47 protein-coding genes are annotated in these 55,801 nt (G+C 42.4%); 8 read left to right on the top strand and 39 right to left on the bottom strand.

Annotation, left to right across the window (positions count from 1 at the left end; all coding sequences use genetic code 11):
* Nucleotides 1-158: 158 nt before the first annotated feature.
* From glmM to nifJ, 4 genes are all read right to left on the bottom strand, one after another.
* Nucleotides 159-1,514, bottom strand: a complete 1,356-nt coding sequence (glmM, locus tag ACIPK1_RS16565) for a phosphoglucosamine mutase (RefSeq protein ID WP_008382200.1) — start codon at nucleotides 1,512-1,514, stop codon at nucleotides 159-161.
* Between the two features lie 39 nt (nucleotides 1,515-1,553).
* On the bottom strand, nucleotides 1,554-2,645 hold the full coding sequence (locus tag ACIPK1_RS16560) for a YbbR-like domain-containing protein (RefSeq protein ID WP_005235690.1): 1,092 nt from the start codon (nucleotides 2,643-2,645) through the stop codon (nucleotides 1,554-1,556).
* On the bottom strand, nucleotides 2,642-3,523 hold the full coding sequence (gene cdaA, locus ACIPK1_RS16555) for a diadenylate cyclase CdaA (protein ID WP_005235688.1): 882 nt from the start codon (nucleotides 3,521-3,523) through the stop codon (nucleotides 2,642-2,644). The genes ACIPK1_RS16560 and cdaA overlap by 4 nt, the downstream gene beginning before the upstream one ends.
* Nucleotides 3,524-3,793: 270 nt before the next feature.
* Nucleotides 3,794-7,477, bottom strand: a complete 3,684-nt coding sequence (gene nifJ, locus ACIPK1_RS16550; protein WP_400451350.1) for a pyruvate:ferredoxin (flavodoxin) oxidoreductase — start codon at nucleotides 7,475-7,477, stop codon at nucleotides 3,794-3,796.
* Nucleotides 7,478-7,704: 227 nt separating this feature from the next.
* Between nifJ and ACIPK1_RS16545 the strand changes: the two genes are divergently transcribed.
* Nucleotides 7,705-8,220: a DsbA family protein gene (locus tag ACIPK1_RS16545; RefSeq protein ID WP_400451349.1), complete on the top strand. Its 516-nt coding sequence runs from the start codon at nucleotides 7,705-7,707 to the stop codon at nucleotides 8,218-8,220.
* Nucleotides 8,221-8,308: 88 nt separating this feature from the next.
* Here ACIPK1_RS16545 and whiA read toward each other — a convergent pair whose 3' ends face one another.
* The 7 genes from whiA to uvrB all read right to left on the bottom strand — a co-directional run bounded on the left by whiA (nucleotide 8,309) and on the right by uvrB (nucleotide 18,362).
* Entirely contained in the window at nucleotides 8,309-9,244 is a 936-nt protein-coding gene (gene whiA, locus ACIPK1_RS16540; RefSeq protein ID WP_005235679.1) for a DNA-binding protein WhiA, read from the bottom strand.
* Between the two features lie 18 nt (nucleotides 9,245-9,262).
* The gene (yvcK, locus tag ACIPK1_RS16535) at nucleotides 9,263-10,264 is read right to left on the bottom strand and encodes a YvcK family protein (protein ID WP_008382192.1); all 1,002 of its coding nucleotides are present in this window, start codon (nucleotides 10,262-10,264) and stop codon (nucleotides 9,263-9,265) included.
* A complete protein-coding gene (gene rapZ, locus ACIPK1_RS16530) occupies nucleotides 10,261-11,151 on the bottom strand; it encodes an RNase adapter RapZ (protein ID WP_016611873.1) in 891 nt (296 codons plus the stop codon). Before rapZ ends, yvcK begins: the two co-directional genes overlap by 4 nt.
* A gap of 113 nt (nucleotides 11,152-11,264) precedes the next feature.
* Entirely contained in the window at nucleotides 11,265-11,975 is a 711-nt protein-coding gene (locus tag ACIPK1_RS16525; RefSeq protein ID WP_400451347.1) for an amino acid racemase, read from the bottom strand.
* 3 nt (nucleotides 11,976-11,978) lie between these two features.
* Nucleotides 11,979-13,232, bottom strand: coding sequence for a hypothetical protein (locus tag ACIPK1_RS16520; RefSeq protein WP_016611874.1), 1,254 nt, complete (start codon nucleotides 13,230-13,232; stop codon nucleotides 11,979-11,981).
* Between the two features lie 308 nt (nucleotides 13,233-13,540).
* On the bottom strand, nucleotides 13,541-16,357 hold the full coding sequence (gene uvrA / locus ACIPK1_RS16515; protein WP_400451345.1) for an excinuclease ABC subunit UvrA: 2,817 nt from the start codon (nucleotides 16,355-16,357) through the stop codon (nucleotides 13,541-13,543).
* 13 nt (nucleotides 16,358-16,370) lie between these two features.
* A complete protein-coding gene (gene uvrB, locus ACIPK1_RS16510) occupies nucleotides 16,371-18,362 on the bottom strand; it encodes an excinuclease ABC subunit UvrB (RefSeq protein WP_008382187.1) in 1,992 nt (663 codons plus the stop codon).
* Nucleotides 18,363-18,632: 270 nt separating this feature from the next.
* On the opposite strand from uvrB, the gene ACIPK1_RS16505 reads away from it, so the two are divergent.
* Complete coding sequence (locus ACIPK1_RS16505; protein WP_008382186.1) at nucleotides 18,633-20,786, top strand: amino acid ABC transporter substrate-binding protein/permease; 2,154 nt, start codon at nucleotides 18,633-18,635, stop codon at nucleotides 20,784-20,786.
* A gap of 1 nt (nucleotide 20,787) precedes the next feature.
* Nucleotides 20,788-21,525, top strand: coding sequence for an amino acid ABC transporter ATP-binding protein (locus tag ACIPK1_RS16500; RefSeq protein ID WP_005235668.1), 738 nt, complete (start codon nucleotides 20,788-20,790; stop codon nucleotides 21,523-21,525).
* A 54-nt stretch (nucleotides 21,526-21,579) separates the two neighbouring features.
* Here ACIPK1_RS16500 and ACIPK1_RS16495 read toward each other — a convergent pair whose 3' ends face one another.
* Nucleotides 21,580-21,819 carry a hypothetical protein gene (locus ACIPK1_RS16495; RefSeq protein WP_008382185.1) on the bottom strand — a complete coding sequence of 80 codons (240 nt, stop codon included), beginning with the start codon at nucleotides 21,817-21,819 and terminating at the stop codon, nucleotides 21,580-21,582.
* 391 nt (nucleotides 21,820-22,210) lie between these two features.
* Between ACIPK1_RS16495 and ACIPK1_RS16490 the strand changes: the two genes are divergently transcribed.
* Both ACIPK1_RS16490 and ACIPK1_RS16485 read left to right on the top strand, forming a co-directional pair.
* Nucleotides 22,211-22,753, top strand: coding sequence for a hypothetical protein (locus ACIPK1_RS16490; RefSeq protein WP_016620337.1), 543 nt, complete (start codon nucleotides 22,211-22,213; stop codon nucleotides 22,751-22,753).
* A 105-nt stretch (nucleotides 22,754-22,858) separates the two neighbouring features.
* Nucleotides 22,859-23,614 (top strand): hypothetical protein, encoded by a 756-nt coding sequence (locus ACIPK1_RS16485; protein WP_005235665.1) that lies wholly within the window; start codon nucleotides 22,859-22,861, stop codon nucleotides 23,612-23,614.
* 95 nt (nucleotides 23,615-23,709) lie between these two features.
* Here the strand turns inward: ACIPK1_RS16485 and ACIPK1_RS16480 are convergent, their stop codons facing one another.
* The 11 genes from ACIPK1_RS16480 to ACIPK1_RS16430 form a co-directional block, all read right to left on the bottom strand.
* Nucleotides 23,710-24,165: an S-ribosylhomocysteine lyase gene (locus tag ACIPK1_RS16480; protein WP_005235663.1), complete on the bottom strand. Its 456-nt coding sequence runs from the start codon at nucleotides 24,163-24,165 to the stop codon at nucleotides 23,710-23,712.
* Between the two features lie 12 nt (nucleotides 24,166-24,177).
* Nucleotides 24,178-24,822 (bottom strand): class I SAM-dependent methyltransferase, encoded by a 645-nt coding sequence (locus ACIPK1_RS16475; protein WP_005235661.1) that lies wholly within the window; start codon nucleotides 24,820-24,822, stop codon nucleotides 24,178-24,180.
* A gap of 2 nt (nucleotides 24,823-24,824) precedes the next feature.
* Nucleotides 24,825-25,970 carry a cystathionine gamma-synthase gene (locus ACIPK1_RS16470; RefSeq protein WP_400451344.1) on the bottom strand — a complete coding sequence of 382 codons (1,146 nt, stop codon included), beginning with the start codon at nucleotides 25,968-25,970 and terminating at the stop codon, nucleotides 24,825-24,827.
* Complete coding sequence (locus ACIPK1_RS16465) at nucleotides 25,960-26,925, bottom strand: PLP-dependent cysteine synthase family protein (RefSeq protein ID WP_400451343.1); 966 nt, start codon at nucleotides 26,923-26,925, stop codon at nucleotides 25,960-25,962. The genes ACIPK1_RS16470 and ACIPK1_RS16465 overlap by 11 nt, the downstream gene beginning before the upstream one ends.
* Before the next feature lie 409 nt (nucleotides 26,926-27,334).
* Entirely contained in the window at nucleotides 27,335-28,435 is a 1,101-nt protein-coding gene (locus ACIPK1_RS16460; protein ID WP_400451342.1) for a glycerol dehydrogenase, read from the bottom strand.
* Nucleotides 28,436-28,622: 187 nt separating this feature from the next.
* Nucleotides 28,623-29,792, bottom strand: a complete 1,170-nt coding sequence (gene dnaJ / locus ACIPK1_RS16455; RefSeq protein ID WP_005225937.1) for a molecular chaperone DnaJ — start codon at nucleotides 29,790-29,792, stop codon at nucleotides 28,623-28,625.
* Nucleotides 29,793-29,918: 126 nt separating this feature from the next.
* Nucleotides 29,919-31,748, bottom strand: coding sequence for a molecular chaperone DnaK (gene dnaK, locus ACIPK1_RS16450; RefSeq protein ID WP_005225936.1), 1,830 nt, complete (start codon nucleotides 31,746-31,748; stop codon nucleotides 29,919-29,921).
* A gap of 52 nt (nucleotides 31,749-31,800) precedes the next feature.
* The gene (gene grpE / locus ACIPK1_RS16445) at nucleotides 31,801-32,388 is read right to left on the bottom strand and encodes a nucleotide exchange factor GrpE (RefSeq protein WP_005235647.1); all 588 of its coding nucleotides are present in this window, start codon (nucleotides 32,386-32,388) and stop codon (nucleotides 31,801-31,803) included.
* 38 nt (nucleotides 32,389-32,426) lie between these two features.
* Entirely contained in the window at nucleotides 32,427-33,470 is a 1,044-nt protein-coding gene (hrcA, locus tag ACIPK1_RS16440; protein WP_400451341.1) for a heat-inducible transcriptional repressor HrcA, read from the bottom strand.
* Nucleotides 33,471-33,639: 169 nt separating this feature from the next.
* Entirely contained in the window at nucleotides 33,640-34,830 is a 1,191-nt protein-coding gene (hemW, locus tag ACIPK1_RS16435) for a radical SAM family heme chaperone HemW (protein ID WP_400451340.1), read from the bottom strand.
* 443 nt (nucleotides 34,831-35,273) lie between these two features.
* Nucleotides 35,274-35,921 carry a hypothetical protein gene (locus ACIPK1_RS16430; RefSeq protein WP_005235640.1) on the bottom strand — a complete coding sequence of 216 codons (648 nt, stop codon included), beginning with the start codon at nucleotides 35,919-35,921 and terminating at the stop codon, nucleotides 35,274-35,276.
* Nucleotides 35,922-36,038: 117 nt separating this feature from the next.
* On the opposite strand from ACIPK1_RS16430, the gene ACIPK1_RS16425 reads away from it, so the two are divergent.
* Nucleotides 36,039-36,905 carry an aldo/keto reductase gene (locus tag ACIPK1_RS16425; RefSeq protein ID WP_005235638.1) on the top strand — a complete coding sequence of 289 codons (867 nt, stop codon included), beginning with the start codon at nucleotides 36,039-36,041 and terminating at the stop codon, nucleotides 36,903-36,905.
* A gap of 136 nt (nucleotides 36,906-37,041) precedes the next feature.
* On the opposite strand, the gene iadA is transcribed toward ACIPK1_RS16425, so the two are convergent.
* The 4 genes from iadA to truB form a co-directional block, all read right to left on the bottom strand.
* Nucleotides 37,042-38,226 (bottom strand): beta-aspartyl-peptidase, encoded by a 1,185-nt coding sequence (iadA, locus tag ACIPK1_RS16420; protein ID WP_016620344.1) that lies wholly within the window; start codon nucleotides 38,224-38,226, stop codon nucleotides 37,042-37,044.
* Nucleotides 38,227-38,256: 30 nt separating this feature from the next.
* On the bottom strand, nucleotides 38,257-39,948 hold the full coding sequence (yfcC, locus tag ACIPK1_RS16415; protein WP_400451351.1) for a putative basic amino acid antiporter YfcC: 1,692 nt from the start codon (nucleotides 39,946-39,948) through the stop codon (nucleotides 38,257-38,259).
* 239 nt (nucleotides 39,949-40,187) lie between these two features.
* A complete protein-coding gene (gene ribF / locus ACIPK1_RS16410) occupies nucleotides 40,188-41,141 on the bottom strand; it encodes a riboflavin biosynthesis protein RibF (RefSeq protein WP_034878526.1) in 954 nt (317 codons plus the stop codon).
* Between the two features lie 2 nt (nucleotides 41,142-41,143).
* Entirely contained in the window at nucleotides 41,144-42,070 is a 927-nt protein-coding gene (truB, locus tag ACIPK1_RS16405; protein WP_005235631.1) for a tRNA pseudouridine(55) synthase TruB, read from the bottom strand.
* A gap of 122 nt (nucleotides 42,071-42,192) precedes the next feature.
* Here truB and ACIPK1_RS16400 point away from each other — a divergent pair, with 122 nt between their 5' ends.
* A complete protein-coding gene (locus ACIPK1_RS16400) occupies nucleotides 42,193-42,771 on the top strand; it encodes a phosphatase PAP2 family protein (protein ID WP_005235629.1) in 579 nt (192 codons plus the stop codon).
* A gap of 51 nt (nucleotides 42,772-42,822) precedes the next feature.
* Here ACIPK1_RS16400 and rbfA read toward each other — a convergent pair whose 3' ends face one another.
* The 12 genes from rbfA to ACIPK1_RS16340 all read right to left on the bottom strand — a co-directional run bounded on the left by rbfA (nucleotide 42,823) and on the right by ACIPK1_RS16340 (nucleotide 53,251).
* Nucleotides 42,823-43,173, bottom strand: a complete 351-nt coding sequence (gene rbfA, locus ACIPK1_RS16395) for a 30S ribosome-binding factor RbfA (protein ID WP_005225925.1) — start codon at nucleotides 43,171-43,173, stop codon at nucleotides 42,823-42,825.
* Between the two features lie 32 nt (nucleotides 43,174-43,205).
* Nucleotides 43,206-45,911 carry a translation initiation factor IF-2 gene (gene infB / locus ACIPK1_RS16390; RefSeq protein WP_400451339.1) on the bottom strand — a complete coding sequence of 902 codons (2,706 nt, stop codon included), beginning with the start codon at nucleotides 45,909-45,911 and terminating at the stop codon, nucleotides 43,206-43,208.
* Nucleotides 45,912-45,923: 12 nt separating this feature from the next.
* A complete protein-coding gene (locus ACIPK1_RS16385) occupies nucleotides 45,924-46,226 on the bottom strand; it encodes a YlxQ-related RNA-binding protein (protein ID WP_005235626.1) in 303 nt (100 codons plus the stop codon).
* The gene (rnpM, locus tag ACIPK1_RS16380; protein WP_005225922.1) at nucleotides 46,219-46,515 is read right to left on the bottom strand and encodes an RNase P modulator RnpM; all 297 of its coding nucleotides are present in this window, start codon (nucleotides 46,513-46,515) and stop codon (nucleotides 46,219-46,221) included. Before rnpM ends, ACIPK1_RS16385 begins: the two co-directional genes overlap by 8 nt.
* A gap of 16 nt (nucleotides 46,516-46,531) precedes the next feature.
* Nucleotides 46,532-47,746 carry a transcription termination factor NusA gene (gene nusA / locus ACIPK1_RS16375; RefSeq protein WP_008378144.1) on the bottom strand — a complete coding sequence of 405 codons (1,215 nt, stop codon included), beginning with the start codon at nucleotides 47,744-47,746 and terminating at the stop codon, nucleotides 46,532-46,534.
* 21 nt (nucleotides 47,747-47,767) lie between these two features.
* The gene (rimP, locus tag ACIPK1_RS16370; RefSeq protein ID WP_008378146.1) at nucleotides 47,768-48,241 is read right to left on the bottom strand and encodes a ribosome maturation factor RimP; all 474 of its coding nucleotides are present in this window, start codon (nucleotides 48,239-48,241) and stop codon (nucleotides 47,768-47,770) included.
* 207 nt (nucleotides 48,242-48,448) lie between these two features.
* Nucleotides 48,449-48,790: a DUF2752 domain-containing protein gene (locus ACIPK1_RS16365; protein WP_225869294.1), complete on the bottom strand. Its 342-nt coding sequence runs from the start codon at nucleotides 48,788-48,790 to the stop codon at nucleotides 48,449-48,451.
* Complete coding sequence (locus ACIPK1_RS16360) at nucleotides 48,787-49,221, bottom strand: DUF4234 domain-containing protein (RefSeq protein ID WP_400451338.1); 435 nt, start codon at nucleotides 49,219-49,221, stop codon at nucleotides 48,787-48,789. Before ACIPK1_RS16360 ends, ACIPK1_RS16365 begins: the two co-directional genes overlap by 4 nt.
* A gap of 174 nt (nucleotides 49,222-49,395) precedes the next feature.
* Nucleotides 49,396-51,336 carry a threonine--tRNA ligase gene (gene thrS, locus ACIPK1_RS16355; RefSeq protein ID WP_005235617.1) on the bottom strand — a complete coding sequence of 647 codons (1,941 nt, stop codon included), beginning with the start codon at nucleotides 51,334-51,336 and terminating at the stop codon, nucleotides 49,396-49,398.
* Between the two features lie 310 nt (nucleotides 51,337-51,646).
* The gene (locus ACIPK1_RS16350; protein WP_005225916.1) at nucleotides 51,647-51,823 is read right to left on the bottom strand and encodes a 2-hydroxymuconate tautomerase; all 177 of its coding nucleotides are present in this window, start codon (nucleotides 51,821-51,823) and stop codon (nucleotides 51,647-51,649) included.
* 88 nt (nucleotides 51,824-51,911) lie between these two features.
* Nucleotides 51,912-52,409: an ASCH domain-containing protein gene (locus ACIPK1_RS16345; RefSeq protein WP_005235615.1), complete on the bottom strand. Its 498-nt coding sequence runs from the start codon at nucleotides 52,407-52,409 to the stop codon at nucleotides 51,912-51,914.
* The gene (locus tag ACIPK1_RS16340) at nucleotides 52,379-53,251 is read right to left on the bottom strand and encodes an aminoglycoside 6-adenylyltransferase (RefSeq protein ID WP_400451337.1); all 873 of its coding nucleotides are present in this window, start codon (nucleotides 53,249-53,251) and stop codon (nucleotides 52,379-52,381) included. Before ACIPK1_RS16340 ends, ACIPK1_RS16345 begins: the two co-directional genes overlap by 31 nt.
* Nucleotides 53,252-53,391: 140 nt before the next feature.
* Here ACIPK1_RS16340 and helD point away from each other — a divergent pair, with 140 nt between their 5' ends.
* Nucleotides 53,392-55,674 (top strand): RNA polymerase recycling motor HelD, encoded by a 2,283-nt coding sequence (gene helD / locus ACIPK1_RS16335; protein ID WP_400451336.1) that lies wholly within the window; start codon nucleotides 53,392-53,394, stop codon nucleotides 55,672-55,674.
* Nucleotides 55,675-55,801 lie beyond the last annotated feature (127 nt).

Below are 55,801 nucleotides of genomic sequence, written 5' to 3'. Positions count from 1 at the left end.
GAGAATTAGAATCTTTTTGATCAATCAATTAATCAAAGTAAGATAACAAAAAATCTGAGCCAGAATGTGGTTCATTCTGACCCAGATTTGATTTTGCACAACTCATCAGTCCTTATTGACAAAGAGCCAGAATATCTTTGATCGTCTTACTTCTTCATTTATTCCGCACCGATTTCTTCTCGAACGACCGCTGCGATTTTTTCAACATAGTAATCGACTTTTTCAATGGTTGGTGCTTCTGCCATCACCCGAAGCAATGGTTCTGTTCCTGAAGGACGAACCAAGATACGGCCTTCGCCGTTCATTTCTGCTTCTGTCTCTTCCACGATTTTACGGATAGCTGGAACATCCATCGCACCATTTTTATCTGTCACTCGAATGTTGACAAGTTTTTGTGGATAGATCGTTACCTCTCCTGCTAATTCCGACAGTTTCTTGCCCGTTTGTTTCATGATATTCAATAGTTGAATTCCTGATAGTAAACCGTCACCTGTCGTATTGAAATCCAAGAAAATCATATGCCCTGATTGCTCGCCACCGAAATTATAATCGTTTTTACGCATTTCTTCTACGACATAACGGTCACCGACTTGTGTGATCACATCTTTCAGACCAATTGCTTCCACTGCTTTGTGGAACCCTAAATTGCTCATGACTGTTGTAACGATCGTTCCTTGGTTCAAGCGTTTTTGTTCTGCTAAATATTTTGCACAGATATACATGATCTTATCGCCATCAACGATATTTCCTAGTTCATCAACTGCGATGACCCGATCGCCATCTCCATCAAATGCAAGACCAGCATCGGCCCCTTTTTCAACGACGAATTCGGCTAATGTTTCGGGGTGAGTCGAACCAACACCATCATTGATGTTCAACCCATCTGGGGAAGTTCCCATTGTGAAGAATTCTGTTTCTAGATCGGCAAACAAACGATTGACGCTTGTAGCTGTTGCGCCATTTGCTGCATCGACACAAACCGTGATCCCTTCTAAATCGTCAGGAATCGTTTGACGTAGAAATTGAGAGTATTTCAATAACCCTTCTGGGAACTCATCCACCGTTCCTAAGCCATCGGCAGAAGGTCGAGGAAGTGTATCTTCCGGCGCATCAAGCAATGCTTCAATTTCAGCTTCTTGTTCATCGACTAATTTAAAGCCATCATTTCCGAAGAACTTGATCCCATTGTCTTGTGCAGGATTGTGAGAGGCAGAGATCATCACACCTGCGCTTGCTTTTTGTACTTTCGTCAAGTATGCCACTCCTGGTGTGGAAATAACGCCTAATTGAAATACCTCGATCCCAACGGATAACAAACCAGCAATCAATGCGCTTTCTAGCATTTGTCCAGAAATTCGTGTGTCTCGCCCAACCAATACGCGAGGACGACGGTCCCCGGTTTCATGTTGACTTAGTACATAGCCGCCGTAACGCCCCAATTTAAATGCTAACTCAGGTGTCAATTCCTTGTTAGCTTCTCCTCTAACACCATCAGTACCAAAATATTTTCCCATTTTAATAACCTCTCTTATTCATTCTCTACAGTCAAACGACTAAGAACTACTTGTCGTCGTGCTGCTTGCGGAATTCTCTGTTTGTTCGTTCGTCGTGTCGACTGTTGAAGAGTTGTCTTGAGAATTCTCACTATTCACTGCTTCATTGCTATCATTGTTTGATTGATTCTCCGTAGTAGCTTCTGCAACCGGTGTGATTTGGATCGTCACGACCGTTGGATTGATTGTTGTCCCTTCAGGCACTGGAATGGTTACTGTCCGTTCCGTCGTTGTCGTGATCTCACTAACGTCCACCGGCACACCGATCTGTTGGGTTTCATCCAAGATACTTTGTGGTCCTGTCAGAACGGCACTGATACTGCTCATGCGATAAATGTAATGGGAGATCCCGTCTGGAGTTGTCCCTTGTTGTGTAACAAACAATTCAATTTCTTTGCTTGGAGCCTCCATCACCAATGCAACATCTACCGAATCAGGATCCGCGATGATCGCTAATGGATTGTTGTCGCTATCCCAGGCTTCGATGGTTCCATTGACAGTGATCGAATCCCCAGTGATATCATCTGGATTTACGATCGCTACCACTCGGTCGATTTCAGCTAATGTTTGATCGCCAGTTGTGATTTCTACTTTCTGCGGATCGACACTCATTGAATCGACGCCGTAACCACTCGTTGCTCCGTCAGTGGAGATGACGGGTTCAACGGTAAACGTTTGGGTCACTTTTTTCTCGATCGTCACAGTGACTGTTTTTGGTTCGATTTCAGCTGTGACGCTTGAACTAAGATTTTTTACTTCTAAAGGGACCTCATGGGTTCCTTCATCGAGCCCAGTCAAATCAGCTACGACTCGAAAGCTCCGTGTTTCCTCACTACGTTCTGCATTCAATTGTACACGATTTCGACTAGATAAAGTCACATCCACTGTTGTTTCAAATCCTTGGATGAAGTATTCATCCGTGTCGTAGGTGGTCTGAATCGGTACATTTTCGATCTCTTCCTCATAAGGATTTGATGTTCCCGCAAGATTGACTTGCAGGCTTGATCCGCTGGCGATGAAAAACAAAACCAGACTAAAGAACAGCGCTAGTATACCATAAAATACGTTTTGACGACGCTCTTTCTTGATCATTTTCTTCCTCCTTTGTTGACCCCTTCAAAGAAAGATTGCAGCAAGTTGCGTTTGCCAGGTTTTTCTTCCGGAACTAATTCGCGATTCAACACGTCGAGATACTCTTGGCGAGAAAGTTCAGTCAACATGCGATTATTTAGCGTAATACTAACGTCGCCGGTTTCTTCTGAGACGATAATGGTCAATGCGTCACTGACTTCTGATATCCCAACAGCTGCTCTATGACGTGTCCCGAATTCTTTCGGAATCAGTGGACTTTCTGACAATGGCAAGTAGGCACTAGCAACAGCGATCTTATCATCTCTTAAAATGACTGCACCATCATGCAGCGGTGTATTAGGAATAAAAATATTGATCAGTAGTTCGCCCGTCACATCCGCATCTAAGGGAATCCCAGTTTCGATGTATTCTTCTAAACCAGTCGTCCGCTCGATCGTGATCAATGCACCGATCTTTCGTTTTGCCATATATTGAACAGCTTTGTCCAGTGCTTGGACCAAAACTTCATCCCGCCGTTTTTCGTTTTTAGAAGTCTTGAAGAAAGAGCTGCGTCCAAGATGCTCTAGCCCCCGTCGAATTTCTGGTTGGAAAATAACAATTGCGGCGATCACCCCATAAGTAATGACTTGATCCATCAACCAAGATAGCGTCTTTAATCCTACGATACCAGCCAAAAACCTTAGAACAATGAACAGTCCGACTCCTTTGAACAACTGGATCGCTTTTGTCCCTCGCACAAGCTGGATAAGCTTATAAACCAAGTACCAAACAACGATCACATCTAAAACATTTACTAAAAAAGACCAAGAAAATATATCAAATGAGAGCAATTCTCTCCAATAATCTAAATTAAAAAAATCCCTGAAATTTATCAACATAAATAGCCTTCCTTTATTCTTAAGACTTCAGATAATAGTATAACATAGGACCTCTTCAAAGATTTGAAAAAAAACAAATTTATGAAAAAGTTTTGAAAAAATAAACAGCTCTTTTATTTAGTTTACCATTATCATGAAATCATTGTTTGTCAAAGGTCTTAGAAGATTTCATCTAAAAGAGCTTCTTGCACGCATTTCATAGGAAAAACAACAAACGACCCTGAAAAAACGTGATAAAGCGTTTTTCCAGGGTCGTTCCTCAGCTAGCGATTATTCTTGCTGACGACGTTTTGCGCGCGCTGCACGCCGTGCTGCTCTTTCAGCGAGCTGTTCTTCGCTTAACGGCTGTTTTTCTCTTCGCACACGCTCCGTTTTTACTGCCATTGGTTGTTCTGTATCAGTACTTACATTTTTTTCAAGCTTTGCTCGAATTTTTTCTTCTTGACCTGCTAAGCGGGCATAGTTATAGAAACGAGTTTTCGCATCTGAAACGGTTTTTTCAAACAAGGCTTGCGCCGCATTGGGATTGGCAGACTGCAAGGAAGCAAATCGGACTTGGGTCTGCATAAAGGCAGGCATTTGATCAAATGCTGGCTTTTTGAAATCGAGCGTCATTGGCTGTTTCCCATTTTCTGCCAACAGCGGGTTATAGCGGTAGAGACTCCAATACCCTGATGCAACTGCTTCTTGCGCTTCTTTCAAGGATTGACGCATTCCGCCAGCAAGACCGTGAGTGATACATGGCGTATAGGCAATGATGATTGACGGTCCCGGGAACCGCTCGGCTTCTTCAAAGGCTTTGATCGTTTGCATTTGATTAGCACCAGATGCGATTTGTGCGACGTAGACATGTCCGTAGGTCATCGCCATCATTCCTAAATCTTTTTTGGAAACAAACTTGCCACTAGCAGCGAATTTAGCAATAGCCGAAGTTGGTGTCGCTTTGGAGACTTGCCCCCCCGTATTGGAATAAACTTCATTATCTAACACAAGAATATTGACATCTGCACCAGAAGCGAGAACATGATCGATACCGCCAAACCCAATATCATATGCCCAGCCATCGCCACCTATCATCCATTGGCTTGGCTTAACAAACAAATCTTTTTCCTGCAGGATTTTGTTCAGCTGAGGTGTCGTGGAAGCCTCAGCTTCTAAGGCGGCGATCAATTTTGCTGCTCGCTGCTGTGTCCCAGCACTTTCTTCTCGATGAAGGTCCCAATCATCAATCAAAGCCTGCAATTCTTCTGATACAGCGGCTTTCAATGACTGCAACTGGGCTGCTAATTTCTCCCGTCGGGTTTGGTTGGCTAAGAACATGCCATAGCCATATTCGGCATTGTCTTCAAACAGCGAGTTTGACCAAGCTGGACCCTGTCCTAAGTGATTGGTTGTATAAGGGGATACTGGTGAGGTTCCACCCCAAATCGAAGAGCAACCGGTCGCATTGGCGATCATCATGCGATCACCAAACATTTGGGTCAGAAGTTTGACATAAGGGGTTTCCCCACAGCCCGCACAAGCACCAGAGAACTCCAATAAGGGCTTATTGAATTGGGAGCCCAAAACAGTTCCTGGTTTTGCTGGATTTTCCTTTTGGCGTAAAGTCATCGCAAAAGCCCAATTTAAAGCTTGCTCTTTTTGTTCTTCGTAAGGACGCATCGTCAAGGCTTTCCCTTTGGCGGGACATGCCTCCACACAAAGGCCGCAACCTGTACAATCTTCAACGGAAACTTGAATTCGATATTTTTGGCCGTTCGCTCCTCGCATCTCTCTGACGATAAAGCCTTCCGGTGCTTCGGTTAATTCATCTTCATCTGCCAAAAACGGGCGGATCGCCGCATGAGGACAGACGAAGGCACACTCATTGCACATGGTACAGCGATCTGATAGCCACTCGGGCACTTCAACAGCGATGCCCCGCTTCTCAACCGCTGTTGTCCCGACAGGGATCACCCCTTCAGTCATTTGGTTCCTTACGAGGGTGCCGACGGATAGTTGATTGCCTTCTTGACGGTTGATGGGTTCCACAATTTCCCGCACAAATTGTGTCATAGCAGTGGATGTCCTTTCCGGCACTTCGATTGTTGCCCACTCGCTTGGAACAGGGATTTCTTGTAATAATTCGATGGTGCGATCAATGGCTGCTTGGTTCTTTTCAACGATCGCCATCGATTTGTGCCGATAACTTTTCAGCGCCTCTTCTTTTAAAATCGGCAAGATTTCCTCGGTCGGAATGATGTTTGCCAAGTAAAAGAAGGCTGTTTCCATCGCGGTATTGATCCGCCCACCTAAGCCAACTTCCATTGCCAACTGCATGGCGTTGATGGTATAAAAACGGATCTCGTTTTCAGCAAGATAACGTTTCATCTTCTTCGGTAGATTATTTAAAATTTGCTCTTGTGACCAGGTCGTATTTAATAAAAAGGTTCCGCCTTTTTTGAGTCCTTTCAGCAAATCATACGTATGCAAATACGCAGGCGTATGACATGCAACGAAATCCGCGTGTTCGATCAGATAGGTAGAACGAATGGGGGTATCCCCAAATCGCAGATGGGAAACCGTTAGACCACCAGATTTTTTCGAATCATAGTGGAAATAGCCTTGCACATATTTTTCGGTATGATCACCGATGATTTTGATTGCTGACTTATTCGCCCCAACGGTCCCATCAGAGCCGAATCCCCAGAATTTCGCTTGGAAGGTGGATGGATCAGTTAGATCTAGCGTGCCTTTTGAGGGCAACGACAATTGCGTCACATCATCCGTGATCCCAATGGTGAAGCGTTTCTTTTGGCTCGCTTTTGGCTTAATCAATTCGTCATAAACGGCAACGATTTGATCAGGCGTTACATCTTTTGACCCAAGACCATAGCGTCCACCAATGATCGTCGGCCGAATCGCTGCATCATACATGGCACTTTGCACATCCAAAAGCAAAGACTCTCCGTTGGCACCAGGTTCTTTGCTGCGATCCAATACAGCGATACTTTTGACGGTAGCAGGCATTTTTTCTAAGAAGACTTCTAATGGGAATGGTCGATACAGATGGATCGACAAGACTCCCACCTTGCGTCCAGAAGCGCACAAATGATCCACCGTTTGCTGGATCGTTTGCGTTGAGGACCCCATCGAAACGATAACTTCTTCGGCGTCCGCAGCACCATAATAGTCCACTAAATCATAGTTGGTTCCTCTTAAAGCATTGATTTTCTTCATGTAAAAACGAACGATCTCAGGCAATGTTTGATAGTGCTGATTGATCGTTTCCCGCTGTTGAAAATGGATATCAGGATTTTGATTCGTCCCACTCGTTGTTGGGTGATTCGGATTCATCGCTTTTTGACGAAAAGCAGCCAACTTTTCATGATTAACCAGTTGTGCGAGTTCTTCATAGTCCAGCACCTCGATTTTTTGAATCTCGTGACTGGTTCGGAAACCATCAAAAAAGTTTAAAAATGGAATGTTGGCTTCAACTGCTGCTAAATGAGCGACTGGCGCTAAATCCATTACTTCTTGAACACTGCTTTCCGCTAGCATAGCAAAGCCTGTTTGTCGAGTGGCCATTACGTCGGTATGATCTCCGAAAATATTCAAGGCATTGGTTGTTACTGCTCGGCTGGCGACATGAAAGACGCCTGGCAGCATTTCCCCAGCAATCTTGTACATATTTGGTACCATTAACAAAAGTCCCTGAGATGCCGTATAGGTCGTCGTTAAGGCACCGGTTTTTAATGAGCCGTGAACCACACCCGCCGCCCCTGCTTCAGATTGCATTTCAACCACTTTCACCGGCTGCCCAAAAAGATTATGCTTTCCCTGAGCAGACCACTGATCCACTAATTCAGCCATGGTTGAACTAGGGGTTATCGGATAGATCGCCGCAAGTTCCGTAAAGGCATAGGAAATATAGGCAGCTGCCGTATTGCCATCCATTGTTTTTCTTTTTCTCATCTATATAACTTCCTTTAATCATCATTTTGCACAATAAAACACAATTCATTATAGCTGAAAATCAAGGAATATAAAAGCACCGGCTGGGTAATTTTCTTTATTTCGTGAAACGAAATACATAGTAATTAGCTAATTTTCCTCCTCATTTCACAGACTCGGATCAAAAGACCTGAGGCTTTTCTTTCAGTAGAAACTTCGGTAAACTAAAAGAAAAAGGAGGAATCTTAATGGATATTTCAATCATCAAAGCACAAGAAACAAATGCGGTAACAGGGATACATATCGGAGACCCTTCCGCTAAACCGATCGTCGAATTTATGAATTTGCGTTGTCCTTATTGTCGGCAATGGTTTGAGGAATCGTTACCGACCTTAAGTGAAGCTGTCACAGCTGGGAAACTACGCCGTGTCATCAAATTATTCGACAAAGAAAAAGAATCATTGCAACGAGGCAATGTGATGCATCGGTTTGTTTCCAGTACAGATCCTCAGGCAACGATCGCTGAGATTACAAAAATTTATCAAACACAAGACGAATGGGGTCATTTATCTTTAAATGAAGTGGCAGAATATGCGAAAAATATCTTAGGGCTATCTGAACAAAATCATCCTGCGATCGCCGGAGAAATTGTGGAAGAAGCGAAAAACGCCAACATTCAATTTGTGCCAACGATTATCTTAGATGGGCACATTTTTGATGAATCGATCACTGCTGAGGAATTAACTGCATTGATCAATGAGTAACCACAAATAAAAGAGCAGGAGCAGATTTGACGCGAACATCCACGTCAAATCTGCTCCTGCTCTTTTGATTCATTTTTATTCCATTCGACTAGCTGACTTGTTCACGAAGATGATCGGCAAATTCGTTGATTTTTCGAATGCGATGATTGATCCCTGATTTCGAGATCGCTCCTGATGGAATCATTTCTCCTAGCTCTTTCAAGCTGACCTCGGGATGTTCCAAACGTAATTCGGCGATTTCTTGCAGCTTTTCAGGTAGAGCTTGCAAGCCAACTCGATCTTGAATAAACTCGATATTGTCGATCTGCTTCGAAGCAGCGTCGATCGTTTTGTTCATATTGGCGGTTTCACAATTCACCAAACGGTTGACTGAGTTACGCATGTCTCGCACGATCCGCACGTCCTCGAATTTCAACATGGAATTGGTGGCACCGATCAGTGTCAAAAAATCAGCGATTTTCTCAGCGCCTTTCAAGTAAGAAATATACCCATTTCTACGTTCTAATGCACGGGCATTCAAACCATATGCGTTTAGCATATCGCAAATATCTTGGTTATGCTCCTCGTAGATGGAATAAATCTCTAAGTGATAGCGGCTGGTTTCTGGATTGTTGATCGATCCTGATGCCATGAAAGCCCCTCGTAAATAGGAACGCATTTTTTGAGTATTGCCCATGATCTCATCAGAAACATGGCTTTGAAACATCAGCCCATCCATGATATCTAAGTCCAAAAGCACGCGCTTTGTCTCTTGCTTCAAACGAACGATGTAGACGTTGTTCTTTTTTAATTTCATTTTGCGACGGACCAGCAACTCGCTGCGCACGTCGTAATGATCTTTTAGTAAAGAGTAAATACGTCTGGCAATCGCCGCGTTTTCTGTTTGAACGTTTAAAACAAATTGCTGGTTGTTGATACTTAATGACCCATTCATCCGAATCAAAGCTGCCAGTTCTGCCTTGGCATGTTCGCGATGAACTTCTAATGCAGTCAATTCTTTTTTTACTTCTGCTGCAAAGGACATAATAAAATCCCTCCTTTCTTAGATTTTGGCCCCGTAAACGATACGTAGAAGTTCTTCAATCACTTTATCTCCGTCATGAAAAACTCCGCCATCTCTAAGCTCCAGAAAGTCAGCTGAAATGACACGGCTGGCTTCTTCTCGCAGTCCTTGGAAATCGTGTTTCACTTGTACAAGATATTCATCATAAATCTCTGGGTCCATATATCCTTCTGGAACTTTCTCGGTGTTGACTAACACCGTATCAATAAAGGGTTTGCCTAAATGCTTATGCAAGACTCTCACATGGTCGGCATCACTAAAGTGTTCGGTTTCACCTTTTTGGGTCATGATATTACAAATATAAACCGTTTCAGCTTGTGTTTCCAACATTGCTTGGCCGATCTCGCTGATCATGAGATTGGGCAAAATACTAGTAAAGAGACTACCAGGACCCAAGACGATCATATCTGCCTCCATAATTGATGAAACAACTTTACGAGCTGCTTTCGGCTCATCATTATTTTCTTGATTACGAACAAAGACCCGTTCGATCGTTTTGCGATCAACCGCGATTTTGGACTCGCCTACCGCTTCGGTGCCGTCTTTAAAAACAGCGTGCAACACCAATGGCAGATCTGAGGAAGGATATACTCGTCCATCGATATGCATGATTTTCGACAAAATTTGAATGGCTTCATAGGTACTGCTACGCATTTCAGCAATCGCCGCAATAATCAAGTTCCCAAGGGCATGATTGGCTAAAAATTTGTCTTCCGCTTTAAAACGGTATTGAAAAATATCATTATACAATTGCGGCATATCAGATAGAGCCGCCAGAACATTGCGCAGATCCCCCGGTGGTGAAATAGAGGAAACCAAATTGCGGATCTCGCCGCTGCTACCGCCATCATCAGCGACCGTAACGATCGCTGTGATGTCGACACCTTGATTCCGCAAGCTCTTCAGGATGACTGGTAACCCAGTTCCGCCACCTACCACAACGATCTTCGGCTTTCTGATCCGGTACGTTTTCATTTTCATGAACGATTCACCGTCTCTTTGCGCTTATCTTTGTCGCGATGAGTAATATTGACGCGATAGTCTTCTGCCAAAACCGCACCGATGCGCTCCGATAATGCAACCGAACGGTGTTGACCCCCAGTACAGCCGATAGCCACCGTCAAGCTGCTTTTGCCTTCCTTGACATAGCCTGGCATGATCGTTTGCAACAGTGTACTAAATTGCTGATAGAATTCTTCCGTTTCTGGAAAAGACATGACGTAATCATACACGGGTTCATCTTTACCCGTTAAAGGACGCAACTCTGGAATGTAATGGGGATTCGGTAAGAAACGAACATCCATCACGATATCAGCATCGATCGGCAAGCCATACTTGAAGCCAAACGAAAGTATTTCAATACGAAACCCTGTCTCATGAGAAGCACGAAATTCTTGATTGATTTTTTCTCTCAGTTGCCGTGGGGTCAACGACGTTGTGTCGATAACAATACTGGCACGCGTCTTCAAATCGTTTAAGATCGCTCGCTCTTTGCGAATGCCTTCCGTAACTAAGCCATCCATCGCCAAAGGATGTGCTCTTCTCGTTTCTTTGTATCTTGACACCAATTCATTGTCCGATGCATCTAAAAAGAGCATCCGTGTGTCGATAAAATTCGTGTTTTCAATATCGATCAGCATACTTTGGATTTCTTCAAAAAACGATCTCGAACGCAGATCGACAACTAAGGCAATTTTTGTCACTTTTCCTGATTCTTTGATCAGTTCCCAAAATTTAGGGATCAAGCTTGGGGGCATATTGTCGATACAAAAGTACCCCATATCTTCAAAACTCTGGATAGCGACCGTTTTGCCGGCTCCGCTCATCCCAGTAATAATGACCAATTCTAAATGATCCACTTCAGTCATAGGTAAAACTCCTTTCTGAAACAACTCTATTATATCATGCCGGGCGTATCATTGGAACACCGGCATAAAAAAAGACGTTAGCTCAAAAAATGCCGCTAACGTCGCTATCAGCTTTAGATTGCTTGGCGATTTGACAATGCTTTTTCAATCGTCCGATCAACTAAAATGGATTGGGCATCCACGACTGGATAAGGATTGTCAGTCACAAATTCATCCATCAAGGATAACTCGGTACATCCAAGTACTACGCTTTCACAGCCGATGCGTTCGGTGACTTCTTCCAGTATCTCAAAGTAAAGTTCTTGATCCAGATGATCATTTTCTTTGATTCGATCATAGATCAATGTATTGACCTTTTTTTGGATCGCTGGCTCTGGGAGATAGACATCAAGTCCCAACTGGCGCAATTCTTTCTCATAGATGCCGGCTTTGACACTGCCTTCTGTCCCAAGAAAGGCCACTTTTCCAGTGACGCCTTTTTCAAAAACGACTTTCGCTGCCTCACGAGGCATATGCAAAATCTCAATCTCAGTAGCCGCTTGCAACTCATCAAAAAAATAATGCGCTGTGTTACAAGTCAACACAATAAAATTTGGCTTTAATAAATTTTGTTTTTCGATGTCGTCCATTAAATAAGGAACAGGGTTTTCTAACGTATTGTCTAAAATATATGCCGTCCGATCCGGTACTGTCGCATGATTGAATAAAACATAGTTCAAGTAATCTTGGTCTTTATGGGTCTGTGTCCGTCGATTTAAAATGCGGACGAAACTTTCCGTCGCTAACGTTCCCATGCCGCCTAAAATACTAAAAAAATTCTCCATCTTCTAGCCTTCTTTCGTATGGAAATACGTTTTGAATCGTTTGTTGTATAGATGGAACATTCTCTTTAACAGAATCCAACGCTTCAGAGATAAGTCTTCTTTATAAAAGACGGTCGTTCCCCAGCGATTTTCTGCTAATAATTTTTTTGCTCGTTCTTTCGCAGGATTTTCTTTTGCATAAGTCAAGAAGATGTTTTTTGGTACCCCTAGCCATAATTTCGCTTCTGGCGCGTCAGCTTTGCCATAAACCGTTTCTGTATAAGGTTTTTCGAAGACTAAATCTTCAGTGATAAACTTTGCCAAATTCAATCCGCTTAAGGTAATAAAGAAACTGCTTCTTCCTTGACGCAAGTTGATTTCAAATAGTTTATATTGCCCGTCTCGCGCATCATATTTCAAGTCAAAATTGGCAAATCCAACATACTCGATCTCTTTTAAAAACTTACGGATCATTTGATAAATTTGATCATTTTCGTCTGGAATGATCACTACGTAATTCCCAACAGCTCCAGGGGTTGGGTCTTCTAGTAAAGGATGACCTAAGCCCATCACGCGAACTTCGTGATTCTCATCAACATAGGCATTTAAAACCCGCATGTTGCTGTCATCACCGGGAATAAAATCTTGGACGATCATTTCATATTGATAACCCGCTTGATAAATGCGAGAAACGATTTCTTCAAATTCTATTCGATTATCAATAATAAAGGCTTTTTTGCGTCCTTCAAAATCAACTGACAGCCATGCTACACTATTTGCCGGTTTCAATGCCACAGGAAAATCAAAAGGCAGCTCTCCTTTGAACGTTCCTTCCGTCAACAGTTCAGGCGTTAAAATGAAGGTCTTAGGATAAGGCAAGCCATATTCCTCGCAGACTTCGTAAAAGCTTACTTTGTTGATCAACCGTTTTAGTAAAGAATAATCGTTAGCGATAAAGGTATAATAGGGCGCCAATTCTTCTTTATGCTTCGCCAACAGTTCCGCATAACCATCGCCGCAAGGAATCAACAAATATTTCATTGCAGGATCATTGTAAGTATTTTTTCCTAACTTGATCAACGTCTCAGTGAATCCGGGATCATGGTCAAAACCTTCCACTTGATTGATTTTTACAATTTTACTAAAGCGGGTTGGTGCAAGTTCGGCGCCTGCATAGGCAACTGATTGAATACCATATGCTTCGTGGAACGCTCTGGCCATACCGTAAACATTCATATCACTTCCTAATAATATGGGAAGAAAATTTTCCTGACTCATCAAAAATCACTCTCTCTTTTGAATACGAAAAACGACCTCTCTCGTTTCGTTTGATTACAATAGAATTATAATACCACAAAGAAAAAAGCAATCAAAGTATCTATCTTTGATTGCTTTCTCCCACTTTGAACGGATAGAACTTATAGGCAGTTTATTCAATGCGAATATACGTATACCTATTGCTATTCTATCAAATAAAATTTTGATTTCAAGCCCTTATCATGAAATTTGCAGATATTTCACGCTTCCTTAAACTTTAACGAAACCTATTGACAGACAAGTGAAAAAGTGAGTGCTTTTTCATCTGCTTAAAGGACTTTTTTCAAATAATGACCGGTGTAGCTGTCTGAAACCGCAGCAATTTCTTCTGGTGTACCAGTTGCAATGATTGTGCCACCGCCTTCACCACCTTCTGGACCTAGGTCAATCACATGGTCCGCTGATTTGATGACATCCAAGTTGTGTTCGATCACTAAAACGGTGTTGCCAGCGTCGACAAATCGTTCCAAAACTTTCAACAAACGGGCAATATCATCCGTATGCAGACCAGTCGTCGGTTCATCTAAGATATAAAAACTCTTGCCATTGGAATTTTTGTGCAGTTCACTGGCAAGCTTCATCCGTTGCGCTTCCCCACCAGACAAAGTAGTCGCTGGTTGTCCCATAGTGACATAACCTAAACCGACATCGACGATCGTTTGCAATTTTCGATGGATTTTGGGAATATGTTGGAAAAATTCCACTGCATCTTCCACGGTCATATCTAAGATTTCCGAAATATTTTTTCCTTTGTAATGAACTTCTAACGTTTCTGAGTTATAACGTTTGCCATGACAAACCTCACAAGGTACGTAGACATCAGGTAAGAAGTGCATCTCGATCTTGATGATTCCGTCCCCTTTACATGCTTCACAGCGTCCACCTTTTACATTAAAACTAAAGCGGCCTTTTTTATAACCACGGACTTTCGCCTCATTGGTTTTAGCAAATAAATCACGAATGTCATCAAAGACACTGGTATACGTTGCCGGATTGCTTCGAGGTGTCCGACCAATCGGGCTCTGATCGATATCGATTAATTTCTCAATAGCTTCATAACCAGTAATGGTTTTAAAGCGGCCAGGTTTGTTCGAATTCCGATTGATTTTTTGCGCCAAGGCTTTTTTCAAAATTTCATTGACTAATGTTGATTTACCAGAGCCAGAGACCCCTGTAACTGCGACGAACTTTCCTAATGGAAAATCGACCGAAATGTTTTTCAAGTTATTCTCAGAGGCACCGGACACACGAATCTTTTCACCATTGCCTTTGCGGCGTTCCGTCGGTGTTGGGATTTCTCGTTTTCCAGATAAGTATTGACCTGTTAGAGAAGACTCATTGGCAGCGACTTCATCGGGAGTGCCTGCAGCGACGATCTCGCCACCTGCATGTCCTGCACCCGGACCGACATCGATCAAGTAGTCTGCTGCCCGCATCGTGTCTTCGTCATGCTCGACGACAATCAGGGTATTCCCGAGATCACGCATTTTCCGCAACGAATCTAGCAAGCGATCATTGTCTCGTTGGTGAAGACCGATCGATGGCTCATCAAGAATGTAAAGCACCCCAGACAAATTGGAGCCGATTTGTGTTGCCAAGCGAATTCGTTGCGCTTCCCCACCAGAGAGTGTGCCTGACGCACGACTCAAGGTCAAATAGTCCAATCCGACATTTTTTAAGAAGCTTAAACGATCATCGACTTCTTTCACGATCGGACGTGCAATCATTTGCTCTTGTTCCGTTAGTTTCAATTCTTCGACAAAGTTCAAGGCATTGTTGATCGCCATCTCACTCATTTCACCAATATGCTTCCCATTGACTTGCACGCACAGCGCTTGAGGGTTCAAGCGATAGCCATGACAGGTTTTACAAGTCAACTCTGTCATATACAAACGCATTTGATCACGGGTAAAATCAGAGTTGGTTTCATGATAACGGCGTTTGATATTTGGTAAGATCCCTTCAAAAGCGACCTCAACATCACGCACCCCACCAAAATCATTCTCATAATGGAAATGGAACATCTCCCCATTCGAACCATTCAAGATAATATCTCTGTGTTCTTCTGGCAATTCTTCAAATGGTGTGTCCATATCGATATTGAATTCTTGACAGGCTTGTTCCAGCATTTGCGGATAATATTGTGAACTGATTGGATTCCATGGCAATAGTGCGCCTTCACGCAACGTTTTGCTTTGATCGGGAATCACTAAGTCGACATCGACTTCTAGCTTCACGCCAAGACCATCACAGTCTGGACAAGCACCAAAAGGCGCGTTGAATGAAAAGAGGCGTGGTTCTAATTCTCCAACCGTAAAACCGCAATAAGGACAAGAATAATGTTCACTGAAGAGCATTTCTTTTTGGCCGATCACATCGACTACCGCGTAGCCGTCCGCTAACCGTAATGCCGCTTCAAAAGAATCAAACAGGCGTGAACGTATGCCTTCCTTCACAACAATCCGGTCGATGATGATGGCAATATCGTGCTTTTTATTTTTTTCTAATTCAGGCGCTTCAGAAACATCATAGACTTCGCCATCCACCCGCATCCGAACATAACCTTCTCTTTGGATACGTTCGAAGACTTTTTTGTGCTGCCCTTTCTTTTGATAAACGATAGGTGCCAACAATTGGATCTTGGTGCGTTCTGGTAATGCCAAAACTTCATCCACCATCTGCTCAACCGACTGACTAGTGATCTCGATGTGATCATTTGGACAAATCGGGTGACCGATTCTAGCGTAAAGAAGCCGCAGATAATCATTGATTTCAGTAACCGTCCCTACTGTTGATCGCGGGTTCTTGCTGGTGGTTTTTTGATCGATAGAAATCGCTGGACTAAGTCCATCAATGCTATCTACGTCTGGTTTATCCATTTGACCTAAAAACTGACGGGCATACGCCGATAGACTTTCTACATATCGGCGTTGTCCTTCGGCATACAACGTATCAAAAGCTAAGGAGCTTTTCCCTGAACCCGAAAGACCAGTAACAACAACGAGTTGGTCTCTGGGAATCGTCACATCGATATTTTTTAAATTATGGGCCCGTGCCCCATGGATCACGATTTTATCATTTGCCATAGTGTTTCTCCTTCTAATCAGCAGCTTTTAGCTCAAGAATAGTATCTCTTAAGGTAGCAGCCGTTTCAAAATCCAATGCTTTCGCAGCATCTTTCATCTCTTTTTCTAGCTTCAGCAACAAGGTTGCTTTTTCCTCACGACTCAGTTCTTCATAAGAAGTCGTGGTGTATTCACCGGTCTCTTCTGCCACTTTTGTGATCGCGATCAGATCGCGAATTTCTTTAATAATGGTTTTCGGTACGATCCCATGTTCTTCGTTGTAGGCTTCTTGGATACTTCGGCGTCGCGCCGTTTCATCGATCGCTCGCTGCATCGAATCAGTCATTTTATCAGCGTACATGATTACTTTTCCTTCAGAGTTTCGGGCTGCCCGTCCAATGGTTTGGACTAAGGAGCGTTCGCTGCGCAGGAAGCCTTCCTTATCGGCATCAAGAATCGCAACCAGAGAAACTTCCGGCACGTCTAACCCTTCTCGCAGTAAGTTGATTCCGACCAGTACATCAAATTCACCGAGGCGCAGGTCTCGAATGATCTCTGTTCGTTCCAATGTTTTGATGTCACTGTGCAAGTATTTGACTTTGATCCCTAATTCTTTGAAGTAATCCGTCAAATCTTCAGACATTTTTTTCGTCAAGGTCGTCACAAAGACCCGTTCATTTCGCTCGACGCGCTCATTGATTTCTCCCACGAGGTCGTCAATTTGACCCATGATCGGTCGTACTTCGATCACCGGATCTAACAGACCAGTTGGTCGAATGATTTGTTGAACGACGGTATCGGTTTGATCGTATTCATAGGGGCCAGGTGTTGCTGACACATAGACGATTTGATTGACATGTTTCTCAAATTCTTCCAAGCGTAACGGACGGTTGTCCAGTGCAGAAGGCAAACGGAAGCCATAATCCACTAACATTTGTTTTCTAGCACGGTCACCATTATACATCCCACGAACTTGGGGCATCGTTACGTGTGATTCGTCGATTACTAATAGAAAATCATCTGGGAAGAAATCCAATAACGTATAAGGCGGTTCGCCTTCTTTTCGTCCATCCATGTGGCGAGAGTAGTTTTCGATTCCTGAGGTATACCCCATTTCTCGCATCATCTCAATATCATAGTTGGTTCGCTGCTCTAAACGCTGTGCTTCCAGCAGCTTATTTTCTGCTCGCAAAACTTTCAGTCGTTCATCGAGTTCACTTTGGATTGAAGCGATCGCATGTTCCATATGGTCTTCATTGGTCACAAAGTGGGTTGCCGGAAAGATCGACACATGTTCGGTGTCACTCATGATCTCGCCCGTCAAGGCATCAACTTCACGAATCCGATCGATTTCATCGCCAAAAAACTCAATGCGCAACGCTCGCTCATCACGAGAAGCTGGGAAAATCTCCACAACATCGCCGCGCACGCGAAAACGCCCCCGTTGAAAATCGATGTCGTTTCGTTCAAATTGGATCTCGATCAATTCTTTTAATAGTTGATCCCGAGACTTTTCCATCCCTACTCGTAAAGAAACAACTTGTCTTGCATACTCGATCGGCGAACCTAAACCGAAAATACAAGAGACAGAAGCTACAACAATCACATCGTTTCTCTCTAATAAAGAACTTGTCGCCGAGTGACGGAGCTTATCGATTTCATCGTTGACACTGGAGTCTTTTTCGATGTATGTATCACTGGAAGGAACATACGCTTCTGGTTGATAGTAATCATAGTAACTGACAAAATACTCGACTGCATTATTTGGAAAGAAATCCTTAAACTCGCCATATAATTGTCCAGCCAATGTTTTATTATGGGCAATGATCAATGTCGGTTTATTGACTTCCTTGATTAGATTAGAAATCGTATAAGTCTTACCGGTCCCAGTGGCTCCCAACAAAATCTGTGCTTTTTTTCCACCGACCACCCCGTCAACCAATTGATGGATCGCTTCTGGTTGATCCCCAGCTGGTTGATATTTTGATACTAAGTCAAATTCATGGGAAGTTGTTCTTTCGATCATCTTCATTCCCCCTCGATTATTCTAAACGACAACAAAAAAAGAAAAACTCGCTGCCGCTTTTCCATAAATAAGTATATCATAGCGAACATACTTTCGCCATCATTTGCTATGAAAGTTTCATGCGATTAAGCATAACTTAACATGTTTGATTTTCTAACATCTAATGTGAGGTTTAAACGATTTTGTCATATTTTTAAAGAGAAAGACTTGTGTGTTGAAGAAAAAATCCATATAATCTATAAATACGTTATATCTAAAGGGGGAATTTTCTTGAAAAGAAAACACATGTCCTTCGCTTTAATCGCGCTGATTATCAGCATTTTTACGCTCTCAGTAAAGTCAGCAAGTGCGGAGGAAACTACGTATAAGATAGGAACAGATTTAACATTTGCTCCTTTCGAATTCCAAAATGAAAATAATGAATACGTTGGGATCGATATAGATTTATTAAATGCGATCGCAGAAGATCAAGGTTTTGCAGTTGATTTACGTCCTTTAGGTTTTGACGCCTCCATTCAAGGCGTGCAATCAAATCAGTTAGATGGCATGATCGCTGGGATGAGTATCACAGATGAACGTAAAGAAACCTTTGATTTCTCTGATCCTTATTTCGATAGTGGGATTCAAATGGCAGTAGCTGCTGACAATGACAGTATTACTAGCTACGAGGATCTTGAAGGCGAAACGGTCGGTGCAAAGGTTGGTACCGAAAGTGCCCGCTTTCTAGAAAGCAATAAAGACCAATATGGCTACGACATCAAATTATATGATGACGCTACTGGACTATATGGCGCTGTACGCAATGGTACTGTGGCAGCCGCTTTTGATGATTATCCAGTGCTTGGCTATGCTATCAACAATGGCGAACCAATGAAGCTTGTCGGCGAACCTGAAAAAGGCGCTTCTTACGGATTTGCCGTCAGAAAAGGCCAAAATCAAGAACTCCTTGAAAAATTCAACGCTGGTTTAGCCAATATGAAAGCTTCCGGCAAATACGACGAAATCGTCAATACTTACATCACAACGTCTGATACAGATGCAGGCACTAGTGAAATGGTGAAAGTCGAACCAAAGAAAGATGTTTACCGAATTGCCAGTGACTCAGCCTTCGCTCCATTTGAATTCCAAAATGAAGACAATGAGTACGTAGGGATCGATGTTGATTTAATGAACCGGGCGGCAGAATTGCAAGGGTTCAACATCGAATTCAATTTCATCGGTTTTTCCGGAGCTTTGCAAGCGTTGGATGGTAACCAAGCAGATGGGATGATCGCTGGGATGACAATCACTGATGAGCGTCGTCAATCCTATGACTTTTCTGATTCTTACTTTGAAAGTGGTATTCAGATTGCTGTAAAAGAAGGCAATGATTCCATCAAATCCTATGAAGATTTAGATGGAAAAACCGTCGGTGCAAAAGTTGGGACAGAAAGTGCAGACTTCTTGATCGCCAACGAAGAGAAATATGGCTATTCGATCAAATATTATGATGCTGCCGATCAATTATATGCGGCTGTTAACGGCGGACAAATTGATGCCATGATGGATGATTATCCAGTGATTGGTTATGCCATCAGCCAAGGACAAAAACTAGTGACACCGATTGAAAAAGAATCTGGTGGTCAGTACGGTTTTGCGGTGAAAAAAGGCCAAAATCCTGAACTGATCCAAATGTTCAATGAAGCATTGAAAGAAATGAAACGGACTGGGGAGTACGATCAAATCATCAATAAATACATTGAAGATGGCTCTGCCACAGAAAAACGAGTGGATGAATCAACGATCACTGGTTTGATCAGCAACAACTATAACGTCTTATTAAAAGGGTTATGGAATACCCTATTACTAGCATTGATTTCTTTTGCCTTAGCATTAGTGATCGGAATCATTTTTGGACTATTCAGTGTTGCTCCAATCAAAGCATTGCGGGTTTTTGCAGGGATCTATGTTGATATCATTCGTGGTATTCCTATGATGGTATTGGCTTTCTTCATCTTCTTCGGTCTTTCCGATGCGATTGGTATCACGATTCCGGACTTTGCAGCCGGGGTCATTACATTGACCTTAAATGCCAGTGCCTATATCGCTGAGATCGTCCGTGGTGGGATCAACGCGGTGCCAAAAGGTCAGATGGAAGCCTCTCGTAGTTTGGGGATGACCTACACTCGGACAATGCAGAAAATCATTTTACCGCAAGCGATCAAAATCATGATTCCATCTTTCGTTAACCAATTCGTTATCTCGTTGAAAGATACAACGATCATCTCGGTTATTGGAGTCGTAGAATTATTGCAAACTGGGAAAATCATCGTTGCACGAACCACACAAAGTACCTATGTCTACTTGATCATCGCGATTATTTACTTAGTCGTGATCACAGCTTTAACGAAACTTGCAAAAGTTTTAGAAAAGAAGGTGAAATAGCATGAAAGAAAAAATCTTAGTTGAAAATCTTGTAAAAAAATACGGCGACAATACCGTATTGAACAATATCAATGTTTCAATCGCTGAAGGAGAAGTCGTTTGTGTGATCGGCCCTTCAGGATCTGGGAAATCGACGTTCTTACGCTGTTTGAACCGCTTAGAAGAACCAACCAGCGGCGATATTATCGTTGACGGCGCACATCTGATGGATAAAAACACCAATATCAATGCTGTTCGTCAACATATCGGCATGGTGTTTCAGCATTTCAATCTCTTCCCTCACTTGTCGGTTTTAGAAAATATTATTTTAGCTCCAATGGATCTAAAAAATGCTTCTCGGCAAGAAGCGGAACAAAACGCGATTCGTTTATTAGAGACGGTGGGTTTGGCAGATAAAAAAGACATGTACCCGGACAATCTGTCTGGAGGACAAAAACAACGGGTGGCAATCGCTAGAGCCTTAGCAATGAATCCCGATGTGATGTTGTTCGATGAACCAACCTCCGCCCTCGATCCAGAAATGGTTGGAGATGTACTCAATGTTATGAAGGATTTGGCAAAACAAGGAATGACCATGGTAATCGTTACTCATGAGATGGGCTTTGCCAAAGAAGTAGCAAACCGTGTGATGTTTATTGATGGCGGTAATTTCTTGGAAGACGGTACACCTGAGCAAATCTTTTCCAACCCTAAGCACGATCGTACGAAAGATTTCTTAGACAAAGTATTGAATATCTAAAAAAAAAACCTCTGCAACAGCTCTTTTCTCGGACTGTTGCAGAGGTCTTTTTTTTTATTGATTTTTTCGTTTGGTTTCTTCTGAAATCCGCTTTTGATTTTCACCTAAAAATACTTTTGTATCGATAGGGTTGGCTTTGTTCGCCCCTCCGACGCCAGTATCAACCATCTTTCCCCAACCCTTCAATGGCTCTTTCCCTGCTGCACGAAGTTGCGCATTTTTTAAACGTAACGCTTGTTTTTTTGCTTCTTTTTTCGCTTGATGTTTTGCTTGCCACTGCTTTAAGATGCTCATCTTCATTCCCTCCTCTCCTTGTTATGAATCCTTACATAAATTCTTAGCAACCGGTATGCTGGTTCCTGTTGACCTGGTAAGAGTAAACAGGGTTCACCTTTAAAATAGCAAATTTTTATTGAGTAGTTAAATCTATTATAACATTTCCTTTTCACCATCGTAAGCTGCAGATACTAATTTTACTAAAACCATGAAAGGACATTTGAAATCAAGTAGCCAGATCAGAAGCAACATGTTACACTTATTAAACAACACTCCCTCCAAACCAAAATAGGTATACAAACATTTTTCTTTTTTTATTTTATAGCAAATGACGGGGTTTTCCTAATAAAAAACCAACATTAAAATAACAAAGTAAGGCCAATAAAATTATTTTGGAGGAACCTATCTTATGAAAACCATCATTTTATTTTTCCCACTAATGATACTCTCCCTCTTTCTCACTGGCTGTACCTTGATTGACGAAATCATGGATGACAACACCAAAAGCAGTTTTTCACCAGAAGCAACGTCGTCTTCTCAATCTTTGTCAGCTGATTCAGAAACCAGAGCTTCTTCTTCCAGAACTGAGAACCATGCATCAGAACCCGCATCAGAAACAACTCATTCTCCTGATGACGTTGCACAAGCTCAGAGCAGTACCGAAACAGCTGCCCCTCAATTTTCGTATTGTGAACAATTGCAGATCGGGCTGCCGCGACGGTGGAATCGAACAGTCAACAAAGACTTGCTCCATCAACTGCAAATAGGAATGTCTTGCGATCAAGTTCTTGAAACCATGGGTGGCCTTCCCTCTTGGCGACTAGCAGTCGTAGGTGTGGAATCCAATGCCTGGATCAATTCCGATGGTGAAGCAATCATTGTCACTCTTATTAACCGAACCGTTTCTGATGTGGCCTGGCATGATCAGTTTTCTGAATCAGAAATTGAGTAATCCATTAAGCGATCTCACGTGACTGATATTGGTAAAACGCATGATGAAATTCAATCACCACTCTTATCAGAAGTCATCTAAAAAATTTGGGAGTTGAAGGATCAAATGAAACTGAGTCGACTTAGAAAAAAAATCCGGGAGCATAGCAGAAGAAGCCTTTTGCTTTCTTTGGGTATCAGTTGTTTTTTGCTTGGCGCTGCCCTCTTCTACAGCGAAAACCAGCCGGCAGCTGCCTACGAGCAGTTTTTAGAGATCGATTACTTAACTGCTTTACTGGAAGAAAGAGCTTCCCCTGAGTCCATCAGCGATCTTGGCCTCGATCTCATCAAACGTAGTGATCGGGTAAACCAAGAGCGCAGTGCCATCAACCGAAAGCGGCGCCGCGAAAATGTGATCGTCACAGAAGAGACTAGAAAAGTTTTTTCTCCCGATCAAGGAGCAATGGTTGATGAAGTAAGAAAAGTAACCACTCGCTTACCTGATTCAGCCATTGATTTGTTATCAATGATGGTTGATAGCAGCGCTCTCGAGACAAAAAGAGTGCCTTTAGGTTCACGGGACAAACTGTCCAAAATCAGCTTTGATTTTGACTTTGATGATTCTGGTGATGAAAGATTAGCGAAAATCACATTGGTTGATGTCCCAGAATTTTTCGGTATTGATTTCTCACAATTCGAGAAAGAGGCTGATGTTGAGGAGATCAAAGAGACATTGATCGTACAGTATGGTTTAGATGCTCACATCAGGGTCGTTAGCGCCATTCGGAGACTTTTCTTTGTTCATGAAGGATTTGAGTTTTACATTAGTCATACCTACAATCCGAATGGAGTCGGCATCACCGTCCAAGCGGTAGAACCATAAACGAAAAATAGTGAATCCCCCTCTCTTTGCGGGATTAACAAAAAAAAGCGTCCGCGAATACAAACGCAGGCACCTTTTTTCTACTTCTATTTTGTTTAGGCAAAAACGGTCGACCAATTGTCACGTTCATCAAGAAATTCTTGCGCTAATTTTTGCGCACCTTCTAAGGTATGGTTCGCTGCCCAACCGCATTGCACTTCATTGCTGGCAGGTACATCAGTTGCTTGCAAAACATCCTTCATGGTTTTTTCTAGGACTGTCAAAATCTCTTCATAATCGTCATGATTCAAGACAGTCAGATAGAAGCCGGTTTGGCATCCCATGGGTGACCAATCCACGATATAATCTGCATGATTACGAATCAACTCTGCTGTCAAATGTTCTAAAGAATGCAGACTTGCCATATCCATATGTGCTTGGTTCGGCTGCTTCAAACGAACATCATATTTGATGATGGTATCATTTGTTCCTTGTTTTTTATCGGCAACCCGTACATAAGGTGCTTTGACTTTCGTATGATCCAAATTAAAGCTTTCAACATTCATTTTCATTGTACTTCTCTCCTACTCTTTTTGTGCTTCCACAAGCCAAACATACTCATTGATTTGCTTAAAACGACTGGTAAACCCATGTTGGCGAAAATATCGTTCGATATCCGCAGTAACTGGATAGTACTCCCGTTGCAGATCAGCGGCTAGTCGCTGGTGTCCAGCTTGCCGCGCTTCATCGATTAGCTCCATTTTTCGGGCTAGGGAAAGAAACATCGTATCCCCGAAAAGCACTTTCCCGCCTTTTGGCAGCATCGCCGCATATTTGCCGATTGCCCGTTGTTTTTCGTCCTCCGTAAGATGATGAAAAACATAGGTAGAAACGATCGTATCGATTACATCCGTGATTTCAGGAAAAACCTCCATATCACCATCTACAAAAGTCACTTTAGAAAGACTGGGTTTTGACTTGGCGATCCGCCGCATCTCTGGCGATGGCTCGATTGCCAGCACGTTTTTTCCTTGAGTAAGTAGAGCTTGTGTTAGATTTCCAGTTCCACTACCAAATTCTACCACAGACCGCCCTGCCTTTTCAGCAATTTCAGCTAGTAACTGTTCATATTTGAAAAAAACCGCTCGATATTCTTCATCCTTACCTGCAACTGTTTCATCGTACTCAGCTGCCCAGTCAGAAAAAATTGGAATAAACTCTCTGCCCATCACTAGCTACCTGCCTTTTCAAACGCTTGTTCTAAATCCGCCAGAAGATCCTCACTGTCTTCGATGCCAACCGACAACCGAATCAGGCCATCTTTGATCCCTGATTGCTGGCGGATTTCTTTAGGGATTGAGGCATGAGTCATCACGGCTGGCACTTCAACCAAACTTTCCACCCCACCTAAACTTTCTGCTAAAGTAAAAATCTTTAATGATTCAACAAAGCCGGCTGTTTTCGTTTCATCGTTTAGTTCAAAAGATATCATACCGCTATACCCAGACATCTGTGATTTGGCGATCTCATAACCTTCATGGTCAATCAATCCTGGATAATAAACCTTTGCGACAGCTTGATGTGCTAGTAAGTAGTGGGCAATTTTCATCGCATTGTTTTGATGTGCTTTCATCCGCAAAGCAAGTGTTTTGATGCTTCGCTGGATCAACCAGCTATCATGAGGCCCCAATACACCGCCAATAGCGTTGTGTAAAAAGGCAATTCTTTCGGCGATTAGCGGCTCTTTGGCAACCGCTAATCCAGCTACTACATCACTGTGTCCACCGAGATACTTGGTAGCACTGTGAATCACAATATCTGCGCCTAATTGTAGCGGCTTTTGAAAATATGGCGTCGCAAAGGTATTATCCACGATCGTCAAGAGATCGTGCTGGGCAGCTAGTCTCGCAACCGATTTGATATCCGTGATTTTTAACAGCGGATTCGTCGGTGTTTCCAGAAAAATCGCTTTGGTCTCCGGAAGAATTGCTGTTTCAATAGCAACTAAATCATCGGTTTTGACAAGTGAATAAGTCAACCCGCTTTTTTCTAATACTTGATGAAGCAAACGAAATGTCCCACCATAAACGTCATCTCCTAAAATGACATGATCTCCTGTCTGAAAAAGCGTGAAGATCGCATGGGTGGCTGCTAATCCAGAGGCAAAAGCAAACCCTTGAGCGCCTTCTTCAAGATCCGCAATCAATTCTTCTAAGGCAAAACGAGTTGGGTTGCCTGAACGACTGTATTCATATTGCTTTGGCTGACCAAGAGCATTTTGCCGATAGGTAGATGTTTGGTAGATTGGCACACTGACTGCACCGGTGAGTTCGTCTTCGCTGATACCGCCGTGAATTACTTTTGTATTAAAATGCATTGTTTGTTCCTCCTATGAATGGTGTGATTGCTGATTGGCCAGCATAAATCTTTTTTGATAGATAGCGGTCGCCACCATCGGGAAAGACTGTGGCGATCGAGCTTCCGGTTGGTAATTCGAGGCTGTCTTTTACCGCTGCTGCCATCACGGCTCCACTTGAACTTCCAACAAGCAGACCATAGTTTCTTGCCAAGTAACGAGTAAAGGCAAAGCCTTCGGCATCACTTATCGTATAAATGTTATCAATAAGCAAATCGTCAAAAAATTGTGGAATGAACTCAACACCGATCCCTTCAATCTCGTGGCCATGGGCAGGACCGCCGTTCAAGATTGATCCTTCCGGTTCAACAACAGCAAGACGAGTGCTTGATTTTTGCTTCTTTAAGTACGTCGCGACACCCGCAAAAGTACCACCACTGCCAGCGCCTGCAACAAAGCTGTCAATTTTTCCATGTAATTCCTGATAGATCTCAGGCCCCAATGTTGCTTGATAGGCTGCAGGATTGTTCTGATTATGAAACTGCAATGGCATAAAACTATTCGGCTGTCCTTTTGCTAATTCCTTTGCTTTTTCGATTGCCCCTTGAATGCCTGCTTCAGTGGGCGTATGAACGATGGTCCCGCCCAACGCTTCAATCAGTTGCTGCTTTTCAAGGCTAAATTTTTCAGGAATGACAAAAATCATTTTTAAGCCATACTCGATTCCAGCTAAAGCTAAACCAATTCCAGTATTTCCCGCTGTCGGTTCGATAACGGTTGTCTCATGATCGATCACATGCTCGCGAAACGCTTCATCGATCAAATACTTTCCTAAGCGGTCCTTGATACTTCCACCAGGATTTAAATACTCAAGTTTCGCATAGATGGTACTTCCCTTTTTGCCGCCAAATGCTGCGGCATCAAATTCAAAGAATGGGGTGTGCCCAATCAATGCTTTTATATTATTAACGATCATCGCTCGACTCCTCGCTCAACTTTGTTTGGCACAACTCGTATGCTTCATGTACTCATTTTCATTTGCAATCATCAGCCGTCGCCAATGAAAGCAGTAAAAAACAGCAAACAAAAAGGGGTACTGACTATTACATCAGTACCCCAAAAAAATGTCGTCTTATCCGGATAGAAGTGAATCACTAAAGAAACTTCAGCGATCTTCTGCGACAAAGGAACTAATAATAGGCATGACAAATCGGTATGCTGCTTTTTGCACCATACAACAACAACAGGTAGTTTGTGTGTTGAAGTTCGTCATGTCTTGTTCCCTCCTTTAATTTGCTTGTTATCAAAATAGCACGACTCTTTTTTATTGTCAAACGTTTTTTGAAATCACCGAGCACACATTGATGATCTTTAATAAAATAACATCATAGAGGATAGTAAGCACTCACATAGGCATCCACGGCTTTGATCGCTGCTGCAACATCTTCTGCAGAAACCGGAAATGGCATATTGTGGATCGTTTCCCCTTCGATGGTTGCTTGCTCGCCAATTTTTAATAGGTCTGCATCGCTGGCTTCCGCAAGATGCATGTCGGATAATGTCGTCGGTAATTCTAATGCCTGATACAATTCTATATATTGGTCGAGCTCTTCAGGATCTGCATTTTCCAGCATCAATTGAGTGAGTGTTCCGTAAGCAACCTTCTCACCATGGGTCAGATCATGAACGTCTCCTTCAAGGGCTGTCAAGCCATTATGAATCGCATGAGCTGCTGCCAGACCTGCACTTTCAAAGCCTAATCCACTAAGCAAAGTGTTGGCTTCCACGATTTGTTCAAAAGCTTCGGTAACGACTTGTTTTTTATTCGCTTGATAGGCTTTCAGTGCATTCTCAAAAAGAATCTCTTCGCATTTTTCAGCGATTGCCATGCTGGCAATTGGTTGAATACCACCCACCATATTTTTACTATGGCTTCGAGCAACAGCACGTGCCTCGACATAGGTTGCGAGTGCATCCGCAATACCAGCGGCTAGCAATTTGGCAGGCGCTTTGGCAATCACAGCGGTATCCACTAAGACAAGTTCAGGATTTTTGTTATAAAAACGATACTTTTCAAAACGACCTTCATCAGTATAAATAACAGAAAGTGCCGAAGTTGGTGCATCAGTGGAGGCAATCGTTGGCAAAACAGCAATCGGTATTTTCAATTCATCCGCAACAGCTTTCCCAGTATCGATGGCTTTCCCACCACCTAATGCGGCAATCACTTCGATTGATTCACTTTTGGCTTTAGAGACGATACGATCGATTTCATTTGCAGAAGCTTCTCCACCAAAAATTTCTTTTACCGGTTCTAACTCGGCTGCTTTCAGATTCTCAAATAGTTCTTCACCGGCAATTTTCCAAACAGTTTGATCGGTCAAAAGAAGCACTTTCTTTCCTAAATCTTTGATATGGGATAACCCATGCTTCAAGACCCCTTTTCCTTGAACGTATCGTGACGGACTCGCAAATATTCTTTCCATTGTATCTCCTCCTTTAATTGGTCTACTTTTATTGTGACATACTAAGCAAGCGATTTCAAAGGAAAAGAAAAAAAGATGGCCAAGAAGATTCGATTCTTGCCCATACTGCACATTTATAGCCATACAAACACTCATGCCCTTATAAAACGGATGGTTTTATAAGGGCATGAGTTGGATTTTTTCATGGTTATTTCTTTTTCCCACCAAAAGCATCTTTCATTTTATCAAAAAATCCTTCTGGTTGTTGTTCGTTCGTTTCATGGCCACTGGCTTTTGCATAAGCCCGCAATGCCTCTTTTTGTTCCTCATTTAAGTTCTTAGGTGTGATCAGCTTCACTTTGACCTGTTGATCGCCATTGCCGCCTCCCCGTAAGCGAGGGGCTCCCTTACCGCGTAAGCGGAAGTTTGTGCCTGTTTGCGTACCAGCTGGAATTTTTAATTTCACATTCCCATGAACCGTTGGTACATTGACTTCGTCGCCTAAAGCAGCTTGGACAAAGTTTAACGGCAGTTCGTAATAAATTTCCGACCCATCACGGTCAAAAATATCACTTTCTTCCACTCGGAAAACAACGTACAGATCACCATAAGGACCACCATTGGTGCCAGCTTCTCCTTGACCAGACAAGCGCATTTGTTGTCCATCTTCGACACCTGCAGGTACGTTGACTTTCACACTGTGTTTTTTCTTTTCATGGCCAGTACCATGACATGTTGTACATGGTTCTTTGATTTCTTTCCCAGTTCCATGACAAACATCACAGGTTTGACGGCTCATCACACGACCAAGCGGTGTTTGACGTTCAACATTGATGGTACCTGCACCATGACATTTATGACAGGTTTCTGGTGAAGTACCTGGTTTTGCCCCGTTTCCACCACAGGTATGACAGGTTTCTTCACGATTGTATTGAACAGTTTTTTCCACTCCGAAAATCGCTTCTTCAAAGGAAAGATCAACCGCATATTGCAAGTCCGCTCCTTGTCGAGGTGCATTAGGATTGGCTGCTCTGCCGCCTCCACCACCGAAAAACGATTCGAAAATGTCTTCAAATCCACCAAAACCGCCACCGGAGAATCCGCCACTGTTAAAGCCGCCGAATCCACCGCCATAACCGCCTCCGTAGTTCGGATCGGTACCAGCATGACCATACTGGTCATAAGCAGCTCTTTTTTGGGAATCACTTAATATTTCATAGGCCTCAGAAATCTCTTTAAACTTTGCTTCTGCATCAGGTTCTTTATTGATGTCTGGATGATATTGTTTTGAAAGCTTACGATAAGCTTTTTTGATTTCGTCATCCGAAGCCCCTTTTTGTAGACCTAAGACCTCATAATAATCTCTTTTGTCTGCCATTGGCTTCCCTCCACTCTATTCTTGCGTCTCTCGTATTTTAGCATATAATTCGCTCTAGAAAAATACGTTTCGCAAATTCATAAGAAAAAGCCAAAGCGGTGACTTTGGCTTTTTCACAAACAGCGATTATTTATCGTCACCGTCTACTTCTTCAAAGTCGGCGTCAACCACATCGTCTGCGCCGCCTTGTGCAGCTTCTGGATTTTCTTGTGCTTGTTGTTGTGCTGCTTGTTCGTATAATTTAACAGTTAAGTTTTGTACGATTTCATTCAAAGCATCACGTTTCGTTTTCATTTCTTCTAAGTTGTTTGCTTCAAGTGCAGCTTTCAACTCATCACGAGCTTCTTCCGCTTTTTTGACTTCGTCTGCATCCACTTTGCCTTCAAGCTCTTTCAATGTTTTATCAACAGTGAACAACAAAGCATCGACGTCATTGCGTAGATCAACTTCTTCTTTGCGTTGTTTGTCGGCTTCAGCGTTTGCTTCAGCATCTTTTACCATGCGTTCGATTTCTTCATCTGATAAACCTGAAGATGATTTGATCGTGATTTTTTGTTCTTTTTGTGTACCTAAATCTTTTGCAGAAACATTAACGATCCCATTTTTATCGATATCAAATGTTACTTCGATTTGAGGGATGCCACGAGGTGCTGGTGGAATATCCGTCAATTGGAATCTTCCTAATGTTTTGTTATCAGCAGCCATTGGACGTTCCCCTTGCAAGACATGGATATCAACGGCTGGTTGATTGTCTGCTGCAGTTGAGAAGACTTGTGATTTACTTGTAGGGATCGTTGTGTTACGATCGATCAGTTTTGTGAAGACAGCACCCATCGTTTCGATACCTAATGATAATGGTGTAACGTCTAGTAAGACAACATCTTTCACATCCCCAGTGATCACGCCACCTTGGATCGCAGCCCCCATCGCTACCACTTCATCTGGGTTTACTGATTTGTTTGGTTCTTTATTGGTTTCTTTACGTACAGCATCAACTACTGCCGGAATACGAGTTGAACCACCAACTAAGATCACTTCGTCGATTTCTGATTGTGATAGACCAGCATCTTTCAAAGCTTGACGTACTGGAATTTTTGTACGTTCTACTAAGTCTGCTGTTAATTCATCAAATTTCGCACGAGTCAAGGTCATTTCCAAGTGCAATGGACCAGCATCGCCAGCTGTGATAAACGGTAAGCTGATTTGTGTACTTGTTACACCTGACAAGTCTTTTTTCGCTTTTTCAGCAGCATCTTTCAAACGTTGCAAAGCCATTTTGTCTTTTCCAAGATCAATGCCGTTTTCTTTTTTGAATTCTGCTACCATGTGATCGATGATTTTGTTATCAAAGTCATCCCCACCTAGGTTGTTGTCCCCAGCAGTTGATAATACGTCAAAGACGCCATCACCTAATTCAAGGATCGATACGTCGAAAGTACCGCCACCTAAGTCAAAGACCAAGATTTTTTCATCTTTATCTGTTTTATCTAACCCATAAGCTAAAGCTGCGGCAGTTGGTTCATTGACGATCCGTTCTACTTCAAGACCGGCAATTTTACCAGCATCTTTGGTTGCTTGACGTTGTGCATCGTTGAAGTATGCAGGAACAGTGATGACTGCTTTTTCAACTTTTTCCCCTAAATAGTCTTCAGCAAATCCTTTGATGTATTGAAGAACCATTGCGGAAACTTCTTGTGGTGTATACGATTTGCCTTCAACTTCTACTTTGTATCCAGCTTCACCCATATGGCGTTTAATAGAAGAAATCGTATTAGGATTTGTCACTGCTTGGCGTTTTGCAACTTCCCCTACTTGGATCTCACCATTTTTGAATGAGACAACAGAAGGTGTGGTACGGTTTCCTTCTGGATTCGTAATGATTTTTGCTTCGCCGCCTTCAAGGACAGCAACAGCTGAGTTTGTTGTTCCTAAGTCGATACCGATAATTTTACTCATAAGTAATACACTCCCTTTTTTAATTTAAACATCTACTTATAGATAGAAAGAACTATTGTGCAACGATGACCATGCTTGCACGCAAGACACGATCATGCAATTTATACCCTTTTTGCAAGACAGTAACGATTGTGTCTGCCGGTGTTTCATCAGAGGCAGGTACAGTCTGCACCGCTTGATGCAAGTTCGGATCGAACATTGCACCTTCAGCAGGAATCTCTTCGATTCCCTCTTCTTTTAAGGCTTGACGCAGACTTTCAAGAACCATTTCAACGCCTTTTTTCAAATTCGCCGCTTGGTCTTGATCGACATCTGCTGCCATCGCTCGTTCCAAATTGTCGATTGCTGGCAACAGTTTTTTGCCAAGATCTTGCGAGCGGTATTTTTGTAAAAGTTCCCGCTCGTTGCGGTTACGTGAAGTGATATTTGCGATCTCTGCACGAGCACGCAGGAATTGATCTTCCAATTCATTATTCTTTTCTTGCAAAAGTTCCAATTCGCTTTTTTCCACTGTTTCTTCCTCTGGTTGAGGAGTCTGTGCTTCAGTTTCAGTTGATTCATTTGAAGATTCAGTTGTTTCTGCGGTTTCTTCAGCAGTTTTATCTAATTCTTCATCTAAACGCTCTTCTTTTTCCGTCACGTTTCAACCATCCCTTCTACGATTTGTTTCATTGCCGCTTATTCATTGGCAGCGTCTAATGCGCGATAATAATCGGCCAATTTTTTTGCTAACTCGCCTCGAAAAACTTCCATCAAACCAAACATCCGTGAATACGGCATACTTGATGGACCTAATAAAGCGATCGTTCCTTGTCCATGACCTTCGATTTCATAGCTAGCTTGGATCAAACTCATATTTTGTAACAAGTCATTGCCAAGCTCAGAGCCGATTCTGATTTGAATCGCAGAATCTCTTGGCGCCAGCAGCTGTGTCAGCTGATCTGCATTTTTCATAAATGAATACATCGATTTGAACTGACTAACATCTTGCGTCGGTTCAAAATCCAGAAGATTCATTCGCCCGCCGACGAAGATTTTTTCTTCAAAAATGTGGCTCAGCATCGTATCAAAGAGATCAACGATTCCGTCAGTCGTTTGAAAATACTTATGCAGAATCATAGGAATCTCTGTTCTTAAACGATGGTAGACCGTCATTAGAGGCTCACCGATCAATTTGTCGGTGATGATCCTTACCATTTTTTCCAAATCTTCGCTGCTCATCGATTCAGGAAGAGTAAAGACTTGATTTTCGACATTCCCTTTATCCGTCACGATGATCGCGATGATCTGTCGTGCATTCAATGGGACGATTCGAAAACCGGTCAATTTCCTTTCCTTCATATCTGGCCCGAGAGACAACGCTGTATAGCTAGTCAAGTTGGACAAGATCGTGGCAGACTGCTGGATGATTTCATTGATTTCATGAAAATCTTTTCCAAAAGAATGACGAATGGTTTGAATTTCGTTTTGGTCAACTTCCGATGGCTTCAATAAGTGATCAACGTAATAGCGATACCCTTTTATTGACGGCACACGCCCTGAAGATGAATGTGTCTTTAACAGAAGTCCAGCTTCTTCCAGCGCCTTCATCTCATTACGAATGGTGGCAGAGCTAGCTTCAACCCCATCTTCCATCAATCGCTTCGAGCCCGTGGGCTGACCAGTATTCGTATAATTTTGGATGATGAGGTGTAAAATCATTTGTTGTCTAGGTGTCAACATTTTATCCACTCCTCCGTTAGCACTCATTCCTATTAAGTGCTAACACGATTATAAATATACCATATTTGCTAGGAATGTCAAGTATTTGCATCACTTTTTTAGCACTCTTTCTAAGAGAGTGCTAAAAAAGAAGCAGCACGAAATGGCTACTTCTCTTACTCGTTCTTTCTTATTTTTCTCCATCCAAGAGAAATGCTTCAAACACTTCGTTGCCAATAAACATCCCAGCTTTCGTTAAAAAGACACGGTCACCTTGACTAGCCAGCCAGCCTTTTTGAATCAACTGTTCGCTCGTTGAACCATAGATTTCCTGAAAAGACTTCCCGAATTTTTCTGCAAACTGTATTTTTGAAATGCCGACCTTTTTACGAAGGCCTAAAAACAGTTCCTCTTCCATTTGATTGCTGGTTGTCAATTCTTCGATTTCGTGGATTGGCAACTGATTTTCCTGTAATGGTTTCAAATAATGCTGGATTGGACCTTTGTTCTTGTAGCGAGTCTGTCCAAGATACCCGCTGGCGCCTGCCCCAAAGCCAAAATAATGTTCATTGTTCCAATACACTAGATTATGTAAGGACTCATACCCTGGTCGTGCAAAATTACTGATTTCATATTGGTTCAATCCAGCTTTTGTCATCGCGGCGATCGCCTCATCAAACATCTGCGTTTCAGCTTCTTGAGAAGGCAGTGCCATTCTCCCTTGGCGAACCCAGTTCATAAACATGGTTTTGTTTTCTAAAATCAAAGAATACATCGCATAGTGAGGCAACCCGAGATCAATCGCTCGCGTCAGTGTATCACGGAAGCTTTCTATGCTTTGTCCCGGAAGTGCATAAATCAAATCGATCGTCACATTCTGAAAATCATGTTTTTCCAGCAGCTGAATAGTTGAATAAACATCTTCAGCGGTATGCTTGCGGCCAATTTTTTTAAGCAAGCGATTATCAAAGGTCTGGACCCCCATCGACAAGCGATTGACTTGATGATTTTTCAAAACCAGCATTTTTTCTTCACTCAAATCACCAGGATTTGCTTCCACTGTAAACTCTTTGGTTGTGTGTGTTGGCAGCAATTCATGCACACCTGACAGCAATCGATCCAGTTGGTTCGCCGAAAGCGACGTTGGCGTCCCGCCGCCGATATAAATCGTTTTCGCCTCATTGAGAGGCTGACGCAAGAGGGTCAGCTCAATTTCTTTTAGTAACGCTTCGATGTACTCATCCACTGGCTGCCCTTCTAAAAACACTTTGTTGAAGTCACAGTAGTAGCAGATATGTTCACAGAAAGGTATATGTATATACGTAGAAATATTTTGCGCGCTTTTTGTAGATGGATCGTTTATTGTTTGACCTTCAGGCATTCCTAAGTAATTCTCCTCTACCTTCTTTTTTGCTCCCACCGCTGAGAGCACCGGCACTCATTGTAGCATAGTTCTTAGAATTCTCCTATCACTTGGACTATTTTTAAGCAAGAAAAAACACCACTTCCAAGAAGTGATGTCTTTAAATATTCATAGAAAAAATAAAGAGCACTACTCTTATTAAGTACGGTAAAATACCGCTTTTGTTCTTATCCCGCCCAGAAAAAAATCTGTTTGTTACAAGAACTAACACTTCCCCCAAACTGTTAGCGCCACAATAGATAAGCTGTTGTTGACGGCTTACTTAACAAGAGCAGGACTCTTATTCATGAAAGACAATTGCTTGTCTTATCTGACTTAAGTATACCTTTTTAAAAAAATTAAGTCCTATCATCTTTTTCACCAGTCTATGAAAACGATGAGAATCTTCACCTTGGTAACAGTTATAAAATGTGCAGCAAAATATCGATCAGATAGCGGATCAACCGATACGCAATAAATAAGAAGAAAATATTTCCCAGCAAGAATTGAAAGACATTGCCAATCGATCCCTTAAAGGAGCGAAAACTGAAATAACGCGACCAACGATTGAACCCGTTTTGGCGGTTTCGTTTCAAACGATACGCTTCATCATACTTCATCTCCAAGAGGTCATAATAAAAAATCATCAAGGGTTGTTGCACAAAGAAAACTTTTTTATAGCCTGCCATCAACGTGTACTGCTTATTATTGGAAGGAAAGTTGCGATTGCCGTTTTTCTTCACGCGCATCGTTGTTCCATCATTCATTTGGAACGCATAATGATCCTCAAATTCTGTCAGTTGATGAATTTGCGGCACCTGATTTTCTTCTTCGAAAGCAAGTACGACCTCACTCGCTCGCTGATAAAGTGAAACCAACCACGCCATTATGCCTAGCAATATAACTAGCAAAATGATATTTAAAAGCAAACTTTCTTGTAACAAAAGTAAATAACCTAAGATAATCAAAATCGCCACACCAAGGGCAATCATTCTTCTACGGAAATAACTGCGATACATCAATTCAAAAGAGCGCCGATAATAGGCAAAATCTTCTTTAACAAAATCCATTTTTTCCACATCTTTCTGTGTTTAGGTTGCTGATAATGTATCAAAGATCCTTTTGAAAGTCAATTTCCCTCAAAAGTTTCAGCGTCTGATTTGTTTCAAACAAGAAAACGTTTTATAATGGAAGATGTAACAAAAAAAAGCGATGAAAGTAGGTTGAGATACGTGATATTACAAGAAACATTTACCTTGCAGAACAAACTGGCAATTCCTAAGATTGGCCTTGGAACCTGGCAATCTTCTCCAGAAGATGCTTACAACGCAACAAAATTTGCCATTCAAAATGGTTATCGACATGTCGATACAGCGGCAGCTTACAAAAACGAAGAAGCGGTTGGGAAAGCTGTGCGCGATTCAGGCGTTGCCCGCGATGAAATTTTTGTTACCACGAAAGTACCTGCTGAGTTAAAGACCTACCAAGAAGCGGTTGATAGCATTGATGCTTCTCTAAAAAAACTTGACTTAGGGTATATCGATTTGATTTTGATCCATGCCCCTCGTCCTTGGAAAATCATGGGAAACAATCCAGAAAACAAAGATTTTTATCTTGAAAACATCGATGTTTGGAAAGCATTAGAAGAAGCCTACTTAAGTGGAAAAGTAAAATCGATTGGTGTTTCCAACTTCGATCAAAAAGATTTGCAAAATATTTTTGATCATTGCGATGTGAAACCGATGGTCAACCAGTTTATTTACCATATTGGCCGCACAAATGAAGAACTATTGACATTTTGCAAAGCGCACGAAATTTTAGTGGAAGGCTATTCACCAATCGCTACTGGTCGTTTACTCGATAACGATGCAGTGAAGACGATTGCTGAAGCCTATGGAAAATCTATTCCACAACTTTCAATTCGTTACTTGCTACAAAAAGACATTCTGCCATTGCCAAAATCCGTTCATGAAGAATACATTGCTGACAATGCCAAAGTTGACTTTGAAATTTCTGAAGAAGACATGAAGAAATTGGATGAGTTGCAAGCTTAAGAATACTTGCGTTTAATTGAAAAAAGCAGTCCGATCAAGTCCAGTAAATGCTGGTCATGGATCGGGCTGCTTATTTTCTTCTACAACTCTGTTTAGAAAAACAACCGTTTCTTAGTCTGTTAAAACTGAATTCTTCTTATGTTAGTTGTTCAAAGGTACCCCACACTTTTACTTCTTGTTCTTCTACCATTGTTCTGCCTTTTGCTAGAACCGTTTCTACTGCTAATGAGTCTTTGTTCAGCAAGCAAATATCAGCATCCATCCCTGCTGCAAGACGTCCCTTTTGATCAAGCTTCAATACTTTCGCTGGATTGGAAGTGATTGCTCGAATGGCGATCTCCAATGGAATCTGCTCTTTTTGGACTGCTTCTTTAATGCCTACCATCAGCGCTCGCGAACTGCCGACACCCAGACCTATGAATTGATTGTTTTCATCAAAGTACGGGAGGCTGCCTTGCCCATCAGAGGTCATGGTAAATTGATCCAGCCCGATCCCTTCTGCTAACAAACGTTTCAATCCTTTACTGAAGCGAACCTCATCGTCTTCTTTTTCCCAGAAATCAGGATCTTCACTCGCCGTAAAATCGATCGTTCCACCCATTTTTGCAAAAGCAATACTTGCTTCGAAAAGCTCGCTGGTCCGATTGGCATGTGTCGGTAAAAATTGGCTGATTGGAATCTCTGTCTCTTCGATGGTTCGTAAAAGCAGCTCATATTTTTTCTTTCCTCCACCTAAGTGGACGTTTACGATACCTGCTTTTCCAGAAAGCATCCCACCAACACGGGCATCCGCAACCGCGCGGGTAAATTCTTCGAAACTTGGTTGTGAAGAACGATGGTCAGAAACGGCAATTTCACCGATACCAATAATTTTATCGATAGTCAAAAAATCTTGGATGATGGAATCCGTGACGGGCGCCAAAGGCAATCGATACGAACCGTCATAAAGATAAGTCGTGATGCCTTCCGCCTCTAGTCCACGCGCCTTACTGATCAAGGCAGTCATATCTCTGCCTACTCCGTCAGTACCTAAACAGCCAACCACTGTCGTTACTCCTGCAGAGGTCAATTGACTCAATTTCACTTCTGGTGTCCGGTTTTGAAAGCCGCCTTCCCCGCCACCTCCTAAGATATGAAAGTGGCAGTCAATAAAGCCGGGCACAGCGAGTAACCCTGTGCCATCGATTTCTTCAAGAGGAACACCTGAGAATCCTCCTTCAATCGAATCTTGAATAGCAATGATCTTGTCTTCATTTAATAAAATATCTTTTTTTCCTAAATAGTCAGGAGCGTAAACCTCTGCTTGTCGTATCACCTTCATAAGTGCTTCCTCCTTGTGGCTGATTACTTCTTATTGCAAGCCGATTGCGACCGCAATAAAGATAAAAATGGTTCCTAATACAAATAAGAAACCTTGCATTTTGATCTGGAATTTCGCCCATTTCACCCATTCGATTCTTGCGACACCTAAGACACCGATCAGACTTGCCGATACTGGAGTGAAGGCATCCATAAAGCCCGAGCCTAATTGATAAGCCAAGACAGCGATCTGTCTAGAGACACCTAAAAGATCGGCTAATGGCGCCATGATCGGCATGGTTAATGCAGCTTGACCTGAATTTGAAGTCACGATCAAATTGAAGAAGCTTTGGAAAATGTACATGAACCAGGCACCAATAAATGCTGGAACATTGCTTAACAAACCGCCGATGCTGTGCAAAATCGTATTCAACGCTGACGGCACATTGGCATCAGAACCGCCGAGAACCAGAAGAATCCCTTTGGCCATCCCCACAACGATTGCAGTTCCTGCCAATTCTGAGGCACCAGATTGAAAGGCACTCGCCACATCATTCAAGCCCATATTTTCTAATTTGAAAAGAACCGCTATGATTCCTGCCCCTAAGCCCATAACAAAGAATTGAGAAGCAATCTCGGGAATATAGTAGCCTTTCTGCGTCACACCCCATACGATCCAGATCAAAACCGCCAGCATTTCAACCAAGATCAATTTATGACCTAATAAAAATGTTTTTTGCTCACTGGAGGTTTTTTCAAGATGATTTCTAAAATACGCATCCGATTGATACGTTAGCGATTTCTCAGGATTCTTGCGAATTCTTTCGGCATAGATCATGAGGTACCCTGCGGATAGTGCGGTAACCACGACCCACATGATGATTCGGAACGTTGCGCCTGAAAGAACGGGAATACCTGCGATCCCTTGAGCTACAGCCACACTAAATGGACTCATCCACGAGGTGGCATTCCCTATCTGGGAGGCGACATAGGTGACGGTGACCGCCACGATCGAATCATACCCCAATGCGATCACGAAAGGCACCATGACCATCGAAAACGGAATGACTTCTTCTGCCATCCCAAAGGTAGCGCCCCCAAATGAAAAAGCAAAGAACAACAGCGGCAATGCCAAGCGTTCTAATCCACGAGTTTTGCTGATAAATGCAAAGATCCCCGCATCAATCGCTCCGGTTTGCATGATAATACCAAACGCACCACCGACCACTAGGATCAGTGCTGCGATCCCAACTGCTGAGCCGTATTTATCACCAGAAACCAATCCTTCAAAAACAAAATTTAAGAAGCCGAAACCGTTAAAGTCATCAGTTCCCCAAACCTTGGCTGTTTTGTGCAGTTTTTCAGAAGTATCATACATTTTTTCGCCGTAAAGACTGTAAAGCGTGTCATCGGTCAGTCCCACCTCATCTAATTGACTCTGGGACAACTCTTTAGGCCCTTCAGCTAGAACAGCTGCTAAAGCCTCAGCATCGACATCTAATTCTTCCAACTCTTGTGGATCGTCTTCCAATTGATTCAACTGTTGATAGACGTATTCGTTATCTAACGGGTAGGCATAACGAAACGAATCTTGCATCAAGACCGTTCTGGTACTTATTTCCCCATTTGCATCGGTATACTCGATTTCTTGTGTACTGAATTTCCCAGCGGGAACTAAGAAAGTCAGCAACCACGCCAACAATACGACCCCAAAGATGATGACATACGTATGAGGCGTTTTCATTTTAGTTAAATCTTTCTTTTCTTTCCCCTTTTTCGCTTTTTTTCCAATTGTCACTTTTTCTCTCCCTTTCCCTTTGCAGCATTCTGCATAAATTATCATTTTTGCCTATTTTTTAGTATATCGAAAAAACGTTTTTTCCTCATGGGGAAAGCATTAGAATTCAAATAAACTACGTTATAAAAAGAAAGAAAAAGAAAAAGTGAAAAGAAGCCAGAAACGCTTCTTTTCACTACGAATGCTTAGTTTTCTTCAGAAAGCCCATCAAAATAAGTTTCAGTGTCTCGTTCATCTTGCTTTAATTGTTCGATCAACGCTTGTGCGCCATTGAAAGCGACTTGATCACGTAAGAAATGATGCCAGCGGATCGCCACGGTTTCACCATAGATATCTTGGTGAAAATCGAGAATATAGATTTCAACTGTTAACTGGCGCCCCTGACCAAACGTATCATTGTGACCAATCGATCCCATCGATGGATACCACTTGTCACCGACTTTGATTTCCGTCACATAGACGCCTTCTTTTGGCAACCGAACGGTGCTCTTTACTTTGATATTCGCGGTTGGAAACCCAAGTTCTCTTCCTCTAGCATCACCGTGAACGACGGTTCCTTCAAATTCATAAATATACCCTAACAAGCGATTGACTTGTGCCATATCGCCATTTTGTAGGGCAGAGCGAATGCGTGTGGAGCTAACCTTTTCTTCATCAAACGATTCTTGCGCGACAGTCACAACTTCAAAACGATTTTCTGCATATGTTGGTAACAGCGCCATGTTGGCTATCTCTTTCTTGCCGTAGGTATAGTCGAATCCAGCAACAACAACTTTTGCATGCAGACCGATCATGTATTCATCCACAAACACTTGTGGTGCCAGATTTGCAAAAGCAGAAGTAAACTCAATGATATAAAGAATATCTACTCCAAGCTTTTCCATATGCGCTTCCTTTTGAGCCAAGCTGGTCAGGTATTGCATTTTTTCAGGATCGACTTTTTGAAAAACGATCGAGGGATGTTGATTAAAGGTCATTAATGCCAATTTTAACCCTTTTTCTTCTGCGATCTTTCGTCCTGTTTCAATGACTTTCTGATGACCTAGATGTACGCCATCGAAAAAGCCTAACACTAAGACGATCTCCTCTTCAGGAATCGTTGCGTGATCATAAGGGTGTCTCATTTCAATGATTTCCATGTTCATTCTCCTATTTCTGTACGGATGACTTTTACCGGTTTCATCATATCTTGGTATTTGTCATGAGCTTTATAGATACTGATCAATTGTTCTCGATAAAAAATCGCCACTAATTCCTCTGGGCGCTCTTGTAATCCAAACACGCTGAAAGGCAAGCGCATGCCATTTTTTACTTTCTGCCAGAGGTCCGCATCGATCGTCACTTGAACAAACTCCGATACCCCATATTCCACCGGTAGCAGTAGTTCCGAAACACGTTGTTCATCGACTGCCTTTTGCACCTCTGCAATCGTGTAAGATTGTTCTTTAGAAAAACCACCGCTTTTTAAGCGAGTCAAATCAGACATATGCGCGGGTACACCCAGCAATTTCCCTGTGTCGACCGCTAACGTGCGAACATAAGTCCCTTTTCCACAAGAAACTTCAAAACGCCAGCTTTGCGTATTGTCCTCATGAAAAACCGGCTCTGAAATTCGTTTGAAGGAATAAATTTCTGCTTTGCGCTGTGGCCGCTCGACAGTTTCATTGTTGCGAGCATATTCGTAAAGTCGTTTGCCATTGACTTTGACCGCCGAATACATCGGCGGGATCTGGGTAATCGTCCCCGTCAACTGTTTCATTGCCTGATCGATTTCTGTCTTCGTAAACGGACGAGTTAGTGCTTGTTGTTCAACGATATCCCCCGATCGATCTTCTGTAGTGGTACTGAAGCCCAAGGTGATTTCCCCAGTGTAGACTTTTCCAGAATCAACCAAGTATTCGACGATCTTCGTTCCTTTTCCGATACAAACGGGCAAGACACCATCCACGTCAGGATCTAGTGTGCCGCTGTGTCCGATTTTTTTTGTCTTTAATATTTTTCGTAATTTAAACACGCAGTCGTGACTTGTTTGTCCACGCTCTTTCCATAATGGTAAAATCCCGTCCATCGTATTCCTCCATTTCACTTCAACTTGCTTATTATAACATATAAAAAAAATTCATTGCACGACAAAATCCTTTTCGCTCCTTCTCATTACATGATAAACTAAGCATATAAGGAGGTCCTAAAATGGTTGTTTTAACGATAGGGTCATTTATTGGATTTGCCATCTTTTTGATCATGATTCAGCTCGGCACGATGCAGCGTTGGGAAGAAGCGTTTGCTTTGCAGATCATCCAAAGCCGTACGCCTTCTTTGACGCGCATGATGCACTTTTTTACCAATTTAGGAAAAGCCTTTCCGACAGTTGCGATCGCTTTACTATTGTTTGTCTTTCCATCATCGCGGGCGGATCTTGCACCAAAAACAGCAGTCAGTATCTTCATAGTATCAGCAGCTGCTTACCTGATCAAACGGATCGTCCGACGAGATCGTCCGATCGATCATCGTTTAGTTGAAGAAAAAGATCACAGCTTTCCTAGTGCCCATGCTGCCACATCCGCTGCCATGTACGGAACGATCGCCTTGAATCTTGGACAATTGGTTCCCTCAGCAGTCCTTCCGATGACTCTGCTGGCAGTTTTGTTAAGCTTTATGATCGGCTTTAGCAGAGTCTACTTAGGGATCCATTTTTTAACAGATGTGATCGGAGGCTGGCTCTTGGGGACAGGTGTTGCTGGACTGGTAACTTTACTGATGAATACCTGATGCTCTTTTCAAATAAAAAAGAACAGCTTCGATTGGAAGCTGCTCTTTTTTTTATTCTTCTGAGTGCAATGCGCGAATCATTTCATCAATTTTATTCCCGTATTGTACTGATTCATCCAATTCGAATTGGATTTCTGGAACTTTATAGAGCGTTAACGCTTGACCTAATTCACGACGAACCAAGCCAGTTGCTTTTTCCAGTCCTGCTTGGGCTTTTTGCTTATCTGAAGCTAAGTCCGTTAGGGTGCTGTAAAAGATCGTTGCTTGCTGTAAATCTCCAGTTACTCGTACATCTGTGATCGTCACATCTTGCACGCGAGGATCACGAACTTTTTTACGAAGAATTTGATTGACTTCTTTTAAGATTTCTTGTGCCACTCGGCGATCTCGATAGTTAGCCATTCAAAAAGCCTCCTTGTATAGTTGTCATTCCGTTATTTTGTCGGTACTTCTTCCATGACATAGCCTTCGATCACGTCATCAACTTTAAGATCGTTGAATTTCTCGATCATCGCGCCACATTCAAACCCTAGCTTCACTTCTTTGACATCATCTTTGAAGCGTTTCAAGCTGGCAAGTTTGCCTTCATAGATAACGATGCCGTCACGGATCACGCGGACGCCACTGTCACGGCGAATACTGCCTTCCGTTACGTAGCAACCTGCGATCGTGCCCACTTTAGATACTTTGTATGTTTCACGAACGATCATTTGACCAGTGATTTTTTCTTCGAATTCAGGATCAAGCATCCCTTTCATCGCAGTTTCGATTTCTTCGATCGCTTTGTAGATGATGCGATGCAAACGAATATCGACTTTTTCCGCTTCCGCTTGCTGTTTGGCTTGCGGTGTTGGACGGACGTTGAATCCAATGATGATGGCATTACTTGCTGCTGCTAGCGTTACATCACTTTCATTGATTGCACCAACGGCTGAATGGACGATGTTCACTCGCACACCTTCAACATCGATTTTCTTCAATGAAGCAGCTAATGCTTCAGCTGAACCTTGTACGTCTGCTTTGATGATGACATTTACTTCTTTCAGTTCGCCTTCTTTTAGACTTTCAAACAAGTTATCCAATGTCACACGACTGCTTGATGCGCGTTGCTCCATCAAAGCACGTTTTGCACGTTCTTCACCCGCTGCTCGAGCTGTTTTCTCGTCTTCAAAAGTAACGAAACGATCACCTGCTTGAGGCACATCATTCAATCCTGTGATTTCGACTGGTGTAGCAGGTCCAGCTGCTTTATCACGACGACCTAAATCATTCGTCATTACGCGAACACGACCGAAAGTATTCCCTACAACAATTGGATCACCTACATGAAGAGTCCCTTGTTGAACCAATAGTGTTGCTACAGGACCTTTGCCTTTATCAAGGCGCGCTTCAATAACGGTACCGATCGCCCGTTGGGTAGGATCAGCTTTCAAATCTTCGACTTCTGCTACTAAGAGGATCATTTCAAGCAATTCTTCAATGTTTTGCCCAAATTTCGCTGAAATTTCAACAAAGATCGTATCGCCGCCCCAAGCTTCAGGAATCAGCTCATGTTCGCTTAATTCTTGCATCACGTGTTGTGGGTTAGCACCTGGTTTATCGATTTTGTTTACTGCCACGATGATCGGCACTTTTGCTGCTTTCGCATGGTTGATTGCTTCCACTGTTTGTGGCATCACTCCATCATCAGCTGCGACAACAAGAATCGTGATATCGGTGATACTTGCTCCCCGTGCACGCATACTGGTAAAGGCCGCGTGTCCAGGAGTATCTAAGAAAGTGATTGGTTTGCCATTGATGTCGATTTGGTAAGCCCCAATATGCTGGGTGATTCCTCCAGCTTCACCACTTGTTACGCGTGAATGACGTAAAGTATCAAGCAATGTTGTTTTCCCGTGGTCAACGTGACCCATGATAGTCACAACAGGTGGTCGTGATACTAAATTCTCTTCAATTTGTTCTTCTGCTTCGAAGAATTTATCGATGTCTGCGATATCCACTTGAACTTTTTCTTGTGGTTCGATTCCGTAATCGGTAGCAAGCAGTTCAATCGTATCTTTATCTAAAGGTTGGTTTTGATTGACCATAACCCCCATCATAAAGAGTTTCTTGATGATCTCTGCTGGTTCACGGTAGATTTTTTTCGCGATATCCGCTACGTTCATGCCTTCTGAATATTCCAATACTTCTGGTAGCTCACGGAATTTACGTGCTGGAACTGGCGGTTTCTTTTCCGACTGCTGACGGCCTTTTTTCCCTTTTTTATTGAATTTGTTGCGATTGTTATTGTTGAAATTATTGTTGCGTCCACCGTAATTTGACTTGCCGCGGTTTTGATTTCCTCCACGGGAATCATTCGAGCCTTGCGGACGGTTATTGTTACGGTCTGCCCCTTGCGTATTTCCTGCAGATTGAGCGGCCGGACGGTTTTGTTGCCCTTGGTTATTTGGACGGTTTTGCTGTCCTTGGTTTGTTGGGCGATTTTGTTGCCCTTGATTATTCGGACGGTTTTGTTGTCCTTGGTTTGTTGGGCGATTCTGTTGCCCTTGATTATTCGGACGGTTTTGCTGTCCTTGATTGTTCGGACGATTTTGTTGCCCTTGGTTGTTTGGACGGTTTTGCTGTCCTTGATTGTTCGGACGATTTTGTTGCCCTTGGTTGTTTGGACGGTTTTGCTGTCCTTGGTTTGTTGGGCGGTTTTGTTGCCCTTGATTGTTACGATTCTCTTGGTTATTCACTCGATTATGACTTCCTTGGTTATTTGGTCTGTTACTTCCTTGACTGTTCGTGCGATCTACTTGTCCTTGACCAGCAGGACGGTTATTGCTTTGCGTAGTTCGCTGTTGACTTTGATTGTTATGACGGTTTTGGAAGTTAGGATTATTTCTTTGCGTTTTAAATTTCTTTTGTTCTTGTTTTTCCGGCTGGTTGGCTGGTTTCTGATTTGCGGGATTTGAGTTTGCAGATGTTTTACCATTTGGATTGCCGCCTAATGACTGCTGCAATTTTTGCGCCTCTCCATCTGAGATCGCGCCCATATGATTTTTGACATCAAAGCCTAAAGATTGTGCTTTTTCAACAACCTCTTTGCTCGACTTATTCCATTCTTTTGCAAGTTCATAAATTCTTTTTTTTCCCATGCAATCACCTTCCTAACCTAATATTAATTCCTGCACCTTCCTTGCAAATCCTTGATCTAAGATGCCAATGACCATTCTTGGTTTCCCAATGGCCGCACTGATTTCATCAGCAGAAAATGCATCTAGGAGCGGAATTTCGTAATAAGAACTTTTGTCCTTAATTTTCTTTTGTGTATTTTTACCAGCATCACTGGCGATAATGACTAAAGCAGCTTTCTCATTGCGAATCTCTTTTAAAGTCATTTCTTCACCAGTTACTAATTTCCCAGCACGCATGGCTAGTCCTAACATATTTAATGCTTTGGTTTTATTCATTTGCAAATAACTCTTTTCGCGCTTTTTGGTGCGTTACATAGTCCAATAGTTCTTGGTAAAATTCATCTGTCAATTTCGTTTCCAGCACTCGATCCAAGATACGCTTATCCCATGCTTTCTGGGCTTCAGCCGGTTCGATCGCTATATAAGCTCCCCGACCTGGCATTTTTCCTGTCGGATCGATGGAAACAACGCCTTCTTTTGAACGAGTGATACGAAGCATTTCTTTCTTAGGTAGCATTTCGCCTGAAATCACTGATTTTCGTAAAGGAATTTTTCGTTTTTTCATCACGATCTCACCTCAACTATTTTTCGTCAAACTCAACATTTTCATAATCATCCGCAGTCATGTCTGATGGAAGGATCGCTTCATCAACTGTTTCTGCAGATTCTGTTGCTTCTGTGCTGATTTCTTCAGCAGCTTCTGAAGCGTTGGCATCATACTCATCGATATAGTCGCCTTCATCCAGCTTCGCATAAAATTCTTCCATGTCTGTTTCTGATTTGATATCGATTTTGAAGCCAGTCAATTTGGCTGCTAGGCGAGCATTTTGTCCGCGTTTACCGATCGCTAATGATAGTTGGTAATCAGGCACGACAACAGTACAAGCCTTCGGATTATCAACATCAAAAATAACGTCGCTGACTTCTGCTGGATTCAACGCATTGGCGATGAAGATCGCTGGATCTTCATTCCATTCCACGATATCCATGTTTTCGCCTTTTAGTTCATTAACGATCGCTTGAACCCGTTGACCTTTAGGGCCAACACAAGTGCCGACTGGATCGACGTTGGCATCAAAGGAACGAACAGCAACTTTGGCACGATCCCCTGCTTCACGAGCAATACTTACGATCTCTACAGTACCATCATATACTTCTGGCACTTCTTGTTCAAATAATCGGCGCAGCAAATCTGGATGGCTGCGGCTAACGAATACTTGAGGCCCTTTTGAAGTATTTTCAACACGAGAAACGAATACTTTGATCCGATCATGGGGTTGATAAAACTCATTTGGCATTTGGTCTTGTTTTGAAAGCACGGCTTCAATTTTGCCTAAGTTTACATAGATATAACGATTGTCTTGGCGTTCAACGATTCCTTGCAAAATGTCTTTTTCGTACGCACTAAATTCGTTATAGATAATGTTTCTTTCCGCTTCACGGACCCGTTGCAAAATGACTTGTTTTGCCGTTTGCGCCGCAATACGACCAAAGTCTTTAGGCGTTACTTCAAAGCGGATTTTGTCGCCGATTTCATAAGCGGGGTTGATTGTCATCGCTTCTTTTAATGAAACCTCTAGTTGCGAGTCCATGACTTCTTCTGTCACTTCTTTGACTGCATAGACGTGGATATTGCCTTTTTTCTGATCAAATTCTACTTCCACATTTTGTGCTTGCCCGTAATGACGTTTGTACGCTGAAACCAATGCCGCTTCCAAGGCATCGATGACAATCTCTTTTGAAATGCCTTTCTCTGCTTCTAATGCATCCAATGCATTCAACATTTCTTTACTCATGATTCTTTCATTCCTCCGTGTTTAAAATTGAATGGCTAAACGAGCTTTGGCAATATTTTTCCGGTCGATCGTTCGTTCTTTTTCTCTGGTTTTGATTCGGGTCTTCATAACTAGCTGATTTTCGTCGAATGACTGTAAAAAGCCTTCGAACTGTTTTTCTCCATCAATCGGTTGATATAAAGAAACATGAATGTACTCGCCGACTGCCCGTTGATAATCTGCTTCTTTCTTCAATGGACGCTCGGCGCCAGGGGAAGAAACTTCCAAGAAATAGGCCTGTGGAATAGGATCAGGTTCGCATTGGTCTAATTGTTCACTAAGTTGTTCACTGACAAAGGCACATTCCTCGATATCGATTCCGCCTTCTTTATCAATGAACACACGAAGAAACCAATTTTTCCCTTCCTTCACGAATTCTACTTCAACTAATTCAAATTTTTGCGCATCCAGAATAGGGGTCACTATATCTGTAACAGTTTCCACTACCGTACTCACAACATCGCCTCCTTTATTTCTCAACGAAACGAACTTCATTCCATTAAAAAGAGTGAGCGAAAAAACCGCTCACTCACTCTAAGTATCATTACATTGTAAATATAACACAATTTTCATAAAGATTCAACTACTGTCGCATGTTCCCTTCGCTTTCAGAAAAAAACAAAGTATTTTCTTAAAGATTTTTAATGCTTGGGTGAATGGCTGTTAGTGAATCACTTGACCAATCCGACGTAGTAGTTGTGGGAAAATGCTCTCTGGATCAAAGTCCATTGGCGCGTCATGTGGGAAATGAAGCCAGAGCCGACCACCATAAACCACTAGTACCAAAAGTGTCAATGTCACCCACAGGTTGTGACTGTAGTAAAGTTTGCTGATTTTCGGATTTTTTTTGAATAAAACAATTCCGAATACGATCGGCACTAACCAAAACAAGGGATGAAAATGCAGCGCACCTTCAAGATCACCCTGAAATAAGTGCAAATAGGCGCGCGTCATGCCACAACCTGGACAAGGAAACCCCGTTAACCATTTAAACGGACAAATCAATAATCTGCCCAATCATCTGAATCAGACGAATCGTTTGTATTGTTAGATGAGGTCATGGCATTTTGATCAGCCGCTTCCCACATTTGGTTCATATCACCTTGTAAAATCGCCATGTTGATGAAATCAAAAGCAAACAGGCTCAAGACGACAAAAAGAATTTTGTTGTCACTCAGACGAGGCATATTCGCTCGTTGTTGTGCACTCATAAAGATATCCGCAATTCGGTACCACCAATAAATTTGATACAATCCACAAGTAAGGATCGTGAGTAAAATCGACGTTTCTGGCGAAAGACGATTATCCCCGCTGTATTCTGCCAGCTCTTTGGTTGTTTGGTACATCCAAAAGAATGTATAAATGCCACAAGTAATAAATGTTAATAAAATGACCGATACAACCGATTTCTTTCTAACTCCGTAATTATAATTCATCACAAACTCCTTCTAGTTTATTCCTTTTTATCACTTACTAATTATACACGATTTTATTCACAAAAACAAAAAAAATCTAATTATTTTATTTTATATAGATTAAAAAAGGTAAATAGCACCTGCTGAAAGCAGGTGCCTATACTATAAAATCATTCGTTTTCTTTGAACCAAAAGCTATGCTCGACTATAATTTTTCACTTCAGCAGCCATTGCATCAACAAACAGATTCAATTCTTCGACTTGGGTCTCCTTGCTGCCGTAGCGACGGATATTGACTGTCGCATCATTGACTTCTTGATCCCCAACAACAATTTGGTAAGGAATTTTTTGGGTTTGTGATGCACGGATCTTATACCCCATTTTTTCGTTGCGGTCATCCACTTCCACTCGCAGTCCTTGCGCTTGCAGGCGTTCTTTGATTTCGTAAGCATAGTCGCTGTGGGCTTCGACTGAGACCGGAATGATCGATGCTTGGATTGGTGCCAACCAAGTCGGGAATGCCCCTTTATAGACTTCTGTCAGGTAAGCCACAAAACGTTCCATCGTTGAAACGATTCCGCGGTGGATCACCACTGGACGGTGATTGTTTTCGCCATCTTCACCAACATATGTTAGATCAAACCGTTCAGGCAATAAGAAATCCAATTGGATCGTTGACAAGGTTTCTTCCATACCTAAAGCTGTTTTCACTTGGACATCTAGTTTAGGTCCGTAGAAAGCTGCTTCACCGTCAGCTTCAAAATAATCCAATTCTAATTCATCCATGGCCGCTTTTAGCATTGTTTGCGCATTTTCCCACATCGCATCGTCATCAAAATATTTGTCTTTGTTTTGTGGATCGCGATAACTTAAACGGAAACGATAGTCAGTAATATTAAAGTCTTCGTAAACGCCCACCATAAGATCCAGTGTCCGTTTGAATTCTTCTTTGATTTGATCAGGACGAACAAATGTATGACCATCATTTAAGGTCATTTCCCGAACCCGTTGCAACCCTGATAGTGCCCCTGATTTTTCATAGCGGTGCATCATTCCTAATTCAGCGATCCGAATTGGTAGTTCACGATACGAATGGATGTCATTTTTGTAAACCATCATGTGATGCGGGCAATTCATTGGTCGTAGAACCAGCATTTCGCCATCCCCCATATCCATTGGTGGGAACATGTCCTCGTGGTAATGATCCCAGTGCCCTGATGTTTTGTATAAATCCACGTTTGCCATGATTGGTGTGTATACGTGTTGGTACCCAAGGCTAACTTCTTTATCCACGATATAACGCTCGATCGTACGACGGATCGTTGCTCCTTTTGGCAACCAGAAAGGCAAACCCGCGCCGACTTCAGGGGACAACATAAACAATTCTAATTCTTTCCCTAATTTACGATGATCGCGTTCTTTTGCTTCTTCTCGTAAACGAATAAATTCCTTCAAGTCTTTCTTATCGAAAAAGGCTGTTCCATATACCCTTTGCATCATTTGATTATCAGAACTTCCACGCCAATAGGCTCCGGCTACTGATAACAATTTGTACACTTGGATACGACCTGTCGATGGGACATGAGGGCCGCGGCATAAGTCAACAAATTCTCCTTGCTGATAGGCAGTAATCGTTTCGTCATCTGGTAATTCTGTGATCAACTCAACTTTGTATGGATCTTCAGCAAAAAGAGCCAAAGCTTCCTCTTTTGTTAATACACGTCGTTCAATTGGCAGATTTTCTTTAATGATTTTCATCATTTCTGCTTCGATTGCTGGTAGATCTTCCGCAGTTACTGGGTTTTCCCCATTGTCTGTGTCATAGTAAAAACCAGAATCAATTGCAGGTCCTACTCCAAAATGGATCGATGGATAGAGTCTGCGCATGGCTTGAGCCATTAAATGAGCTGTCGAATGACGAAGTAAACCTAAGGCGTCTTCATGATCGGGTGTCACGATCTCAATCGTTGCATCTTCTTCGATCGGACGTGAAAGATCGATCAGTTGTCCATTGACTTTTCCAGCTAAGGCTTTTTTTGCAAGACTTTTCGAGATACTTTCAGCAATCTCTTTAGTTGTTACCCCAACAGCAAATTCTTTTTTTGCGCCATCAGGAAATGTAATAAATAATGACATATGAATGTCCTCCTTTGAATGATTTCAATCAATAAAAAAGTCCTAGTATCGGTTACGATACTAGGACGATCACTCGTGGTTCCACCTATTGTTCGAAAACAGAAAAAGTCTGTTTTCCTCTTCATGAGATAACGGTTCAACCGCCTCCGTTTCGACAGAGGTCTAAAAAAGTGGTCATCCTTTGGTTTTCTTCCAGGAAATTTTCAGCCAAGATTTCCCTCTCTTATCGAAGACTCTCAAACTCAGGTGTCTTTTTTATTGATCGATTATGGCTCAATTAAACCACTACCTACAAGAAAAAGCAAGAGAATTATTTCCAATCGCCATTCACAGCATAGGTTCCTTGCTTCATTTCATTGATGATGACATGGATATGCTCCTTAGGGGCACCCGTATTTTTATGGACCGCCTCAGTGATTTCTTTCATCATATTCGTCAGTTGTTCTTGCGAACGCCCTTCAACTAGTTCGACATGAATAAATGGCATACGATTTCCTCCTTTGTTTGCTTTTGATTATACACCTTTTTCAAAAAGACAAAAGCTATTCCCATGATTTCCAAAGAAAAACGTGTCTCTATTCCTCCTGATACACGACAGAAAACTTTTCACAAACGCATAGCATTTGATCGTGAAAAGACAACCCCGCTGAGGCATAAGCTCGTCGAAAAAAAGCTTCATGAACTCGGCGCCAATAAGCCAAAGTGCGATCTCCTTCCCCTTCTAAAAAGGCAAACGCTGCTGTCACTTCATCAAATGGCACGATCGACACTGACTCTAAATAAAGAACAGCTCTTGGTACATCCGAACCATCTAAAAGGACACTATACGTTTCTGATTGTGGCAATGCTTCTTGCTCGATTTCATAGAGCGCAGCGGCAGAGGTCGTCGCTGTCTTTTTGCCAGCTAAAACAAGTGCTGCCAGTTCATCCGCCATTTCTGAAGTATCACCAAAGGACCAAGCATCTTCATAGGTCAGAGAAGATTGATTTCTTGGATTTGCTTTTAAAAACCGCTGCCAAAACGCTTGAATCTGACTGTCTTTTATTTTTGGTTCTCTGGTCTCATCTGCCAATTTTTTTCACTCCAATACTTCGTATATGTTTGGACATTCTCAGCTTCTTGCCAATCATAGGCCAACCCTAATTTCTCGCTGATTTTCTTTGCTTGCTTATCAAATCGTTTTTGCATCTTCAAAAGGGACTGACCGCAAGCAGTGATCGTGGAAAAATCAAGCAATGAGGTCAATTCCCGCCACTCCTTTTCCGTTAGAAACGACTGCAGGTATTTATGATTTTTCCCAGTACTCACCTGAAATTGCTGAGCATGGGCAACAAACAAATCTTCTATCCATAACAATTCTTGCCAACAAATGGTGTATAAATGATCCGTAGCATAAATTAGTTGCTTTCGAAGCAGCCCTTTCACGACATACGTGCTTACCCACCAAAATTCGTTGCAGTGTTCCCGAAAAGCGGCTTGGGTCGGGCGCTTGATCCAGTAATGCGAATGATTTGCTTGATTAGCAAAACTTAGTAATTGGTCTGGATCAAGCAGCGGCTGCAAGCCTGGTTCTTTAGCAAGACGATCGACCAGTGCAAGTGGACATAGCATGAGATCGATTCTTACTCCGTCTAAAAAATGCATCAAGTACGTAAAACACCCGCCCAAACTCGGCGGATAAATCGTGCTAGCTTCCGGTGTTTGCCTGATCATGATTGATCCAAAGGCTTCTAACCATGAAGAATCATCGACCAAAGGCTGAATATCCTCCATCACGAAGACCACGTCAAAATCCTGCAAAATATCTTTTGGCGCCTGTGGATCGGTCCGTGAACCAGATAAACCGATGGCACGTGCCCCAACACGTTTCCCAACAGACAGGATCAATTGGCGCAATTCTGCTTCTTCTCTCACCTTTTCCACCTCTATTTCGTTTCGTTTTTGAACACCTAAGCTCTTTTTATAAATATTAGCATAGTTTCTTTTTTTCCACGACATTCACAGGGAAAATATGCTATAATTTTATGTCGCAATTTTTTTAAGGAGGATCCTTCGTGAACGAACGTCAAAAAGAACAACAACATGTCAATGAAACCATTGCTCTGATCCACAGAGAACAAGCGATCCTTTCGCAGCAAAAACAAGAATTAGCCGCTAAAATGGATGATCAATTAAAAGAAATCGCCGATAAGAAAATTCGCGGAGGCGACAGTGAAGCCTTTTATGAATCAGTTATCGAGTACCAGCAGCATGAACAAGAACTGCTGATCAAGTATCAAACCGCAGAATCACAAGAAAAACGCGTCAAAACCCTAACAACGATGGCAGGCAATCCCTACTTTGCTCGAATCGATTTCAAAGAAGAGCAAGAAACCGAGACCCTCTATTTAGGGATCGCTTCTTTACGAGACAAAGAGGAAGAAACGATCGTCATTGACTGGCGCGCACCGATCGCTAATCTTTACTATGAAGGAGAACTTGGTGAAACCTTCTACGAAACAGACACCGACCGTTTTACGGTAGAGCTGCTCTTAAAACGCCAGTTTAAAATTCAAAATGGTGAGATCTTATCGATGGTCGATACTTCGGAGATCATCAATGACGAATTTTTATTGGAAATCTTGGATGAGGCCTCTTCTTCTCAAATGCGTAACATCGTTTCAACGATCCAAAAAGCACAGAACCAAATTATTCGTGATACCACCAATAAATTTTTACTGATCGAAGGGATTGCTGGAAGTGGGAAAACCTCTGCTTTATTGCAACGGGTCGCCTTTTTACTTTACCGTAATCGCAAATGGCTGGACGAAAAACAAGTCTTGCTGTTTTCACCCAATCATTTGTTTTCTGACTATATATCCATGGTCCTGCCTTCATTAGGGGAAAGTGAAGTGCCCACAAGAACCTTCCACCACTTTATCCAATTGATTCTGACTGGCTATGAAGTAACAAAAGAAACCCAACAAGAAGAGAACTTTTTAAGCGGCGACGATGATGCCATTGAAAAAATCAAAAGTAGTCTTTTCTTGGTGGAAAAAATCAACCGTTATGTCCGTTCGATTGCACCGATCGGCCCCTTGTTCCGTGATCTAAAAATCCAAGGGCAAACCTATTTGACAAAAGAACAGATTCGCCGCTGGTACCAAGAAACCAATCATGAATTGCCGATTTACCAAAGAACCCAACTACTTCAAACAAAATTATTTAAAAAAATCGGCGGCTTGGAAAAAGATGAAGCCAAAAAAGACTGGGTCAAAGAAGCGACCGAAGAGCAATTGCAACAAGTATTTGCCAACGATCCTCATCAAGAATACAGCGAAGAAAACGAACGCCGTTTGCGGAAGAAAATCAGACAGCAGATCGTGCGTAAGAAGTTCCGTTCCTTGACGCGGGGAGTGAAAAACTTTCAGTTTATCAACCAAGCCAAGCAATACTTACACTTTTTACAATCGGTTGAGTCTGCTGCAGTCAAAGAAACTGGCATCGAGGCTGCGGCTTGGCAGCAAAGTATTGCCAACATTCGCCAAGGAATGCGCCAAAGACAAATCAAACAAGAAGACGCCGTTTTGTTTTTCTTACTGATCAAACAGCTTTATCCTGTTCACGTCGAAGAAAAAGCTCGGTTTATCTTTATCGATGAAATGCAGGATTTTCCACCAGCACAAGTGGCTCTGCTGCGTCAGCTTTATCCAAAGGCTGGTATCACCCTGTGCGGCGATTTGAACCAAAAAGTTTATGGCAATGAAACGATCGTCGGAGCATTAGCAGAATTATTCCCCCACGAAAGCGTGAAACGTTATCAATTGAAAACCAGCTATCGTTCGACTAAAGAAATCACAGATTTCGCCAATCAATTTTTAGTTGGCAGTGATCAAGTGGAATTGACGGCTCGTAAAGGTGCGGTACCAACAATTGTTAAAGGAACTGAATCTGAAAATCTGGCTTTCCTAGAAACCAGTATTCGAAAGGCAGCGGAGAATCAGCGTTGGCGCACCGCGATCATTTGTAAAACCGCAAAGGATTGCCAGCAGTTATATGCCCAGCTGGCAGAAACAATGCAGGAACAAGTGCAGCTGATCACCTCTGAAGAAGACTTCATGAAACGCAATGTCATGATCTTCCCGGCCTTTTTAGCAAAAGGGCTAGAGTTTGACCAAGTATTTGTCTGGACACCAGGTACCACTTTCGTGACTGAACAAGACCAATTGATTTTTTATACAATGGCGACACGGGCGATGCATCAGTTGACCGTCCTTACCCAAGAAGAATTGCCGCTTCTAGTGAAAGCTGATCCTGCCACTTATCAGTTTCAAGAAGCATCACGGATTAACGAATAACCTAACAAAAAAACATCACAATCGACTGATTCTGGCTCTATAATTTATGGGACTGATGAATCAGAATTGATTCTTCAGTCCCATTTTCATTTTAGGTATTAAAAAACATATCGTTCTCTAGTATGAT

The organism is Enterococcus sp. NPDC086594 (assembly GCF_044746145.1).
GTDB classification, from domain to species: Bacteria; Bacillota; Bacilli; order Lactobacillales; family Enterococcaceae; genus Enterococcus_D; species Enterococcus_D entomosocium.
This window is presented reverse-complemented; position numbering and strand designations above follow the sequence as displayed.

What these genes read in the sequence shown, in the direction of transcription:
- cdaA (WP_005235688.1), bottom strand. Translation starts at nt 3,523, where the DNA reads ATGTTGATAAATTTCAGGGATTTTTTTAATTTAGATTATTGGAGAGAA.
- uvrA (WP_400451345.1), bottom strand. Translation starts at nt 16,357, where the DNA reads ATGGCAAATGATAAAATCGTGATCCATGGGGCACGGGCCCATAATTTA.
- ACIPK1_RS16545 (WP_400451349.1), top strand. Translation starts at nt 7,705, where the DNA reads ATGGATATTTCAATCATCAAAGCACAAGAAACAAATGCGGTAACAGGG.
- ACIPK1_RS16490 (WP_016620337.1), top strand. Translation starts at nt 22,211, where the DNA reads ATGAAAACCATCATTTTATTTTTCCCACTAATGATACTCTCCCTCTTT.
- dnaK (WP_005225936.1), bottom strand. Translation starts at nt 31,748, where the DNA reads ATGAGTAAAATTATCGGTATCGACTTAGGAACAACAAACTCAGCTGTT.
- truB (WP_005235631.1), bottom strand. Translation starts at nt 42,070, where the DNA reads ATGGACGGGATTTTACCATTATGGAAAGAGCGTGGACAAACAAGTCAC.
- ACIPK1_RS16500 (WP_005235668.1), top strand. Translation starts at nt 20,788, where the DNA reads ATGAAAGAAAAAATCTTAGTTGAAAATCTTGTAAAAAAATACGGCGAC.
- hemW (WP_400451340.1), bottom strand. Translation starts at nt 34,830, where the DNA reads ATGCCTGAAGGTCAAACAATAAACGATCCATCTACAAAAAGCGCGCAA.
- ACIPK1_RS16400 (WP_005235629.1), top strand. Translation starts at nt 42,193, where the DNA reads ATGGTTGTTTTAACGATAGGGTCATTTATTGGATTTGCCATCTTTTTG.
- yvcK (WP_008382192.1), bottom strand. Translation starts at nt 10,264, where the DNA reads ATGAAAATGAAAACGTACCGGATCAGAAAGCCGAAGATCGTTGTGGTA.
- nifJ (WP_400451350.1), bottom strand. Translation starts at nt 7,477, where the DNA reads ATGAGAAAAAGAAAAACAATGGATGGCAATACGGCAGCTGCCTATATT.
- ACIPK1_RS16430 (WP_005235640.1), bottom strand. Translation starts at nt 35,921, where the DNA reads ATGGATTTTGTTAAAGAAGATTTTGCCTATTATCGGCGCTCTTTTGAA.
- rapZ (WP_016611873.1), bottom strand. Translation starts at nt 11,151, where the DNA reads ATGACTGAAGTGGATCATTTAGAATTGGTCATTATTACTGGGATGAGC.
- ACIPK1_RS16485 (WP_005235665.1), top strand. Translation starts at nt 22,859, where the DNA reads ATGAAACTGAGTCGACTTAGAAAAAAAATCCGGGAGCATAGCAGAAGA.
- nusA (WP_008378144.1), bottom strand. Translation starts at nt 47,746, where the DNA reads ATGAGTAAAGAAATGTTGAATGCATTGGATGCATTAGAAGCAGAGAAA.
- ACIPK1_RS16480 (WP_005235663.1), bottom strand. Translation starts at nt 24,165, where the DNA reads ATGAAAATGAATGTTGAAAGCTTTAATTTGGATCATACGAAAGTCAAA.
- ACIPK1_RS16385 (WP_005235626.1), bottom strand. Translation starts at nt 46,226, where the DNA reads ATGAATAAAACCAAAGCATTAAATATGTTAGGACTAGCCATGCGTGCT.
- ACIPK1_RS16425 (WP_005235638.1), top strand. Translation starts at nt 36,039, where the DNA reads ATGGAAGATGTAACAAAAAAAAGCGATGAAAGTAGGTTGAGATACGTG.
- uvrB (WP_008382187.1), bottom strand. Translation starts at nt 18,362, where the DNA reads ATGATCGAAAGAACAACTTCCCATGAATTTGACTTAGTATCAAAATAT.
- hrcA (WP_400451341.1), bottom strand. Translation starts at nt 33,470, where the DNA reads ATGTTGACACCTAGACAACAAATGATTTTACACCTCATCATCCAAAAT.
- infB (WP_400451339.1), bottom strand. Translation starts at nt 45,911, where the DNA reads ATGGGAAAAAAAAGAATTTATGAACTTGCAAAAGAATGGAATAAGTCG.
- thrS (WP_005235617.1), bottom strand. Translation starts at nt 51,336, where the DNA reads ATGTCATTATTTATTACATTTCCTGATGGCGCAAAAAAAGAATTTGCT.
- iadA (WP_016620344.1), bottom strand. Translation starts at nt 38,226, where the DNA reads ATGAAGGTGATACGACAAGCAGAGGTTTACGCTCCTGACTATTTAGGA.
- ACIPK1_RS16460 (WP_400451342.1), bottom strand. Translation starts at nt 28,435, where the DNA reads ATGGAAAGAATATTTGCGAGTCCGTCACGATACGTTCAAGGAAAAGGG.
- whiA (WP_005235679.1), bottom strand. Translation starts at nt 9,244, where the DNA reads ATGTCCTTTGCAGCAGAAGTAAAAAAAGAATTGACTGCATTAGAAGTT.
- ACIPK1_RS16350 (WP_005225916.1), bottom strand. Translation starts at nt 51,823, where the DNA reads ATGCCATTTATTCATGTCGAACTAGTTGAAGGGCGTTCGCAAGAACAA.
- yfcC (WP_400451351.1), bottom strand. Translation starts at nt 39,948, where the DNA reads ATGAAAACGCCTCATACGTATGTCATCATCTTTGGGGTCGTATTGTTG.
- ACIPK1_RS16520 (WP_016611874.1), bottom strand. Translation starts at nt 13,232, where the DNA reads ATGAGTCAGGAAAATTTTCTTCCCATATTATTAGGAAGTGATATGAAT.
- ribF (WP_034878526.1), bottom strand. Translation starts at nt 41,141, where the DNA reads ATGGAAATCATTGAAATGAGACACCCTTATGATCACGCAACGATTCCT.
- glmM (WP_008382200.1), bottom strand. Translation starts at nt 1,514, where the DNA reads ATGGGAAAATATTTTGGTACTGATGGTGTTAGAGGAGAAGCTAACAAG.
- ACIPK1_RS16495 (WP_008382185.1), bottom strand. Translation starts at nt 21,819, where the DNA reads ATGAGCATCTTAAAGCAGTGGCAAGCAAAACATCAAGCGAAAAAAGAA.
- ACIPK1_RS16360 (WP_400451338.1), bottom strand. Translation starts at nt 49,221, where the DNA reads ATGAATTATAATTACGGAGTTAGAAAGAAATCGGTTGTATCGGTCATT.
- rnpM (WP_005225922.1), bottom strand. Translation starts at nt 46,515, where the DNA reads ATGAAAAAACGAAAAATTCCTTTACGAAAATCAGTGATTTCAGGCGAA.
- ACIPK1_RS16560 (WP_005235690.1), bottom strand. Translation starts at nt 2,645, where the DNA reads ATGATCAAGAAAGAGCGTCGTCAAAACGTATTTTATGGTATACTAGCG.
- ACIPK1_RS16475 (WP_005235661.1), bottom strand. Translation starts at nt 24,822, where the DNA reads ATGGGCAGAGAGTTTATTCCAATTTTTTCTGACTGGGCAGCTGAGTAC.
- ACIPK1_RS16465 (WP_400451343.1), bottom strand. Translation starts at nt 26,925, where the DNA reads ATGATCGTTAATAATATAAAAGCATTGATTGGGCACACCCCATTCTTT.
- rbfA (WP_005225925.1), bottom strand. Translation starts at nt 43,173, where the DNA reads ATGGCTAACTATCGAGATCGCCGAGTGGCACAAGAAATCTTAAAAGAA.
- dnaJ (WP_005225937.1), bottom strand. Translation starts at nt 29,792, where the DNA reads ATGGCAGACAAAAGAGATTATTATGAGGTCTTAGGTCTACAAAAAGGG.
- ACIPK1_RS16470 (WP_400451344.1), bottom strand. Translation starts at nt 25,970, where the DNA reads ATGCATTTTAATACAAAAGTAATTCACGGCGGTATCAGCGAAGACGAA.
- ACIPK1_RS16525 (WP_400451347.1), bottom strand. Translation starts at nt 11,975, where the DNA reads ATGGAGAATTTTTTTAGTATTTTAGGCGGCATGGGAACGTTAGCGACG.